The organism is Rhodococcus sp. LB1 (genome assembly GCF_001583455.1).
GTDB lineage: Bacteria > Actinomycetota > Actinomycetes > Mycobacteriales > Mycobacteriaceae > Rhodococcus_F > Rhodococcus_F opacus.
In genome coordinates, this window is the sequence record NZ_LTCZ01000080.1 from 1 (window position 1) to 50,807 (window position 50,807).

The following is a 50,807-nucleotide window of genomic DNA, read 5'->3' on the forward strand; positions in this document are numbered from 1 at the left end:
GCGGGTGGCAAGCCGATCCATGAATGGCTCGAGGTGCGCCCGTTCCTGGCCGCGCACCCGACCGTCACGGAGTGACGCACAGTGGACGACGACCTTCTGCGGACCCTCACCCCCACCGTGATCGGCGTCCTCGTCCGCCGCGGAGCCGACTTCGGAGCGGCCGAGGACGCCGTGCAGGACGCCCTGATCGAGGCCGTGCGCGCGTGGCCGGACAACCCCCCGCGGGACCCCAAGGGCTGGCTGGTCACCGTGGCCTGGCGCAAGTTCCTCGACGCGACCCGCGCCGATAGCTCCCGTCGACACCGTGAGGTGCTCGTCGACTCAGAGCCCGTACCCGGCCCGGGCGAGGCGGTGGACGACACACTCCAGCTGTATTTCCTGTGCGCGCACCCGTCCCTGACACCGGCCTCGGCCGTCGCGCTCACGCTGCGCGCCGTCGGCGGCCTGACCACGCGTCAGATCGCGCAGGCCTTCCTCGTGCCCGAGTCGACCATGGCACAGCGGATCAGCAGGGCCAAACGGACCGTCTCGAGCGTCCGGTTCGACCAGCACGGCGACGTCGCCACGGTGCTGCGCGTGCTCTACCTGGTCTTCAACGAGGGCTATTCCGGTGACGTCGATCTCGCCGCCGAGGCGATCCGGCTCACCCGCCAACTGGCGGCCAAAACCAACCATGAGGAGGTCGCGGGCCTGCTCGCGCTCATGCTGCTCCACCACGCCCGGCGCCCGGCACGGACCCGCACCGACGGCAGCCTCGTGCCACTTGCCGAGCAGGACCGCAGCCTGTGGAATACCCGCCTGATCGCCGAGGGCGTCGTCGTGCTCCAGGCAGCCCTCACCCGCGACCGACTGGGCGAGTTCCAAGCCCAAGCCGCCATCGCTGCGCTCCACGCCGACGCCCAGAAGGCCGAGGAGACCGACTGGGTGCAGATCGTCGAGTGGTACGACGAACTTGTCCGCCTCACCGACAGCCCGGTGGCCCGCCTCAACCGCGCCGTCGCGGTCGGCGAGGCAGACGGCCCGAGGGCAGGCCTGGCGGCCCTTGCTGGGCTCGACCCCACCCTGCCCAGGTACTCCGCGGCCGCGGCGTACCTACACGAGCGCGACGGTGACCCGGTGACCGCAGCGCGGCTCTACGGCGAAGCTGCCCGGTCGGCGCCCAACCTCCCCGAACGCGACCACCTCACCCGACAGGCCGCGCGGCTCAACACGCAGCTGCGCAGTTGAGCCGCGTTGTATGTGCCTGTTGCTGTGGTGATGGGTTGTGGAGAGGAACTTTGGTGGGCGTGGTGGGTACGGTTGGTTTCTGCTCACGTGACTACGGTGATATTCTGTAAATCAGGGTGTTCCGTCGCGGGCCGAGTCATATCCTCGTCAGGGATGAAGATTGAGCGGCAACGACCAGCGGTTGCGCGATTCGCGATCCAGTTGTCCCCTGAGTGCCTGAGTGTCGGCCGATGTGTTCCACTCCCCCGTGACCGCTCGGCCGGCCCGCCGGGCCCTCTCCCCCACCCTGGCATCGGGCTGATCCCCAGCGTCCGAGCAATGGGAACCGGTTGTGACTGAGGTCGGGAGTTGCCAGTGGTAGTGCCACTACCCCGGTTCCGTGAAATAGCTACGCCAGAATTCGGGTAATCAGTGCGTTCCGTCCGCGTCCGAGTCAGCTGCGTCTGGATCTGAGGGCCTGATGCGGCGTTGCCGACTCTCATGCAGAGAGGACACACACGGTGGGGATCCCACGTACTGCCCTGCCGCCGAGTCCCCCACTCCCCCGGTGAACGGACTTCAGAACCAGCCTTTGCGCTTCGCCCAGACGAGGAGTGCCCCGGACATGGCGAGCATCACGAGCACGATCGCGGCGACCGAGAGCCATTGCGTCCGTTCGTTCACGATCACATTCATGCCGAGGATCGAGGACAGGGCAGTGATCGGCAACGTGACGGCCGCGATGACGGCGAGTCGCTCGGCGGCGATGGTCATCTTGGTGTTCGTGCGTGCCTGGTAGAACTCGATCGTGCCCTGGAGGTAGTCCTTCTGGCCCTTGGCCATCACGGTCAGATGCTGGAACTGGTCGACCGCGTCGAGCAGGAGATCCTGCCCCTTGCCGGTGCCGAACGCCTCGATGGTGACCATTCGGCCGTAGACCTCTCGGCTCAACGCGGCCATGGTGCCGACCGTGAGCAGACCGTGTCGCACCCGGAACATCTCGTCGAGAAAAGTTTCCGGGTTGCCGAGGTGCCCGCCGGTCACCTGTTGCTCGAGCTTCCACACGTCCTTGGTCAACTCGGCGGTGTACGCCCGCATCCGAGCCGTCAACGCGGCGAGCAACGCGAACGACAATTCGAACCCGGTGACCGGCTGCAACTTCCCCGACTCCAGCCGGCCCAGTACCGCATTCACCTCGACCATTGCGGTCGAGGGATCGATAGCGGGATTTACCGGGCCGTGCACCGTCACCAGGTACCGGCTGCCGATGAACTGGTCCAGTTCGACGTAATGCACGTGTCCGTGCGCTCCCGACTGCGGCGCGTGCAGGACGACGAAGAAGTGGTCCACATATCTGTGCACCTTCGGCACCTGATTGCGGTTCATCGAATCCCGCACGGCGAGAGGGTGAAAGCCGAAAATCGTGGTCAATGCGTCGTCCGCCTGATCGTCCCAGGTCGGGACATCCACCCAGACCAACCCGTCGGGGCGGTCGAGCAACTCCCTCAGTTCGGTCACCGCACACGAACGCACACCGTCACGGGAGATGAAGCGGATATCCATATCGGCCTCCTCGCCACGACGGACCGTCACCTCTGTCATAGCACTGCGAGCAGAGACGAGAGAGGAGACTGAGCACGTGGCTGACGACAGGACTGTGCTGGTTGTGGTGGATGCTGCGAACGTCGTCGGCTCGCGACCCGACGGTTGGTGGCGTGATCGTGCCGGCGCGGCCCGACGATTGCTCGCCGAGCTCGCCACTTTCGAACAGCACCTGGATCGGCCCGCCGAGGTGGTGGTCGTCCTCGAGGGCGCGGCGAAGGCCGCCGTCACCGGTGCGACGGGCGCGGAATTCGAGGGCCTGCAGGTGGTATCGGCGGACGGTTCGGGCGACGACACGATCGTCGACGTGGTGGCCGCAGCCGCCGAGGCGGACGGCGACCGGCCGATCATCGTCGTCACCGCAGACCGGGGACTCCGCAACCGAGTCGAGGCGCTCGGGGCCCACACGTTCGGTCCGCGCTGGCTCCTGGACCGTATCGACTCCTAGCAGTCCCGCCGCTCACCGTCGGTGACCACGAGGTCGAGGATGCGGCCGCGGACCTTCCTCCGCACCAACCCCCACCGTCCGTGGTCGGCCAGCGCGGCACGGGCCGCGTTGTATCCACACATACCGTGGACACCGCCGCCCGGATGGGTGGCCGAGCTCGCCAGGTACAGCCGGTCGATCGACGTGTCGGGCCCGGACGAACCCGGGGTCGGGCGGAAGACGAGCTGCTGGTACAGCTGGGCGGTGCCGCCGTTGACGGCGCCGCCGTGCAGGTTCGCGTTGCTCGCCTCGAGGTCGCCCGGACGCTGCACGTTCCGCCCGACCACCCGCTCGGCGAATCCCGGCGCGTGCGATTCGAGCATCGCGTCCACCCGATGGGCCAGCAACTCGGCCGACTCGTCGTCCGTGATTCCCCGCGGCAGATGGGTGTAGGCCCAGGCGCTTTCGGTTCCTTCGGGCGAACGGCTGGGGTCGGACGTCGTCATCTGACCGAACAACAGGAAGGGGTGTGTCGGGATCACGCCTGTGGTCAGGTCGGCCATCCACCGAACCAGTCCGTTGTCGTCGGCGCCCAGATGCACGGTTCCGGCAGATTCGAGGCTCCGCGAGCGCCACGGAATCTTGCGGTCGAGTGCGTAGTTCACCTTGACGACGGGGGTATCCCATTCGAACTTCTCCAGGTCTGCTCGGACGCCCGCCGGGACCACGGAGGAATCCAGCAACCGTCCGTACAGTGCGGGCGCCGAGACATCCGCGAGCACCGCGCGTCTTGTCAGATAGCGGTCGCCGCCCGCAGTCCGAACCTCTGTCGCCACTCCCCCGGTGACCTCGATCGACGTCACCTCCTCGCCGCAACGAATTTCTGCGCCGTTCCGTCTCCCTCGTTCCGCCATCGCGGCGGAGAGGGCGCCGGCCCCGCCGACCGGGACGACGTACCCGTCGTCCTGCGCGAGCATGGTCAGGAGATATCCCATGACTCCGCTGCCCGGTGAATCGACCGGCGTGTCGGCGTGCATTGCGTTGCCCAGCAACAACACCCGGGCGGATTCCCCGTCGAACAGCTCGTGCGTCATCCGGCGTGCGGGCAGCATCAGGAAACGCACGAGCCGGAGGGCCTCCGCGGTGCCGAGCTGCGACAGCAGTCGTCGTGGTCCGCGGACGGGGGGAAACGGGCTGAACAGGGTGTCGAGGAAAGGTTCCTTGACGTCCTTCCACTGCTCGAAGAGCCGGAGCCACGCCTGCCCGTCCCCTGGTTGCCTGCGCTCGAGGTCGGCCGCTGTGTCAGTTGGGTCCCGGCGGATCAGCGGGGCATCGTCGTCGTCGGGGTGCCTGGGGTGCCCGACCGCGGCGGGTGCCTGACTCCATCGCAGACCCACACCCTCGAGGTCGAGGTGCCGGATCGCCGGCGACACCGCCGCCAGGGGATAGAACGCACTGAACAGGTCGGTACGGAAACCCGGGAAGAGTTCGGCCGACCTGACGGCGCCCCCCGGTTCCGGTTGCTGTTCGAGGAGGACGACATCCCAGCCGGCCTCCGCCAGGGTGGCCGTCGCGGCGAGACCGTTGGGCCCGGCTCCGATGACGACGGCGTCGACTGTCCGCACTGTCACGGCGTCAGGGTTTCGTTTTTCGCTCGGCGAGGAACGAGAGCCGGCGCAGGCACTCCAGATTTCGCGGGAGGACCGCGAGGTCCTGCGCCGTCCGCGGAACCCACTTCAGCGGTACGGAGGCGGCGGCCTCGGACATCTGGAGGTGGCAGCCGGATCCACGCGGCTCCAGTCGCAGTCGCACAACAGCCTTCGTGGGCGTCACCTGGGCCAGCAGCCGAAGTTCACGATTCTCTTCGGCGAAGAGGACCTCGGTGGAGTCGTCGATCAACGCGGGCCAAGCGCCGACGGAATGGTGCAAACGACTTCCTACGGCGGGCCAGTCGGCGGAGACGGCACGCATGCGTGACGCTCCGACCACCCAAGACGGGTACAGCCACCCGTTGGCGAGAACGGACCACACGTCCGAAGCCGAAGCCGACGTGTCGCAATGTGCCTCGATGACGACCACTCCCTCGAACGAGTACCTCACGGACTCCCTGCGCTTACCCACGTACCCCGGATCGAAAACGTGAGCTACGCAATGGTCGCCACGGACCGGGCACTGTGGTTTGCTCGAGCCTATGTCTTCGGAATCCTCCACCGCCGTCAGAGCAGCGCTGTTCGACGTCGACGGCACCCTGGTCGACTCCAACTATCTGCATGTCCGAGCATGGCAACGGGCGTTCCGGGAAGTCGGGCACGACGTGGACGCATGGCGGGTGCATCGCGCGATCGGACTCGATTCGTCACTTCTTCTGGAATCGCTACTCGGCGACCACGCGGACACGCTCGGGGACCGCGCGAAGGACCTCCACAAGACGTATTACCTCGGTGCGCGGGACAGCATGCGGCCGCTGCGCGGTGCCCGGGCACTGATCCGCGAACTGCACGGGCGCGGTGTGCAGGTCGTCCTCGCCACCTCCGCCCCCGAGGAGGAGCTGGACGTGTTGCGGGAGATCCTGTCGGTCGACTCGTACATTGCGCACACCACGTCGTCCGAGGACGTCGATCACGCCAAACCGGATCCCGGAGTGGTTCGCGCAGCGATGGACCGCTCGTCCACGTCCTCGGACACTGCGGTGATGGTGGGCGACGCTGTGTGGGACGGCAAGGCGGCGTCCCGGGCCGGTGTCACCTTCGTCGGTCTCCTCAGCGGGGGTATTTCCCGCGCCGACTTGACGGAGGCCGGCGCGGCGGCGGTGTTCGAGGACGCACAGGACCTACTGGACAACCTCGAGTCCAGTCCGCTGGCGAAACTGCTGGTGTCCTAGGCTCCGCGCGACGACCACGCCTGCGCGATCCCGGGATACGTCTGCGCGATCTCGTCGACACGCTCGTCGGTCGCGGAGTCTATCTCGGCCCGATGGCGCTGCGCTGTGACCAACGGCCCCGCGGATCCCGAACCTCCGGCAGGCGCGTCCGCCTCCCATTCGTGGATCACCTCGTCGAGGCGAAGTGCGACGAATTCCTTCTTACTCTCAGTCATCATCTTTCCTTTCGTTGCGTCGTGCCGAAAAACGCCGTGGTTTCACGACTGTGCTCCGACGCCCTCGCCGGCCGCGAACCGTGATTCCGAATCGGTGACCAGCCCGATCGACACGAGTGGGCGGGGGAAGAGCAGATCGGTGAGGTAGGCGAGAGCGACCGCCCAGCGATTGGCGGCGTTCGGCATCGCGTAGAGGTGGTAGGCGCGCGTGACCACCTTCGCGAGGAACCCCGACAGCTGGATGCCGAGGGGGTTCGCGACGGCGAACCCCGGGCCGAGATCGACGACCAGGCCCATGTCGCGATGGCTGTACGGTTTCGGGTCGCCGACGCCCAGGCTTGCCGCGACGTTGCGGGCCAGGGCCTGTCCTTGCCGGACGGCGTGCTGGGCGGTGGGAGGGGTGACCGATCCGCTGTTCTTCGGATCGGGAACAGCCGCGGCGTCGCCGCCCGCGAAGACGTCGGGATGCCCGTCCACCGAGAGGTCGGGGCGCACCGTCAACCTCCCCTTCTCGGTGGGTAATCCGAGCGTGTCGATGAGGGGGCCGGCGGTCACTCCCGTCACCCAGGCGACGGTGCGGGTCGGGATCACGGTGCCGTCGTCGAGCGTGACATGTTCGGGTCCGAGTTCTGCGAGGGTGGTTTCCAGGCGCACGTCGATGCCGCGGGAACGCAGCACGTCCAGCACCTTGCCGCCCAGCTTCTCCCCCACCTCCGGCATCACCGTGTCGGCGGCGTCGAGCAGCAGGAAACGGATCTTCGCGGGGTCGAGGTTTCGCCGCGCGGCCGCTTCGTCGGCGAGGGCGCGCAGCTGTGCGGTGAGTTCCGTGCCCGCGTAGGACGCACCCACCACGACGACCGTCCGGCGGGCGTCGGCGACCGAAGGGTCGGTGTCCCGCTCGGCGAGTTCGATCTGGGTGAGAAGCTGGTCGCGGAAGTACAGCGCCTCGGCCGGCGTCTTCAGCCCCCTCGCGTGCTCGGCGAGCCCGGGAATGTCGAACAGGCGGGTCACCGATCCGGGGGTGAGCACCAGCCGGTCCCAGGCCACGTCCTCGACGCCCTGCTCGCAGTCGGTCACGTGCACGGTGCGGGCTCCGAAGTCGACGGAATCGACGCTGCCCTTCACCAGTTCGACGTGCGGCAGCGCCTCGGACAGAGGAACGGTGACGAACCGAGCGTCCAGGATTCCGCCCGCCACCTCCGGCAGGAGCGGGGTGTACAGCATGTAGTCGTGTGGCGCGATCATGGTGATGCGGGCATCGGTCCCCCGGAGGCGCCGCGCGAGAGCGCGTGCGCATTCGAATCCGGCGAAGCCGCTTCCCACCAAGACGATGCGAGTTGGTTCTCCAGCTGATTCGTGGGTCATACAGAACACTGTCCCCACCCTGGCCTCGAACGAAACAATCACCGGCGTCGCGGCGTCGCGGTGTGAGGACGGCGAATACGGGTACTCGCCGTACCGAGAGCGATCGACGGGATCGAATGCGAAGGGCGGGAACATGAGTGCCGTATCGAAGGCAATGTACAAACCGTTGGCGCTGGCCGCGAGTGTCGCCGGCGGAATCGCGGCCAGTGCGGTTTTCGGTCAGGTGTGGAAGCGTGTCGCCGGCGAATCCGAGGCTCCCGACCCCAAGGATCTCTCACGCAGCACCCGCGAGGTGCTGATCGCGGCGGCCGTGCAGGGCACCGTATTCGGCCTGGTCAAGGCGGCGGTCGACCGCGCGGGCGCGCGGGGGTACCGGAAACTGGCCCACGCCGACCCCAGGTAGATCGAGGCAGTTGTCACAGAACACCCTTAGGCTGAGCCGATGCGTACACGTTTCGCGGAAAACCTCGACAGCCTGTCCGGCGATCTCGCCTCCATGTGCCGGCTGTCCGTTACCGCGATGTCGGAGGCGAGCGACGCACTGCTGCAGGCAGACCTCGAGCTCGCCGAGCACGTGATCGACGTGAGCGGCGAGCTCGACGATGCCGCGGCGCACTGGGAGAAGCGCGCCTTCGCCCTGCTGGCGCTGCAGGCACCGGTCGCGCACGACCTCCGATTCATGGTCGGAGGCCTCCACATTTCCGCGGATCTGCACCGCATGGGCGGTCTCGCGGTGCACATCGCGAAGATTGCCCGCCGACGGCATCCCGACCACGTCGTTCCCGACGAGGTCCTGGAGGTGTTCACCGAGATGGGCGCCGTCGCCGTCGCGCAGGCGAAGGAAACCGAGCAGGTGCTGCAATATCGGGATCCCGAGCGCGCCCGCGGATTGCTGACGGCGGACGAGGCGATGGACGATCTCCATCGGAGCCTGTTCACGATCACCCAGGCCGAGGACTGGCCGCACGGTGTCCAGTCGGCCGTCGACATCACCCTGCTCGGCCGCTTCTACGAGCGGTTCTGCGACCACACGGTCGAGATCGGCAGGCGCGTCATCTTCCTCGAGACCGGCAGCCTGCCCGAACAATGAGGGCGACGCCCGGTCAGCTCAACCCTTCCTCCGCGGCCACCGAGGGCACCGGACCCCGGGTGTAGACGTCGAGGCGGAAGTCCGCGTCCCGATACGCCCCGGCACGGTGGAGGCCGTCGGTCGCCGCGACCGTCTCGTGCACCGCCCGGCCGGTCTGCGGATACTCGGGTACCGGATGCTGCCAGTGGACCGCCACGAGGGTGCCGCCCTGTTCCAGGGCATCGACGGCACGTCCCAGCGTGGTCGCGAGGTCGGCGGGGGTGAGGTAGTACAGCACCTCACTGAGCATCACGAGGTCGAAAGCGCCGGGTGGCCACGGGTCGAGCAGCGATGCCCGGCCGAGTTCCACCCGGTCGGCCACTCCTTCGCGCCGCAGACGGTCCCGTGCGCTCTCCAGCGCACGGGGAACCACGTCCGTTGCGACGACCCGGTCGCAGCGTCGTGCCAAGTGCGCCGTGAGCACGCCGATCGAGCACCCTGGTTCGAACGCCCGCCGATAGTGCGGGCGGGGCAGGACCGCGAGAGTGAGCGCGTACTTGCGGCGCTCGTACCATCGTTCGTCGAAGCCCCACGGGTCCGCCGATTCGGCATACATCGTTTCGAAGTAGCCGGGATCCATCGCGCTCACCACAGCACCCATTCCGTTGTCCGCATCAGTCTCGCGAGCACCCACGGCGGGAGGATCGCGGCGTCCCGCGGATCCTCGGACAACGGGAGGATCTGGGTGCGGAATTCGTCGACGGCACGGCGTTTGCGTGCCAGGATCTCCGCGGCCGGGGTCAGGACGCGTATCCGGTTCCAGGGCACCGCCGGATCGGCCGGCCGTGCCCAGTGCCACATCCAGACCGGATACTCCACCAGGCGGTGACCGGTCATCGAACATGCTTCTGCCGCAGCTCTTCCGGTGGCTTCGTGATCGGGATGGCCGTCGCCTCGCCAGGTGGCGAGCACCCACACCCTCTCCCCTTCTCCGGAGGTCGCGGTGAGCACGTCGACGAGGCGGGTGATGAGTTCGTGCTCGTGCGCGCTCACCGCGCCGTCCGGTATTCCGAGTCGCAGTGGTTCGCCGATACCCAGCAGTGCTGTCGCCTGGTTCGATTCCGCGATCCGTGCGGCGGCCAACGCGTCGGGCGTCAGCGTCGGCGAGTCGGGGTGGGACGCCGCACCGTCCGTCACCGCCACCACCATGACGGGAATACCGGCGGCCGCGGCGGTGGCCATCAGCGCGCCCACACCGAGTACCTCGTCGTCGGGATGTGGTGCGACGACGACCAACCGGTCGCACTCCGCGAGTGGAGCCGGCAGGAAGGGGGTGGACGCCAGCCACGGCTGCCATTCGTCCTCCGGTGTGCCGCGCGCGGCCACCGGGATCTCCCGGAATCTGGTGGCGTTGTCCACTGTCAGTCCTCCCCCGCGACAAGTGCGCCGAGTGCCGCGAGATCGCGCTCGGCGTGGGATTGCCGGATGTACACGAGTAGGTCCGCGACATTGCGGGCATGGCCGGCGTCCGTCGCGAGGGGCGCGGCGCCGAGCGCGCGGCCGACGCGGTCGATCACGTCGCTCGCGGTCCGCTCGATCAGCGCCCGCACCCGGAACGCGCGCGTCTGGGCGGACCTCCGATCGAGGGGACTCGCATCCACCTCCCCGGCCGCGGCCTCGAACGCCCATCGGGCCGCGCTGACGGCGACGTCGATCGCGCCGAGGTGCGCGAGCTGGTGACTGTCCGCGCGGCCACTCCGGGCTCGCACCCGCAGCGGTTCGGCGACGGCGAGCGCGCCCCCGAACCAGCACGCCGCGACCCCGATGCCGCCGTGCCAGAACCCGGGACGGTCGAGGTACTCGTCGGGCGCGCCGATCGGTCGCGCGGGAACGCCGTCGAACGTCACCGATTCGGTGTCGGTCGCCGCCATCCCCGGATTCCGCCAGCCTCCGTGGCCCGCCGCGACCCTCGGTTCCCGCAGGTCGACGGCGAACAGCCGGGGTTGCTCCCCGACTCGCGCCGTGACCAGGGCATGCGTGCACATCGACGCCCCGGAGCACCATGCCTTCGTCCCCCGCAGGCGCCACCCGGCCGCGTCGTGGGACGCGTCCAGCACGGGGTGCGGTGGCTCGCTGGCCCACACACCCCAGAACTCGTTCCGGCCGGCGCGGGTCCCGTCGACTTCGGCGAGGATCGCGTCCGCGTCTGCGTGTGCCTCGAGGAGCCGTCCGACCGAGAGGTCGTGGCGGCACCACTGCGTCAGCCGCGCCCATCGGGCTGCGGTCGACCCGCCGCCGGGCAGCGGCAGTTCCGCGTCCCCCGAACGGATGATCGCCCGCACTGCGGCGGCGGTGGGGCTGCTGTTCTGGGTCACGTCGGCGCTCATCGGTCCCGCAATCCCTCGAGGTACGTGGCGAACCCCTGCGGGGCTCGGGCCCCGACGCGCGCCGACGTCTCCACCGGGGCGTCGATACTCCACACCACGTTCGCTCCCCGCCCGACCATCCGCTGCACCAGATCCACGTCCTCGTGCGCGGGCAGTGCGGCAAAACCTCCCACCGCCCGATACAGATCCGCGGAGAATCCCAGCGACGCGCCGTGCACGTGCCCATGGGCGGCGCCGGACCGGTAGGCGCTGCCGTACCGCGACCGGACATGGTCGGGCCACCCCGACCAGTCGGTGACCGCCACCGTGCCCGCCACCAACTGCGCCCCACGACTCGCGTGCTGCAGGTGGGACGACAACCAGTGCGCGGGGACGCGCGAGTCCGCGTCCGTCGTGGCGAACCACTCGTGTGGGCGCGGGGCGACCGAGTCGAAACCCGCACGCCGGGCCGCGCCGACGTTCCGCGCACCCAGGACCACGACGTCGACGTCCGCCCTGCGGACGACGGCTTCGCTGCCATCGGTGCACCCGTCGAGCACCACCACCGTCGTGACCGGCACGGACACCGCCCCGGCAGCGGCCCGCACCCCCTCCAGACAACGCGGCAACAGCGCTTCCTCGTCGTGGGCGGGCACGACCACCGTGATGTGCTCGACGCGCATGACGTCCCTTCCTGATCACTCACTGTTTCCGGGTTCAGCAAGTACCCAGTCCGTCGTCAGGGGAACCACAGCCGTGGCACCGCCGAGACTGATTCGGGATCCGTCACCGCGGGTAACCTCCCGCCATGAAGGTCGCGGACAGCCCCCGCTATCGGAAGGTCACCCTCACCGTGGACGGTGAGGAACGGACCCTCGAAGTCGACACCCGCACGACGCTGCTCGACGCGCTCCGCGAGCATCTCGGGGTGACCGCACCGAAGAAGGGTTGCGATCACGGGCAGTGCGGCTCGTGCACCGTCCTCCTCGACGGCAGACGGGCCACGTCCTGCCTCACGTTCGCTGTCGCCCATGACGGTGACCGCGTCGTCACCGCACACGGACTGGCCGACGGCGACGTGCTGCATTCCGTTCAGCAAGCGTTCGTCGAGCAGGACGGACTGCAATGCGGGTACTGCACGCCCGGTCAGATCTGTTCGGCGATCGGGATGTTCGACGAGTTCCTTGCCCTGCACCCGAGCGCCGTCACCGAGAACCTGACCGCTCCGCCCGAACTCACCGACGACGAGATACGGGAGCGGATGAGCGGAAACCTCTGCCGGTGCGGCGCGTACCCGAACATCCTTGCGGCGATCCGGCAGGCGGCGGAGGCGTGATTCCCTTCGATTACGAGCGGGCCACCGACGTCGACAGTGCCGTCGCCACGGTCACGGGTGACCCGCGGGCGTCGTTCCTCGCCGGCGGGACCAACCTCGTCGACCACATGAAGCTGGGGGTCGCGCACCCGCATCTCCTCGTCGATGTGAGCCGTCTCCCCCTCGACGACGTCGTCGAACTTCCGGACGGCGGGCTCCGGATCGGGGCGGCCGTCCGCAACAGCGATCTCGCCGCGCACGACGTCGTCCGCGCCCGGTACCCGATGCTGTCGCGCGCGCTCCTCTCCGGTGCGTCGGGACAACTGCGCAACGTCGCGACCACGGCGGGAAATCTGCTTCAGCGGACTCGCTGCGCGTACTTCCAGGACGTCACGACGCCGTGCAACAAACGGGAGCCCGGCACCGGGTGTTCCGCGATCGGCGGTTACGTGCGCTACCACGCCATTCTCGGTGCGTCGGAGCACTGCGTCGCCGTGCACCCGTCCGACATGGCGGTCGCGATGACGGCGCTCGACGGTGTCGTGGTGGTGCGCAGTGCCGACGGTGAGCGGCGAATCCCGCTGAGCGAGTTCTACCGGCTTCCCGGAGACCGGCCCGACCACGACACCGTCCTCGCGCACGGCGACCTCGTGACCGCCGTGGAGCTGCCCCCGCCGCCTGACGGGAACCGGTCCGCGTACCGGAAGGTGCGCGACCGTGCCTCCTTCGCGTTCGCGCTGGTGTCGGTGGCCGCCGAGCTGACGATCGGGGATGCGTCGATCACGTCGGCCCGGGTCGCTCTCGGCGGGGTCGCGCACCGGCCCTGGCGCGCCACGCTCGCCGAGGAGGTCCTCGTCGGGTCGCCGGCCACGGAGGACACGTTCGCCGAGGCTGCTGCAGCGGAACTCGCGCCGGCACAACCGCTTCCGGGGAACGAATTCAAGGTCGCACTGACCCGGCGGATACTCGCGTCGGTACTTCGTTCACTCGCCGAGGAGGCGCGCCGATGACGCTCGTCGATCCGAAGGTGATCGGAACCTCCGCCGAACGGCTGGACGCCCACGACAAGGTGACCGGTACGGCGTTGTACGCGTTCGAGCACCCCGTGGAGGAGCCGACGTATCTGCATCCGATCCTGTCGACGATCGGACGCGGCCGGGTCACGGCGATGCACGCGGCCGACGCAGAAGCCCTGGACGGGGTGCTCGCGGTCCTGACGGTCTTCGATGCGCCCCGCCTCGCGGACACCTCGGACGGGGAACTCGCGATCCTGCAGGACCCCCAGGTCCACTTCCGCGGCCAATTCGTGGGTGCGGTGGTCGCGGAGACACCGGAAGTCGCCCGGCACGGCGCGAGCCTCGTGCGCGTCGACTACGACGTGGAATCCCACGACACCGACTTCCATTCCGGCCGAGACGATCTCTACGCCCCCGAGGACGTGAATGCGGGGTTCCCGACCGACACCGAGGACGGCGACGTCGACGCGGCACTGGCCGCCGCCGCTGTCACGGTCGATCAGGTGTACTCCACCGCGATGGAACACAACAATCCGATGGAACCGCACGCCGCCATCGCCCGGTGGACCCCGGGCGGCAGCGGACCGGTTCTGACGCTGCACGATTCGACGCAGGGTGTCCACTCCGTGCGGCAGACGCTGGCACCGCTGTTCGGACTCGAAGTCGAGCAGATGCGGGTGATCGCCCCGTACGTCGGCGGCGGCTTCGGCTCCAAGGGTCTGCCGCACGCGCACGACGTGCTCGTGGTGATGGCGGCGCAGCGGGTGGAAGGCCGGCCGGTGAAGTTCGCGCTCACCCGGCAGCAGATGTTCGCCCTCTCCGCGTATCGCACGCCGACGGTGCAGCACATCCGGCTCGGGGCGGATGAGGACGGCCGGCTGACCGCGCTCGCCCACGAGGCGATCGTGCAGTCCGCGAAGATCAAGGAATTCGCCGAACAGGCGGCGGTCCCGTCGCGGCTGATGTACTCCGCGGGCACCCGGTACACCACCCATCGTCTCGCGTCCCTCGACGTGCCCGCCCCCTCCTGGATGCGTGCCCCCGGCGAGACCCCGGGCATGTTCGCGGCCGAAGTGGCGATGGACGAACTGGCCGAGGCCTGCGGACTCGACCCGATCGAACTGCGGATCCGCAACGAACCCGGGGTCGACCCGAGTACGGGCCGCCCCTGGTCGGGGCGGCGCCTCACCGACTGCCTGAGGGAGGGCGCCCGGCGTTTCGGGTGGGCGGACCGCAACGCGACGGCGTCGGCCCGGTCGGATTCCGAGTGGCAGGTGGGGATGGGCGTCGCGTCCGCAACGTATCCCGCGAACACGTCACCGGGGTCGGTTGCCCGGATCGTGTACGAATCCGACGGCACGTACACCGTACAGATCGGGTCGGTCGACATCGGTACCGGCGCATGGACCGCGCTCACGCAGATCGCGGCCGACGCGCTGGGCTGTCCCCTCGACGCGATCGTCCTGCAGATCGGCGACACGAATTTTCCGTCGGCGACCGTCGCAGGCGGCTCCACGGGTACCAGTTCCTGGGGCAGTGCGATCGTCGCGGCGGCCCGGTCGTTCCGGGACGAGCACGGCACGTCCCCCGCCCCGGGCGCGGAGACGAGTGCGGGGACGCCCGACAACCCCGACGCCGAGAAGTTCGCGCTCCACTCGTTCGGTGCCCACTTCGTGGAGGCGCACGTCCACCGGGACTCCTGCGAGATCCGCGTCGAACGCATGCTCGGGGTGTTCGCGATCGGCCGGGTGATCAACGCCCGCACGGTTCGGTCGCAACTCCTCGGCGGTATGGCGATGGGGATCTCGATGGCGTTGCACGAGAGCAGTGTGAACGACCCCCGGTTCGGTCACGTCGTCACCCAGGACCTTGCCTCCTATCACGTCAGCACGCACGCCGACATCAGGTACCTCGACGCGGTGTGCCTCGACGACGTCGACGAGCACGCCAACCCGATGGGATCGAAGGGCGTCGGTGAGATCGGCATCGTCGGGGCCGCGGCCGCGGTGGCGAACGCTGTTCGTCACGCCACCGGGGTCCGGGTCCGGAAGGTGCCGATCCACCTGGACGATCTGCTGCCCGGGTGATCGACCGGGACTACCGCACGTCCCACGCCTGCGCGAGGGACGTGCGCAGGTGACTTTTCATCGCACGGATCTTCTGGACATCGGTGGATTTCGGTGCGAGTCCCTCGAGTACGAGTTCCATGAAGCGTCGGCGGCTGACACCGAATCGCTCCAGCAGTTCCGCCGCGCTGGCACCACCGAACGGTGCCCACTGGATCGCGAAGCTGATCATCCACCGGGCATCCGAGCTCACCGAGTGCATCTGCGCGAGCAGATCGCACCGGCGAAGCGCCAGGCGCAGCCACTCGGTGCCGAACGCTTCCTCCGGTTCGTCCGCGGTCTGTGTCGTCACGCCGATCACCGCTGACCGGCGGAGCGGACCGCGAACACCGGCAACTGTTCCGCCCTCGACGCGGGGCGGAACTCGACGCGAACCGGACAGTCGGACGGTGCCGGGACGTCGCCGTCGATCCAGGTGTAGACCCACGGCCCCTCGTCGAGTTCGACGATCGCGATCGTGCACGGGACGAGACCACGGTCCACCTCGTTCACCTCACGGTGGACCACCTTCGAGGACACGATCGATCCGATGCCGCACGACGGGACCCGCTCGAGGTTCGAACCCTGACAAGCGGAGCAGGTGGCCATCAACGGCGCGAGCAGGGTCGTGCAGTTGAGGCAGCGTTGGATCATCAGTTCGCATTTCTGGGCGAGTCCCTGCCAGCGGGTCATGCCGTCCGTGGTCACGCCGTCACCCCCGTGAGTTCCTGCCCCACCACATCGTCTGCCATTCGGTTTCCCCCGATCCACACAAGACACCGGTCGGTGTGCGCCCGACAGAGAATCGGGGGCCGTGGAAGTTGGGGGTCGGGCTTTCGGTGTGTTCGGGGTTCAGTGGACATCGGGGGCCTCGGTCTGGAGCCGGATTGGGGGGACGCGTACGAGCATCCCGTCCGCGGCGGCGAAGTACAGCGGCTGAACGACCCGGGGACATACCTATTTCGTCCCGTGCAGGTGCCCGGTCAGGGGTGCGGGTCCTGTGCGTGTTCGACGATCCACGCCGCGATCTGGGTTCGCGAGTTGAAACCCAGTTTCGCGAGAATGTGCTCGACATGCCCCTGCGCCGTGCGCTGCGAGATCACCAGCCGGGCCGCGATCGCCTTGTTGGTGAGCCCGTCGGCGACCAGTTCGGCGACCTGCCATTCGCGTCGGGTCAGGTGCGTCGCCCCGTTCGACGCCGACACCGCCTCCGGCCGCTGCTCGTCGAGCGCGTAGGCGACCGCATCGTCGAACGACGTGTGCATACCGTGGTCGAAGGCGGCGTCGAACGCGCGGTCCCCGATCACGGCGCGTGCCTGCTGCTCGCATTCCGCGTGGTGGACGAGCAGGTTGGGGTAGACGGTGCTGGGGTTGCCGACGGTCTGCGCGACGGCCTCCGCGGCGCCCATCAGTTCGGCGGCCTGCTGGGCCCGGCCGGAGCCGACGGCGACCCAGGCGAGCACCTCGAGTGCCCCGCAGGCGCTGATCCGGTCGTCGACCAGATGCGAGAGCCGCAGCCCCTGCTTCACGTAGTCGTCGGCGAGGGCGAGGTGCCCGCGTTGCCACGCCGCCATTCCCGCCGCCCACAGCGACCAGCCCCGGTACACGGACTCGCCGTGGGCCTCGGTCAGGGCGAAGATCTCGGACCCGCACATCTTCGCCACTGCCCCGTCGCCCTGCATGCCGCTCACCAGCGCCAACCCGAGCAGTCCCCACGTCAATTGGAGCCGATTGCCCTTGTCACGAAATTCGGCGAGCGCATCTTCGAAGCATGCCCGTGCGCGCGGGAGGTCCCCGGCGAACATGGCGCAGCAGCCGGCGGCATGGACCACCAGGGCACGCATCAGCGTGTCACCGTTCCTCTCGGCGAGGACGGCGCCCTCGTCGACCAGTGCTTTCGCGGCCTCACGGTCGCCGTGCATGCCCGCGAGCACACTGTCGACGTACAGCGCCTCGATCCGTTCGCGGCTCGCGCCGCCCGGGTGCCGTCCCAGCAGCTGTCCGAGCCACCGGCGACCCTCGCGGAGCAGTCCGCGGGCGCGCCAGTACGGGTACAGGGCGGCGGCGATCCGCAGCCCCGTCTGGGCCTCCCCCGGCTCGGTCAGGCAGAAATGGAGGGCCGCCCGCACGTTCAGCGTCTCCGCGTCGAGCCGGCTGATCCACATCACCTGCCGGGGTCCGATCCACTCGGCCTCGCACCGCACCACCAGCTGCTCGTACCAGTCGCGGTGCCGCCGGCGCAGCGACACGTATTCCCCGGTCTCCTGCAGTTTCTCGCGACCGTAGTCGCGCACCGTCTCGAGCAGGTGGTACCGCACCGCCGGCCCCGACTCCTCACGGATCAGGATCGATTTGTCGAGCAACGACGCCACCACGTCGAGGACGTTCTCCACCGGCAGGTCGCCGGCGCAGATTCCCTCCACCGCGTCCAGTTCGAAGCCGCCGGCGAACACCGACAGCCTCGCCCACAGCTCGCGTTCCTCCTCGGTACACAGCTCGTGACTCCAGTCGACGCACAGCCGCAGGGTCTGCTGCCGGCTCGGCGCGCCCCGCGATCCGACCGTCAGCAACCGGTAGCGGTCGGTCAGCCGCTGCAGGATTTGTTCCGCCGACATCACCCGCAGCCGCACCGCCGCCAGCTCGATCGCCAACGGCAACCCGTCCAGCCGGCGGCAGATCCGGGCGACCGCCACATGGTTGTCCTCGGTGAGTTCGAACTCCGGCACCGCTGTGGCCGCCCGCTCGACGAACAACGTCACCGCCTCGTACTGCGGCAGGCCCTGCAGGGACGAGCGTTCGGGTTCGGGCACCGTCAGCGGCGGCACCCGCAGTACCGCCTCGCCGCCGATGGCCAGCGGTTCGCGGCTCGTCGCGAGGATCCGTAACTCCGGGCAGCTCCGCAACAACGTCTCCGACAACGCGGCGGCCGCGGCGACCACGTGCTCGCAGTTGTCGAGCACCAGCAGCAGTTGCCGGGTGGCGAGGTACTCGGTCAGCAGCACCTCCGGGTTCCCGGAGCGCTGCTCGCGCAGTCGCAGTGCCGCCGACACGGCGTCGACGAGTGTCGTGTCGTCGTCGAGCTCCCCCAGCTCGACCAGCCACACGCCGTCCTCGAATGCGCGGCTCGCATCGGCGGCCACCCGCAACGCCAGCCGGGTCTTCCCGACACCGCCGATCCCGGCGAGTGTCACCAGACGTGACACGGACAGCAGACGTCGCGCCTCGGTCACCTCACGGCGACGGCCGACGAAACTCGTCAGTTCGTGGGGCAGGTTTCCCACTGTGCCCTTCACTGCCGCCGGCATCACACCGTCACTCTCGACTCGCAGCCCCCTGCGCACACGGTACTCCCGGTGCGCGGCGGCAACGACGCTTTCGGCTGCGGGTCCGCGAGTCTCGGGGCCCCGCGAACCGGATCACCGCGTCCAGCGGGTGGGCGCCCAGCGACCGGTGTAGGACCGGATGCGGTTGGCGCGGCGGGCCGGCCGCCGAGTGGCGGCCTCGGTCAGGCTGTGCGGGATCATGGCGATCCGGGCGCCGTCGACCACGTAGGCGGCCCCGGTGACGAACATTGCGGCCGGCGCGGTCAGATACGACGCGACGGCGGCGACTTCCCGGTCGTCGGGGCCGAGCGATGCGAAGTCCGGTTCGACTGCGGGCACCACGACCGAGTTGACGGTGATCGAGTATCGCGCCAGTTCGGCGGCGAGGAGGCCGGTGACTCCGCCGAGCCCCGACGACGAGGGGGTGATGTTGACGATCCGGCCGCCCTCCCCGCCCGCGATCATGTAACGCACGGCGCGCTGGATGCACTCGACGGCGGTACTGCCGGGGCAGCTGACGAGAACGCCGATTCCGCCCAATTCCCGGGCGAACTCGTCGACGGCGGCCGCGGAGTCGGGCAGGTCGGCCAGATCCATGCGCTGCACGGCTGCGTTCACCGATCTGGACCGGACGTCGGCGGCGGTGGATTCGGCGCTGTCCCGGTCCGCGGCGTAGGCGAGGCCGATATGGAAGCCGTCGTCCGCGAGCGCCAGTGCGACCGCTCGGCCCATCGGCGAGTCCGATCCCGTCACGACTGCGGTGCGTGTGCTGGGGTGCATGACTTCGGAATACCCCCTGGTAGATCTGCTCAAACGCTCAACTATCGGACTGTGTACGGGCAGAACACAATCCGGCGACGAGCCGCACACGCAACCCGTCGCTGATCGCCGCCGCACCAATCAGCAGTTGGACGGCGCCGGGTCGCCCCGGAACCGGGCGTCGAGGTAGTCCAGGGCGGTCGGCAGGCCCAGCACGGCGGTGGTCAGGTGGTCGGGACTCGGGAACAGATCGGATTGCACCTTGGCGCCGGCGGCGCAGTATCGCGCGACGGTCGCCTCGATCGAGTCGACCGGGATGAGTACGTCTGTCGGGCTGTGCCATTCGAAGATCGGTGCGGTCGGAATACCTGGGTACAGCTCGACGCTGTTCTCGTTCAGCACCTCCCAGGCCTGCGGGCTGCTCATGAGGTCGGTAGTCTTGGCGACCTCCGTCGCGCTGCGACCGGCGCCGGCCGCCAGAATGCCGTTGGTGCACGCGTTGACCATCTCGTCGCGCATCGCCAGGCCGCGATCGTTGAGTTGCTCGCTGATCGGCAGGCGGTCCGGGTACTCACGCTCAAGTCCGAGTGCCGCCGCCATCGCGAGACCGAATGCCGGATGCGGTTGCATGCCGAGTCCGTTGGCCATCTTGCCGATGTTCATGGGCACACCGCCCTCGGCGACACCGACGATGTTCAGTTCCGGCGCGTACGTGGGTGCGAGCGCCGCGGCCCACGCCGACGCCATGCCGCCGCCGGAGTATCCGGCGAGCGCGACCGGGCTCTCCGCCACACCGAGTTCGGGCACCCGCTGAACCGCGCGGATGCCGTCCAGGGTGATGGTTCCGCCGAGTCTCGCGGCACCGTAGGCACTGTTCGGGCCGAGGTGGTCGGGAAGCGCGACCGTCCAGCCGCGCTGCAGTGCGAGGTTCAGTGCCGGCGCCTCCTTGATCTGGAGGTCGGGGTCGTTCGAGTACAGGGTCCGCGACGGCGCGCACCGCGGTCCGAGCGCGTTGATGATGTGCTGATACGACAGCAGCGGCCCGTTCACCGGCCGGGTGCGGGGTACCAGGACGGTGGTGACCGACGAGATCGGGTGGTCCTCCGAGTTGGTGGTGCGGTACTTCACCTGCCAGACGTCGGTGTCGGGGAAGGCGAGCAGCGGCGGCATCGGACGGACCGCGAGGGGCTCCCCGACCGCTGCAGCGGCCAGCCCCTGCGACTGCAGGTAGAAGGGGTCGGGGTCCGAGGCGGGATAGATCGGCACGGCGGCCGCGACTCCGACATTCGCGACGGTGATACAGGCGACGAATGCGGCGCACAATGCACCCGCGGTGAGGCTCGTGATACGTGCACGCTTCATGCCGCCTCCTAGTTTGCCTAGAGATCGATTGTTACCGAGTTCGCAGGAGATATCGGTATTCGGGCCCGCCCGTTACGGCAATGCAATGGACGGCGGGCCCGCCGCAACGAAAACGGGTCAATGCGTGCTCAGATAATCCTCGAGGACCGGCCCCACCACGGCCAGAACCTCGGGTTCGATCATCTGGTTGTGCTCGCACTCGATCTTCACTTCCCGGATGCCTCCGGTGACGGAACTCCGCCACTCCTCGGGTGAATGCTGGTCCGTCGACCCTGATCCGGCGGCGGTGAAGAACAGCAGATCCCCGTCGAACACCTGCGGGCGGAAGTTGTTCATGATCCGCGAGGAGTTCGTGAATCCGGCGCTGATCCGCTCGAGGTGCTGCGGCGTCAGTCCCGTCTTCTGCCCGAATGCGTCGTCCAGCAACTCGACAGCGCGCTCGTAGGTGATTTCCTCCCCGGAGACGGACTCGAGGTCCAGTCCGAGCCCGTGGAGCAACTCGGACACGGTGAGACTCTCCGGGCCCTGGTCGGTCCCGTTCGTCACGTAGCTGTCCATGACGGCCAGCGTGTCGACCGCCTCGCCTTCCCGCCGCAGTTCGACGGCCATCGCGTGGGCGATGACGCCGCCGAGCGACCAGCCCAGCAGGTGGTAGGGCCCGTACGCCTGGACCTTGCGCATCTCCAGCACGTACTGATGCGCCAGCTGCTCGATCGACTCGAAGCTCGGGCCGCCGCTGATGATCGGCAACTGCAGGCCGAACGCCGGCCGGTCCTGCGAGAGGTGCTGCAGGAGTCCCGCATAACCCCACGACAGGCCGATGCCGGGATGGATGCAGAACAGGGGCGGCTTCTCCCCTGTCGGCCGCAGCGGGATGACCACACCGAGCGCCTCGTCCACCGGCGACCCGGCCGCGTTCTCGGTGTCGACCCGCAGTGCCAGGCCCGCGGGTGTCGGGTCGAGGAACATGGACTGCAACGGGATCTGCCGTCCGAGGCGTTCCTGCAGCACCGTGATCACCCGGGTGGCGACGATCGAGTTGCCGCCGAGGTCGAAGAAACTGTCGGCGGTGCCGACCCGGTCGACGCCCAGCACCTCGGCGAAGGCCTCGACGATGATCCTCTCGGTCGCCGTCGTCGGGGCCCGGAAGGCCGCGCCGGTGGTGCCGAACTCGGGCGCGGGCAGCGCCTTGCGGTCGAGTTTGCCGACCGGGGTCATCGGGATCTGATCGAGGACGACCACGGCCGACGGGACCATGTGCGCGGGCAGGCGGTCGGCCGCGTGGGTACGCACCTCCGCCGGCTCGAGATCGTGTCCCTCGGCCGCCCGCACGTATGACGCGAGGAGCGTGTCGCCGGACGGTCCGGTGTGACCGATGGTGGCTGCGAACGCGACCGCGGGGTGGCGGGCGAGGACGGCGTCGATCTCACCGAGTTCGATGCGGAATCCGCGGACCTTCACCTGGAAGTCGGTGCGGCCGATGTACTCGATGGTGTGGTCGCCGCGCCAGCGCACCACGTCGCCGGTGCGGTACATCCGGCGACCGGGCTCCCCGAAGGGGCAGGCGACGAACCGTTCCGACGTCAGCGCCGACCGGTTGTGGTACCCGCGTGCCAGTCCGGGTCCGGTGATGTACAGCTCGCCGGGCACACCCGCCGGGACGGGCTGCAGGCGTTCGTCGAGGACCAGCGAACCGAATCCCAGTGCGGGTGCGCCGATGTTCACGACCCCACCCGGACGCATCGGGGCGCTGACGCTCGCCTGGATGGTGGTCTCCGTGGGCCCGTACCCGTTGTGCATGTTGCGGTGCCTGCCCCAGATCTCCACCAGTTCCGGCGGGCAGGCCTCACCGGCCACCGCGAGGACGCGGAGCGATTCGAGTCCCACGTCCTCGATGGACGACAGCGCGGTGGGTGTGATGAACGCGTGCGTCACCGCGTTGCGCCGGAACAGGTCCGCCAGCTCCGTGCCACCGAAGACGGTGGGCGGCACGATCACGACCCGGGCCGACGCCCCGAACGCCATCATCAGCTCGAAGATCGACGCGTCGAAGCTCGGGGACGCCAGATGCGAGACCCTGGAGTCGTGTGTGACCTGGAACCGTTCGTGTTCCTCCGCGGTGAGGTTGGCCATGCCGCGGTGAGTGACGATGACGCCCTTCGGTTTACCGGTCGATCCCGACGTGTAGATCAGGTACGCCGGGTTGGCCAGATGGAGCGGGCGCGTGCGGTCGGCGTCGGTGACCGGCGCCGAGGAGACGGCCGCGACCTGCTCGGCGAACGACTCGTCGTCGAGCACCAGCCACTGCACGGTGTCCGGCAGATTGTCGCGACGATCGGCGACGGTCAGGCCGACGGAGGCCCGGCAGTCGGTCAGCATGTAGTCGATGCGGTCCCGTGGGTAGGTCGGGTCGACGGGCACGAACGCCGCACCCGACTTCGCGACCGACCAGATCGACACCACTTCCTCGATCGATCGCGGCATACCGATGGCCACGAACGTCTCCGGCCCGACGCCTTGGGCGCACAGCACCCGCGCCAGCCGGTTGGACCATTCGTCGAGTTCGCGGTAGGTGACCTGCCGGTCCTCGAAGGACAACGCGATCGAATCGGGGTCGAGTGCCGCGGCGGCCGTCAGCAGGTCGGGCCACACCTCGGGGCGCACGTCGGGCTTGCCGCGCGCCGGGACCATCTCCTCGATCTCCGCGTCGTCGAGCAGCGGGAGGGTGCCGATCGGCCGGTCCGGGTCGGCGGTGACGGCCGCGAGGATCCGGACGAAGCGGTCCGCGATCGAGCGTGCCGTGGCGGGGTCGAAGAGGGAGACCGCGAAGTCGAGTCCGCCGGCGACACCCGCGGGCGCGCCGTCCTGATCGAACCGCTCGGCCAGGATCACCTCGAGATCCTCTTTCACCACCTTGGTTTCGAGGTCCACGTTCTCGACCCGCAGGTCCGGCAGTTCCAGTGTCGGGTTCTCGTTGTTCTGGAATTCGAGGGCCACCTGGAACAGGGGCGAGTACGACGTGGACCGGGTCGGGTTGAGTTCCTCGACGAGGCGCTCGAACGGCAGATCCGAGTGCTGGAACGCGGCCAGGTCGGTTTCCCGGATCTGCTGCACCAGTTCGGTGAACGTCGACGCCGGGTCGATCCGGTTCCGCAGGACCATGGTGTTGACGAACATGCCGACCATGTCGTCGAGGGCGGCTTCACCGCGCCCGGCGACGGGGGTGCCGATGACGACGTCGTCGGTGCTGCCGAGCCTCGACAGCAGAACGGCCAGCGCGGCGTGGACGGCCATGAACATGGTGGCGTTGTTGGCCCGGGCCAGTGCCGTCAGCCGCTGATGGAGGTCGGCGTCGATCGCGAACTCGACCCGATCACCCTCGAACGTCTGCTGGATCGGGCGCGGCCGGTCGGTCGGCAACTGGATGACGTCCGGCAACCCGGCCAGCGTCTCCGACCAGAACCGCAACTGCCGGTTGATCATCGATTCGGGGTCGTTCTCCGAGCCGAGTCCGGCGTGCTGCCACAGCGTGTAGTCGGCGTACTGGACGTGCAGCGGATCCCACTGCGGGCCGTCGCCGCCGAGCCGTGACGTGTACGCCACCATGACGTCGCGGGCGAGCGGCGCCAGGGAGAATCCGTCCGCGCTGATGTGGTGCACCACGATCGTCAGCACGTGAAGGTCGGGCGCAATCCGGAACAGGGCCGCCCGGACCGGCACGTCGGTGCTGACGTCGAACCCACGGGACACCAGATCCATGATGTGCCGCGGCAGGTCCTCCGCCGCCACCGCGACGGTGTCGACGTTCGGTTGCGCCTCGGCGGCGGGCAGGATCCGCTGGGTCGGTTCGTTGTCGACCGTCGGGAAGACGGTGCGCAGCGTCTCGTGGCGTTCGAGGACGTCGGCCATCGCCAGCCGCAGGGCGTCCTCGTCCAGGGTTCCGGTCAGTTGGACGGCCAACGGAATGTTGTAGGCGGGTGAGGACGTGTCGAACTGGTTGAGGAACCACATCCGCTTCTGCGCCAGCGACAGCGGAATCCGGTCGGGCCGTTCTACCGGTGCGAGTGCGGGGCGGGCGCCGCCGCTCACGCTGTCGGCGACTCGTGCGGCCAGTGACCGAACGTCGGGCGCCTCGAACAGGGCGCGCACACCGATGTCGGTGTCGAGGGCGTCCCGCAACCGTGCCGTGACACGGGTGGCGACCAGCGAGTTTCCGCCGAGATCGAAGAAGTTGTCGTCGATGCCGATCCGTTCGATACCGAGGACGTCGGCGAAGATGTCCACGATCTTGCGTTCGAGATCGTTGGTCGGCGGCTGGAACTCGGTGGTGGTGACGTGGAACTCGGGTGCGGGCAGCGCCGACCGGTCCAGTTTGCCCACCGGGGTCAACGGGATCTCGTCCAGGAACATGACGCTCGTCGGCACCATGTGCGCGGGGAGCCGGGTCGACAGGTGCGCGGTCAGCTCGGCCGGGTCGATGCCGCCGGCCGTGTTGGGCAGCAGGTAGGTCACCAGCACCGTGTCACCGGACGGGCCGGGAACACCGAGGGTCGCGGCGAAGCTGACCCCGGGGAACGTGGCGATCTCGTTGTCGATCTCGCCGAGTTCGATGCGGAATCCGCGGATCTTCACCTGGAAGTCGCTGCGGCCCACGTACTCGACGGTGTGGTCGGCCCGCCACCGGACGATGTCGCCGGTGCGGTACATCCGCTCCCCTGCCTCACCGAACGGGTTGGCGACGAACCGCTGGCTGCTCAGTTCCGGGCGCCGGTGGTAGCCGCGGGCGAGACCCGCACCGGTGATGTACAGCTCGCCGGGCACTCCGACGGGCACCGGCTGGAGACGTGAATCCAGCACGAGCTCACCGACTCCGCGGATCGGGCCGCCGAGGGTGATGGGGTCGCCCACCGTCATCGGGTCGCTGATGTTGGCCATCACAGTGGTCTCGGTGGGGCCGTACGCGTTGGACAGCTGCCGGCCGGGCGCCCAGCGGGTCACCAGTTCCGGCGGGCACGCCTCGCCGCCGAACACGACGTGCTGGAACTCGTCGAGCCCCTCCGGGTCGACCGTGGACAGCGCCGCGGTGGTGACGAAGGCGTGGGTGACGTGTTCGGACCTGATCAGTTCGGCCAGTTCCGCTCCGCCGTACACCGTCGGCGGTGCGATCACCATCGTGGCGCCGACCCCGAACGCCTGCAGGTACTCGAACACCGACCCGTCGAAGCTGGGCGTCGAGAAGTGCAGTGTGCGGGACGTCTGCGCGGCGGCGAAACGCTGACGCTGGTCCTCGGCGAAGTTGTCGAGGCCCTCGTGGGTGACCACGACGCCCTTCGGCTTGCCCGTCGAACCGGAGGTGTAGACGATATAGGCGGCGTTGTCGAGGCTTATCGGCGACCGTCGATCCGAATCTGCCACCGGCAGAGCTGGTTTCGACTGGCAGGCCTTCTCGAACTTGGGCGAGTCGAGCTGCAGCCACGGCACCGAGTCGGGTAGCGCCTTCTCGTACGCGGCCATGGTCAGTCCGATGGTGGCGCCCGAATCGGTGAGCATGTGCTCGATTCGGTCCATCGGGTAGTTCGGGTCGACGGGGACGAATGCGGCGCCCGTCTTGGCCACCGCCCACACGGCGAGTACCGACTCGATCGATCGGGGAATGCCGAGCGCCACGAACGTCTCCGGGCCCGCGCCGCGGGAGATGAGAACTCGGGCGAGCTGGTTGGAGCGTTCGTTGAGTTCCCGGTAGGAGACGTTGCGGCCCTCGAACGTCAGTGCCGTGCGGTTCGGATCCAGGGCGGCGGCGTCCTCGAAGATCTGCGGCAGCGTCCGGACGGAGAACCCGGGGCGGCCGCGTACCGGCGCGAACTCGGCGAGTTCGGCCTCGGTGAGCAGTTGCATGTGAGCGAGCGGAATCTCGGGCCGGTCGGAGAGGGCGTCGAGCACCCGCTGCAGCCGGTCCGCGATCTCGTCGACCGTGCTCTCGTCGAAGACCTCGGGGAGGTACTCGAACTTGAAGTTCAGCCGCGCGTCCCCGGAGGCGACGACGGCGAGCGGGTAGTGCGCGGAGTCCTTGCCGTCGATGCCGGTGACGAACATCCCGGCGATGTCGGTCTGTTCCGTCAGCCCCGCCTCGTCCACCGGGTACGACTCGAACACGGTCAGCGTGTCGAAGGCACCGCCGCCGCCGACCGCCGACTGGATGTCCGTCAGGCCCAGGTAGTGGTGATCGAGCAGCGCGGCCTGTTCGCTCTGCACACGTTCGAGCAGCTCGCCCAGTGATTCCCACGGGTCGAGGGTCACCCGCACCGGCAAGGTGTTGATGAACAGACCCACCATCGATTCGATGCCCGCGATCTGCGGCGGCCGGCCCGAGACCGTCCCGCCGAACACCACGTCGGAGCGGCCGATCAAGCCGCCCAGCACGATTCCCCACGCCGTCTGGACGACGGTGTTGAGGGTGAGCCCGCGTTCGCGGCTCAGGTCCCGCAACCGGGTGGTCTGCTCCTCCGACAGTGTGAAGGCGGTCTCCTCCGCGACAACGGAGTGCGCCTCACCCCGCTCCAACGGGGCCAGGAGGGTCGGCTCCTCGACCCCGTCGAGCGCGGTGCGCCAGGCGTCGAGGGAGTCCGTGGTGTCGTGGCGCTTCATCCACGACAGGTAGTCGCGGTAGGAGTGGACCCGCGGCAGCAGGCTGCCGTCGGCGTCCAACGCGTACAGGGTCAGCAGGTCGCGGATGACCAGCGGAGTCGACCAGCCGTCGAGCAGGATGTGGTGGTTGGTCAGGATCAGCCGGTAGTCGTCCTCGGTCAGCCGGACGAGGGCGAGACGCAGCAACGGCGCGTTCGCCATGTCGAACTTCACCGACCGGTCCTGTGCCACGATCCGGTCGTATTCGCGGGTGGTCTCGTCGGGGTCGAGTGCCGAGAGGTCGAATTCCGACCACGGCAGTACCACGTGCTGCTGGATGATCTGTGCGGAGGCGCCCGCACTGTCGTGGACGAACGCGGCCCGCAGGTTGGGGTGCCGGTCCAGCAGGGCCTGCCCGGCCCGGCGGATCCGGTCCGGGTCGATGTCGCCGCGCAGTTTCAGCGCCAGCTGCACCAGGTACGGGTCGACCGTGGCGTCCGAGAACTGGGCGTGGAACAGCAGCCCGGACTGCAGCGGTGACAGCGACCAGATGTCCGACAGCGCCGGGAACCTGGCCTCGAGCCGGTCGATCGCGTCCTGGTCGAGGGTGACCAGGTCGAGGTCGGACGGGGTCACTCCGCCGGCGTCGGGCCGCGCGACGTGGGTGGTCAGCGCGGTCAGCGCCTGAACCCACAGATCGGCGAGCGCGCGGACCTCGGACGGGGTGAGGACCCCGGTCGGGAACGCCCACGTGGCCCGCAGCCGGTTGCCGTCGGCCCCGGTGCCGGTGACGGCGTTGATGTCGAGCGCCGACGCCACCGGGATGTCGGAGGCGGGAATGTCGTCGAGCTTCGTGTCCGTCACCGGAACCCAGGCGTGACCGTGGATGTCGGTGGACGTCGCGCCGCCCAGCCGGCCCAGGTAGTTGAACGTGACCTGCGGCTTCGCCAGCGCCCGCAGCTGATCGGCGCTCTCCGGGTCCAGGTAGCGGAGCATGCCGTAGCCGATGCCGTGGTCCGGGATCGCGAGCAGCTGCTCCTTGATCGCCTTGACCGCGGACCCGGCGGCCTTGCCACCGGCGAACGCGTCGTCGAGGTCGATGCCCGACAGGTCCAGGCGCACCGGGAACATTGCCGTGAACCAGCCGACGGTGCGGCCCAGATCGGCGCCCGGCAGCACCTGGTCCTCGCGGCCGTGGCCCTCGAGGCTGACCAGCGACTCCCGGGTGAAGTCGCCGTGGGTGCGCCGCCACTGGGCCAGCGCCAGCGCCAGCGCGGTGAGCAGTCCGTCGTTGACGCCGCCGTGGAACGCCTCGGGCACACGGGTCAGCAGTGCGTCCGTGACGTCGGCGGGCACCTCCACGGTGACCTTCTCGACCGTCCCCGCCACGTCGATCGCGGCGTCGAGCGGACGCGATCCGATCAGCGGGTCGTCGGCTTCGAGCACCCGGCGCCACAGTTCGATCTCGTCGGCGCGGTCGCGTGTCGCCTCGACGAGTCCGTGCGACCAGCGCCGCATCGACGTGCCGACCGGTTCGAGGGCCGGTTCCTGACCCGCGGAGATCTGCGCCCACGCGGTCGCGAGGTCGGGGACGAGGATCCGCCACGACACACCGTCGACCACGAGGTGGTGCGCGACGACCAGCAGCCGCCCGCCCTCGTCGCCGGCGTCGAACCACACCATCTGCAGCATCACCCCGGCCTCGGGGTCCAGTCGTCCTGCCGCGGCATCGAGTTCCCGGGTGGCGGTCTCGGCGAATCCAGAACCGACCACCGACGCGACCTCGACCCGGTGCAGCACGTCGTCCACGTCGACCGCGCCCACGGCCTGTACCTCGATCCGCCACTGCGGCTCGGCACCGAGGAGACGCGCCCGCAACATGTCGTGGTGATCCACGACGGCCGCGATCGTGCGCTTCAGCAGCGTCTCGTCGGCCGCGGCGGGCAGGGAGAGCAGCGCGGTCTGGGTGTAGCGGCGGAAGTCGCCGCCCCGTTCGAGCAGCCACGCGGTGATCGGGGTGACCGGCATCTCGCCGATCCCGCCGCCGGGCAGTTCGTCGAGCACGACGATGTCGGCGGCGCCCGCCCAGGAGGCGGCCTCGGCGAGCGCGGCAACGGTCTTGGCCTCGAACACGTTCCGCGGGGTGAGCACCACACCCGCCGCCTTCGCGCGGGCCACCAACTGGATCGACATGATGCTGTCGCCGCCGAGTGCGAAGAACGAATCGTCCACACCCACCGATTCCAGACCGAGCACCTCGGCGAACAGACCGGCGAGGACTGTTTCCATCTCCGTGGCCGGGGCGCGGCCCGCCGACACCCGGGCCCCGAAGTCGGGTTCCGGCAGCGCGCGGCGGTCGAGTTTGCCGTTGCTCGTCAACGGCAGCGCGTCCAGCACCACGAGGGTGGCGGGCACCATGTACGAGGTGAGCTGGGTGCCGACGAATTCGAGCGCCGAGGACACCTCGACGGTGGCGCCGGATTCCGGAACCACGTAGCCGATCAGCCGGTGACCGCCGTGCCCGTCGCCGCGGGTGAGGACGACGGCCTGGGCGATGCCGCGGTATCGGAGCAGCGCGGATTCGATCTCGCCGAGTTCGATGCGGAACCCGCGGATCTTCACCTGGAAGTCGCTGCGGCCCAGGTACTCGAGCTGGCCGTCGGTGTTCCAGCGCGCCAGGTCACCCGTGCGGTACATCCGCGCCCCGGGACGGAGCGGGTCGGCCACGAACCGGGTCGAACTGAGCCCGGCCCGGCCGAGGTAGCCGCGGGTCACCTGGTCACCCGAGACGTACATCTCCCCGATGGTGCCCGGGGGAACCGGGTGCAGGCGCCGGTCGAGGACGTGCACGTGCAGCCCGGCGATTCCGCGGCCGATCACGCTGGCCGACGCGGACTCGGCGAACTCGCGGTCGAGCGCCAGGTAGCTGACGTGGACCGTCGTCTCGGTGATGCCGTACATGTTCACCAGGGTCGGGGCGGAGTCGTCGTGCCGCGAGTACCAGCGGCCGAGCTGACCGAGGTCGAGAGCCTCACCACCGAAGATCACGTACCGCAGCGCGAGTGCCGCCGCGTTCACGTCGATCTCCGAGACGATGCGGTCGGTCTCGGCGAGCTGATAGAACGCGGTCGGGGTCTGGTTGAGGACGGTGACCTGCTCGTTCCGCAGGAGTTCGTGGAACATTTCCGGCGACCGCGCCGTGTAGTAGTCGACGACGACGAGTCGGCCGCCGTAGAGCAGCGGACCCCACAGCTCCCACACGGAGAAGTCGAATGCGTACGAGTGGAACATCGTCCACACGTCGTTCTCGTCGAACCCGTAGAGCGGCTGCGTGTTCGCGAACAACGTCAGCACGTTGCGGTGCGAGACGACCACGCCCTTGGGGCGGCCCGTCGACCCGGAGGTGTAGATGACGTACGCCACCGACGAGGAGTCGAGAGGTGTCACCCGGTCGGCGTCGGTGATCGTCGCCGGCGTCTGCTGCGCGAGGTCCGCGGTGGTCTCGGGGTCGTCGAGCAGGATCGCCGGGGTCTCCGAGTCGGGCAGAGCGGAGACGTCTCCCGTGGTGGTGATGACACAGTTCGGTGCGGCGTCCTCGAACACGAACGCCAGCCGGTCCGCCGGGTAGGTGATGTCGACGGGCAGGTAGCCGCCGCCGGTCTTGATCACCGCCAGCAGGGCGATGATCAGGTCGCAGGTGCGTGGGAGTGCCACGGCCACCAGCGTTTCCGGCCCCACTCCCTGGGAGATGAGCAGGCGGGCCAGTCGGTTCGACCGGGCGTCGAGCTCGGCGTAGGTCAGTGCCACATCCTCCGACGTCACCGCCGTGGCATCGGGGAACCGGGCCACGCTCTGCGCGAAGCGGTCCGCGAGGGTGTCGGTGCCCGCGTCGAGTCCGGCGGTGTTCCATTCGGTCGCCATCGCCGACCGCTCGGCGGCGTCGGTGATCACGATGTCACCGACCGGGGCGTGCGGGTCGGAGGTGACGGCGCCGAGGATGCGCAGGAACCGGTCGGCGAACGTACGGACGGTGCCGGCGTCGAACAGATCGGTGGCGAAGATGAACGACGCGGCGATACCCGACGCCACACCGTCCGCGTCGAATCCTTCCTCGACGCTGAGCTGCAGGTCGAACTTGGCGACCTCCAGATCGAAATCGACGGCGGCCGCGGTCAGTTCCGGGAGCTCGAGCCGCGGTGTCTCGTTGTTCCGGAACTCGAGCAGTGCCTGGAACAGCGGCGAGTGCGCGGTGGAGCGCTCCGGCGCGAGGACGTCGACGAGCCGCTCGAACGGCAGGTCCGAATGGTGGAACGCGGCCAGGTCGGTGGCCCGCACCTGATCCATCAGGGCACCGAAACCCTCTGCCGGGTCGACGGCGCTCCGCAGCACCAGGGTGTTGACGAACATGCCGACCATGTCGTCGAGTGCCGCGTCACCACGGCCCGCGATGGGTGTGCCGACCGCGATGTCCTCGGTGGACGACAGCGCGGACAGCAGCACCGACAGGGCCGCGTGGACGGCCATGAACATGGTGGAGTTGTGCTTGCGCGCCAACGCCGCCAGCGCCCGGTGCACGTCCGCCGGAATGGTGAAGTCGACCTGCGCACCGCGGAACGACTGCTGGACCGGTCGCGCCCGGTCGGTGGGCAGCTGCAGGAGTTCGGGCAGGTCGGCCAGCTGATCCGTCCAGTACCGGAGTTGCTGGGAGATCAGCGATTCGGCGTCGCTCTCGTCGCCCAGCAGTTGGAGCTGCCACAGCGTGTAGTCGGCGTATTGCACCGACAGCGGGTTCCACTGCGGTGCGCTCCCCGCGATGCGGGCCGCGTACGCGGTCATGACGTCCCGGGCGAGCGGGGTGAGCGAGAACCCGTCGGCGCAGATGTGGTGCACCACGATGACGAGCACGTGATCGTCGGGGGCGAGTGCGAACAGCGCCGACCGCATCGGCACGTCGGCCGTCACGTCGAAGCCGGCGGTCGCGAGACCGGCGATGTGCTCGCGGAGTTCGTCCTCGGACACCTCGACGATCTCGAGGTTCGGGGTCCACTGACCGGGTGAGAGCACCACCTGGGTCGGTTCGCCGTCGTGGGACGGGAACACGGTCCGCAACGATTCGTGGCGGACGAAGACGTCCGTCACCGCTGCACGCAGCGACTCCACGTCCAGGTGACCGGTCAGCCGCACGGCCAGGGGGATGTTGTAGGCCGCCGACGACGTGTCGAACTGGTTGAGGAACCACATCCTCTTCTGCGCCAGCGACACCGGCACGTGCGCGGGCCGCGGCATCGGGCCGAGCGGGATCCGGACGTGGGCGCCGTCCTGCGCGGGTGCGAATGCCGTCGACTCGATGAGGCGGGCCAGCTGATGGATCGTCGGTGCCTCGAACAGGGTGCGAACGCCGATGTCGGTGTCCAGTTCCGCGGTCAGGCGTGCGGCGACACGGGTTGCGATCAGCGAGTTTCCGCCGATGTCGAAGAAGTTGTCGTCGATGCCGACTCGTTCGATTCCCAGGACCGTGGTGATGACGTCGGCGATCGTGTGTTCGAGGACCGTCGACGGCGGCCGGAAGTCGTCCGACGTGGGCAGGAACTGCGGTTCGGGCAGCCCAGCCCGATCGAGCTTGCCGACCGGGGTCAGCGGGATCTCGTCGAGGATCATGATGCTGGACGGCACCATGTGCGCGGGCAGCAGGTTCGCCGTCCACTCCTTCAGCTCCGGCGGTTCGAGCACCGATCCGGCCTCCGGCAGCACGTAGGACACGAGCACGGTGTCGCCGGCGGGCCCGGGGCGCCCGAGGGTGACGGCGAACGACACGGTCGGGTGCGCAGCGAGCGCGCTGTCGATGTCGCCGAGCTCGATGCGGAAGCCGCGGATCTTCACCTGGAAGTCGGTGCGGCCCAGGTACTCGACCGTGTGATCGGACCGCCACCGCGCGAGGTCGCCGGTGCGGTACATGCGTTCGCCGGGTGGGCCGTAGGGGTTGGCGACGAACCGTTCGGCGGTCAGTGCGGCGCGTGCATGGTAGCCGCGGGCCAGGCCCTCACCGGAGATGTAGAGCTCGCCGGCGACGCCGACGGAGACCGGTTGCAGCCGCGAGTCGAGAATCACCTCGGAGACGCCGCGGACGGGGCCACCGATCGTGACCGTCTCCCCCACCTGCAGGTGGTCGCTGAGGTTGCTCATGATGGTGGTCTCGGTGGGACCGTAGCCGTTGTACATGGTGCGGCCCGGGGCCCAGCGGGTCACCAGTTCCGGAGGGACCGCCTCGCCGCCGGCGACCACGTTCTGGAACACCTCGAGACCGTCGGGGTCCACGGAGGCCAGCGCCGCGGGGGTGACGAACCCGTGGGTGACGCCCTCGGTGCGGATCAGCTCCGCGAGCTCCTCGCCGCCGTACACGGACGGCGGCACGATCACCATGGTCGCGCCGACGGCGAACGACAGGAGGTATTCGAGGACGGAAGCGTCGAAGCTCGGTGAGGAGAAGTGCAACGCCCGCGACGTCGAATCCGTCGCGTAGCGGGTCCGCTGTTCCTCGGCGAAATTGTCGAGGCCGCGGTGGCTGACCACCACGCCCTTCGGCTTGCCGGTGGAACCGGACGTGTAGATGACGTACGCCGGGTGCGCGAAGCGCAGGGGCACGACGCGGTCGTCGTCGGTCACGGGGTCGGTGGACATCGCCCGAATGGCGGCGTCGGTGTCGGGGTCGTCGAGGGTCAGCCAGCTGACCGTGTCCGGGAGCCGGCCGTGGTCGGCGTCCAGGCGGAGACCGAACGTGCACCCGGAATCCGTGACCATGTGCTCGACCCGCTCACGCGGGTAGGTCGGATCGACCGGAACGAACGCTGCGCCGGTCTTGGTGATCGACCAGACCGCGAGGACCGATTCGATGGACCGTGAGATACCCAGGGCCACGATGTCTTCCGGGCCGACGCCGCGGTCGATGAGCAGGCGCGCGAGCTGGTTGGACCGTTCGTCGAGTTCCCGGTAGGACATCCGGCGGTCCCCGAACACCAGCGCGGTCGCGTCGCCCGACGTCGCGGCCGTGTCGGTGAACATCTGCGGCAGTGTGCGCACGGAGCGGCCGGGCACGCCGCGGGCGGGAACCAGTTCGGCCTCCTCGGCCTCGGTGAGCAGGCGCAGCTGCGCGAGCTTCATCCCGGGGTGCTCGGCGAGCGCGATCAGCGCCCGGATGATCCGGTCGCCGATCCGCTCGACGTCGGCCCGGTCGAACAGTTCCTCGACGAACTCCAGCTTCAGCTGCAGATTCTCGTGCGCCGAGGCGATCAGCGCGAGCGGGTAGTGGGCGGCGTTCGCGCTGTCGTGCACGTCGAGGACGTGCATGCCGGCGATGTCGGTCTGATCGGTCAGCCCCTCCCGGTCGACGGGATACGACTCGAACACGGTCAGCGTGTCGAAACCGGCACCGGGACCGGCCACCGACTGGATGTCCGTCAATCCGACGTAGTGGTGGTCCAGCAGCGCGGCTTGCTCGCCCTGAATGCGTTCGAGCAACTCCCCCAGCGTTTCCCGCGGATCGAGAACCACCCGCACCGGCAGGGTGTTGATGAACAGACCCACCATCGACTCGATCCCGGCGATCTGCGGAGGCCGACCCGACACCGTCCCACCGAAGACCACGTCGGAGCGGCCGACCAAGCCGCCCAGCACGATTCCCCACGCGGTGCGGATCAGGGTGCTCAAGGTCAGACCGTGCTCGCGTGCGAGCACACTCAGCTGATCGGTGCGGTCGACGTCGAGTTCGACGAGCAGTTCACTGGACTGCGTGTCGCTCTGGACCGACGCGTCGGCAGGGGCGAGCAGCGTCGGCTCCTCCACCCCGGCGAGGGCACGCTGCCACACACCGAGAGAGTCCTCGGTGCTGCGGTGCGACATCCAGGCGAGGTAGTCGCGGTACGGGTGCACCCGCGGCAGCGCCGTGGCGTCACCCTCCGTGGCGTACAGGGTCAGGAGGTCGCGGATCAGCAGCGGCATCGACCAGCCGTCGAGCAGGATGTGGTGATTGGTGACGATCAGGCGCTGCTCGTCCCCACCGATCTGGATCAGCATGAACCGCAACAGCGGCGGGGTGGCCATGTCGAACCCGCGGCGCCGATCGGCGTCGAGGAGTCGCGCGATCTCGGCTTCGCGGCTCTCCGCGTCGAGACCGGACAGGTCGATCTCCGTCCAGGGCAGTTCGGCGTACCCGTGGATCGCCTGGACGGGGGTGCCGCCCTCGTCGTACACGAACGACGCCCGCAGGTTCGCGTGCCGGTCGAGCAGGGCCTGCCCGGCCACCCGCATGCGGGACGGCACGGCACCGCGCAGTTCGAGTGTCACCTGCACGGTGTACGAGTCGATCGTCTGATCGGCGAGCAGTGCGTGGAAGAGCAGTCCGGACTGCAGCGGCGACAGTGACCAGATGTCGGACAGTGCCGGGAAGCGCAATTCGATGCGGTCGATGGCGTCCTGGTCGAGGCTGACCAGTTCGAGGTCGGACGGGGTCACGCCGCCGGCGTCGGGGCGGGCCGCGTACGTCGTGAGCGCGGTGAGCGCCCGGACCCACAGTCCGGCGAGTTCGCGGACATCGGCGACGGTCAGGACACCGGCCGCGTACGCCCAGGTGGCGCGCAGCTGAGGCCGGTCCTCCACCTCGGTGGTGACCGCGTTGACGTCGATGGCCGAGGTGACCGGGGTGTCGAGGTCCTGCGCACGATCCATGTCGACTTCACCGGTCGGCGTCCAGCCGGCGCGGGTGGCCGCCTCGGACAGGTCGGCGGCGAAGCGTCCCAGGTAGTTGAAGCTGATCTGCGGCAGCGAGCGCGCCGCGAGCAGCGGTGCGGTGTCGGCGTTGAGGTACCGCAGCATGCCGTAACCCATGCCGTGGTCCGGGATCGCGAGCAACTGTTCCTTGATCGCCTTGATCGCGGATCCGGCGGCCTTCCCGCCGTCGAACGCGTCGTCGAGGTCGATGCCCGACAGGTCGAGACGCACCGGGAACATCGCTGTGAACCAGCCGACGGTGCGGCCCAGATCGGCGCCCGGCACGACCTGATCTTCACGGCCGTGTCCCTCGAGGCTCACCAGTGTCCCGTCGACGGACCTGCCGTGCAGGGTGTGGCCGCGGGTGCGCCGCCACTGGGTGACCGCCATCGCCAGCGCAGTGAGCAGTCCGTCGTTCACGCTGCCGTGGATCGCCTCCGGCAGAGCCGTGAGGACGGCCTCGCTGACCTCGGCGGGCAGCTGCACCGTGACGCGGCCGACGGTCGCGTTGACGTCGATGTCGGGGTCGAGCGGACGGCTGCCGACGAGCGGGTCCTCGCAGTCGAGGATGCGTTGCCACAGGTCGAGTTCGCCTGCCCGGTTCGTCGCCTCGTCGACCAGTCCGTGCGCCCACCGGCGCATGGACGTGCCGACCTGTTCGAGGATCGGTTCCTGGCCTGCAGAGATCTGCGCCCACGCGGTCGCGAGGTCGGGGACGAGGATGCGCCACGACACACCGTCGACGACGAGGTGATGCGCGACGACGAGCAGGCGGCCACCGGATTCCCCGGCGTCGAACCACACCACCTGCACCATGACGCCGGCCGCGGGGTCGAGCCGGTCCAGCGCGGCGTCGAGTTCCGCGATCACCGTCGCCGCGAACACCGGGGTTCCCGGGGCCGTGGACACGGCGACCCGGCGGATCAGGTCCTGCGCGTCGACCGCACCGACCGGGCGGACGGCGAGATGCGAGTCCTCGGCGGAGACGATCAGCTGCGCGCGGAGCATGTCGTGCCGGTCGAGGACGGCTTGGAACGTGGCGATCAGGGGTTCGAGTTCGCGGAGGTTCGGCGGTGCGGTCAGCAGCGCGGACTGCGACATCCGGTTGAACTCGCCGCCCCGTTCGAGCAGCCACTTCGTGATCGGGGTGGTCGGCATGTCGCCGACTCCGCCACCGGGCAGTTCGTCGAGCACGACGATGTCGGCGGCGCCCACCCACGACGCCACCGCGGCGAGACCGGCAACGGTCTTGGCCTCGAACACGTCCCGCGGGGTCAGGATGCTGTCGCCGCCGAGGGCGAAGAACGAGTCCTCGACACCGGCGGATTCCAGACCGAGGACCTCGGCGAACAGTCCGGCGAGCACCTCTTCCATCTCCGACACCGGCGCGCGGCCGGCCGACACCCGGGCCCCGAAGTCCGGCTCGGGCAGCGCGCGGCGATCCAGCTTGCCTGCGGGAGTGAGCGGCAACTCGTCGAGGACGATCAGTGCGGACGGCACCATGTACGGGGCCAGGAATCCGCCGACGAAATCGAGGACCGCCTCCGCGTCGAGTTCGGCACCCGCCGTGGGGACGAGGTATCCGACGAGCCGGTTGGCGCCGGTGCTGCCCTTGTGCGCGGACACCACCGAACGGGCGACCCCCGGGTAGCGCGTGAGGGCGGTCTCGATCTCGCCGAGTTCGATGCGGAAACCGCGAATCTTCACCTGGAAGTCGCTGCGGCCCAGGTACTCGAGCTGGCCGTCACCGTTCCAGCGCGCCAGGTCACCGGTCCGGTACATGCGGGCCCCGAGGCCCCCGTACGGGTTGGCGACGAAACGCTCCGCCGTCGTGCCCGCCCGGTCCTTGTAGCCGCGGGCCAGACCGGAACCGGTGACGTACAGTTCGCCGGTCACCCCGTTGGGCACCGGGTGCAGGCGTGAATCGAGCACCATCTCCCCGGTTCCCATCGGCGGACGGCCGATGGTGACGCCCTCACCCGGAAGCATCGGTCCCGTCACGCTCGACACGACCGTCGCCTCGGTGGGGCCGTAGGCGTTGAACATCCGCCTGTCCCCGGTCACCCACTGCGCCACCAGCTCCGGCGGGCACACGTCGCCGCCGGTGGCGACGCACTCGAGCTGGTCGAGGCCCGCGGGGTCCACCGACGCCATGGCGGCGGGGGTGATGAACGCGTGCGTGACCCGGCCCTCCCGGAGCACGTCGGCGAGTTCGGTGCCGCCGATGACGGACGCCGGAGCGATCACCATGGTTGCGCCGGAGCCGACCGCGAGCAGCAGTTCCAGGATCGACGCGTCGAAGCTCGGCGACGAGAAGTGCAGCGTGCGCGACCGCGGGGTGACCCCGAAGCGGACGCGTTCGTCGGTGGCGAAGTTCGCCAGGCCGCGGTGGGTGACGACGACGCCCTTCGGGGTGCCGGTGGATCCGGACGTGTAGATCAGGTAGGCCGGGTTCTCCAGCGCGAGGGGGTGTGTCCGATCGGCGTCCGTGACGACCGCGGCGGAGTGCGCACTCACCTCGTCGTCGAATCCGGGTGCGTCGACCACGACGTAGGACGTGCAGTCCGGCAGTGTGGGACGGAACTCGGCGACGGTGAGGGCGAGCGCCGCACCGGAGTCGCTGAGCATGTGGACGATCCGGTCGGTCGGGTAGTTCGGGTCGACCGGGACGAACGCGGCACCGGTCTTGGCGACCGCCCACAGTGACAGCACCGACTCCGGCGACCGCGCCAGCGCCAGCGCCACCACCGATTCGGGGCCGATGCCGCGCCCGATCAGCAAGCGGGCGAGACGGTTCGACCGCTCGTCGAGTTCGCGGTACGTCACTTCACTGCCCTCGTAGGACAGCGCGGCCGACTTGGGGTTCACTGCGGCCGCGGCCGCGAGCAGTTCGGGCAGGGTCCGCGGTTCGGCGTCGGGCCCGTCCATCACCGGGGTGAGCGCCGCACGTTCGGATGCCACCATCAGGTCGATGTCACCGACGGCCATGCCCGGCTCGGACGTCACCGCGTCGAAGATCCGCTGCAGGTAATCGGCGAAACCGGCGATCGTGGACGCGTCGAACAGGCTCGACGCGTACGTGAAGGCCGCGGAGATCCCGGCGGGCTCGCCCGACACCCCGAACTCCTCGGTGAGCGTCAGTTGCAGGTCGAAGTTGGAGATGTCGGTGGCCAGGTCGAGGCCGGTGACGGTCAACCCGGGCAGCTCCAGCCGCGGCCGCTCGTTGTTGCGGAACTCGAGCACCACCTGGAACAGCGGCGAATGCGACGTCGCGCGTTCGGGCGAGATCGCGTCGACCAGTCGCTCGAACGGCAGATCCGCGTGGTGGAAGGCGTTGAGGTCGGTGTCGCGGACCGTGGACAGCAGGTCGGTGAAGGTGCCTGCCGGTTCGACCGGGGTGCGCAGCACCAGGGTGTTGACGAACATGCCGACCATGTCGTCCAGGGCGGCGTCGCCACGACCGGCGATGGGGGTGCCCACCGCCACGTCGTCCGTGTCGCCCAGCCGGGCCAGCAGCACGGCCAGCGCGGCGTGCACGGCCATGAACACACTCGAATTGTGTTCGCGGGCAGTCGTGATCAACCGGCTGTGCACCTGCGGATCGATGGTGAACGAGTGGATGCCGCCGCGCATCGACTGCTGCGTCGGCCGGGGGTGGTCCGTCGGCAGCGCGAGCAGTTCCGGAAGCCCGGCGAGCGTGTGCGTCCAGTAGTCGAGTTGGGCGGCCAGCAGGCTGTCGGGGTCCTCTGCGTTGCCGAGCACCCGGTGCTGCCAGAGCGCGAAGTCGGCGTACTGCACCGGCAGCGGCGTCCAGTCCGGCGCCTGTCCCCCGGTCCGGGCCGCGTAGGCGGTCATCACGTCCCGGGCAAGCGGGGCCATGGAGAAGCCGTCGGCGCTGATGTGGTGGACGACGATGACGAGAACGTGCTCGCCGGGATCGGTGCGGAACAGTGCGGCGCGCACCGGCACCGACACCGTGACGTCGAAGCCGGCGCCCGCCAGTCGCGAAATGTGCTCGGGCAGTTCCGCTTCCGTCGTCGCTACCGGCGACAGATCCGGCACCACGTCCTCGGTCGGCAAGATCACCTGGACGGGTTCGCCCTCCACCATCGGGAACCGGGTGCGCAGCGACTCGTGCCGGTCCATCACGTCGGCGACGGCGTCCTGCATCGCATCCTCGTCGAGATCGCCCGTCAACCGCACCGCGAGCGCGATGTTGTAGGCCGGGGAGTCGAGGTCGAACTGGTTGATGAACCACATGCGCTTCTGCGCCAGCGAGACCGGCAGTCGGTCGGGGCGCACCCCGGCCACCAGCGGCGGGCGTTCGGCGCCCTGCACGGCCTCGGATTCGATCCGGGTGGCCAGGGTCGCGACGGTCGGGGCGTCGAAGATCTCCCGGACCCCGATCCGGCTGCCCAGCGCGGCATTGACCCGCGCCACCAGCCGGGTGGCCACCAGTGAGTTGCCGCCGAGGTCGAAGAAGCTGTCGTACACACCGATACGGGGAGCGTCGAGCAGATCCGCGAAGATCGACGCGAGGATCTCCTCGATCGGGTTGCGCGGGGTGACGAATTCGGCAGACGGGCTGAGGAATTCCGGCTCGGGCAGGGCGCCCCGGTCCAACTTGCCGGTGGCCCCGAGTGGGAACCGGTCGAGGACGATGATCCGGGTCGGCACCATGTAGGCGGGCAGCGTCTCCGCCGCCGCGTCGCGCACGACGGCGGTGTCGATGTCGGCGCCTGCCACGGGGATCACGTAGCCGACGAGGCTTTCGCCGGTGGCCTCGCTGCGGTGCACGGTCACGACGGCCTGCGCCACCGACGGGTGCGCCAGCACCGCCGCCTCGACCTCGCCGAGTTCGATGCGCTGACCGCGGAGCTTGACCTGGAAGTCGCGGCGGCCGATGTATTCGATGTTGCCGTCGGCACGCCAGCGGACGACGTCGCCGGTGCGGTACATCCGCTGTCCCGGCGCGCCGAACGGGTTCGCCACGAACCGGTCCGACGTCAGATCGCTGCGCCCGACGTAGCCGCGGGCCAGTTGGATGCCGGCCAGGTACAGCTCGCCGTGCACCCCGACCGGCACCGGGTGCAGCCGGGAGTCGAGGACGTACAGCTGCGTGTTCCACACGGGCGCGCCGATCGGGACCGAGGCCCGATCGCCTTCCGTGCACTCCCAGTAGGTGACGTCGACGGCGGCCTCCGTCGGGCCGTACAGGTTGTGCAGCGCCGCGGATCCGAATTCCCGGAATGCGTCGGCGGTGGCGGGCGGGAGCGCCTCACCGCTGCAGAACACCTGACGCAGCGAACCGCAGAGTTCCGGTTCGGCGCCCGCCGTGAACACCGCCAGCATCGACGGCACGAAGTGCATGGTGGTGACCTGGTGGTCGGCGATGATGTGGGACAGATACGTCGGGTCGCGGTGTCCGTCCGGCGCGGCGAGGACGAGTCGCGCACCCACCTCGAGGGGCCAGAACAGTTCCCACACGGACACGTCGAACGTGACGGGAGTCTTCTGCAGCACCACGTCCGTGTGATCCATCCGGTACGTGTCCTGCATCCACAGCAACCGGTTGACGATCGCGCGGTGGCTGACGGCCACACCCTTGGGGCGGCCCGTCGATCCGGACGTGTAGATCACGTAGGCGGTCGAATCGGGGTGGATCGGACCGCCCCGCTCGGCGTCGGTGATCGGGGTGCTCGGCCGCCGGGACAGGTTCAGGGTGTCGATCTCGATCACGGAGGCACCGGCCGCGCCGTCGACGCCCTCGCACCGGTCGCGGGAGGCGGTGAGAACACATGCGGGTTCGGCACTCTCGATCACGTAGGCGATTCGCGACGCCGGGTGGTCGGGGTCGAGCGGAACGTACGCTGCCCCGGTCTTCTCCACCGCGTAGATCGCGATCATCAGCTCGAGCGACCGGCGCAGGGCGACGGCGACCCGGGATTCGGGTCCGACGCCGCGGGCGAGGAGTTCGCGTGCCAGCCGGTTGGCGCGGGCATCGAACTCCGCGTACAGCAGTTCCTCTTCGGCGAACACGACGGCGACGGCGTCCGGGGTCCGTGCCACCTGTGCCTCGAACAGGCTGACCAGGGTCGCCGAGTCCGGCACGGCGACGTCGGTGTGGATCCACTGCTCGAGCATCCGGTGGGTCTCGTCCGCGCCGATCAGGTCGATGTCGCCGACCTTCGCGTCCGAACCCGCGGTGATGGTCTCGAGGAGGGTGACGAAGCGTTCGGCCAGCGCCGTCATCGTCGGCGGGTCGAACAGTTCCGACGCGTACGAGAACTGGACGTCGATCGCCCCCGGGGCGCCGGATCCCTCGGTGTGCTCGGTGAGGATGACCTGCAGGTCGAACTTGGCGGCGCCGGTCTCGAGGGCCTCGACCTCCACATCGAGTCCGGGCAGCTCGAGCCGCGTGTTCGCGAATCCCTGCAGCACCAGCATCACCTGGAACAGCGGTGAATGTGCCTCGGAGCGGGTCGGCTTCAGTTCGTCGACGAGCCGCTCGTAGGGCAGATCGGTGTTGCTGAACGCCTCCAGATCCACGGATCGGGTGTGCGAGAGGATCTCGGGGAAGCTGCGATCGGGGTCGACGGTGGTGCGCAGGACGACGGTGTTGACGAACATGCCGACGACGTCGTCGAGTTGCCGTTCGCCACGACCGGAGACCGGGGATCCGATCGACACGTCGGACGATCCGCTCGACCGGGACAGCAGGACCGCGAGGGCGGCGTGCACCACCATGAACAGGCTGGCGTCGTTGGCGACTGCGATCTCGAGCAGCGCGGCGTGGATGCGCGCCGGGATGGAGAAGTCGGCGGTGGCGCCGATCATCGACTGCCGGGCGGGGCGCGGCCGATCGGTCGGCAGATCCATGACCTCGGGGGCGCCGTCGAGGGTGCGGGCCCAGAACGCCAGCTGCCGGGCGAGGAGGCTCGTCGGATCGTCGGGGGAACCGAGCAGCTCGCGCTGCCACACCGCGAAATCGGCGTACTGCACCTCGAGCGGCGACCACTGCGGCGTGTCGCCGGCGGCGCGGGCGTGGTAGGCCACCATCACGTCTCGGGTCAGCGGCGTCATCGACAGGCCGTCGGCGGCGATGTGGTGCACCACGAACACCAGCACGTGATCGTCGGTCGCGGTGCGGTAGAGCTGCGCCCGGATCGGCGGTTCGACGGTGACGTCGAACCCGGCTGCGGCGTCGGCGATCAGGCGGGATTCGAGCTCGTTCTCGGCCACCTCGACCGTGTCGAGGGGCGGGCTCACTTCCGCGACCGGCAGAACCACCTGGATGGGACCGTTGGGGGTGTTCGGGAACACCGTCCGCAGCGACTCGTGCCGGGTGAGGACGTCACTCACCGCGGTCCGCAGCGCCTCCACGTCGAGTGTGCCGCGCAGCCGGATACCGACGGGAATGTTGTATGCGGGCGAGGCGGTGTCGAGCTGGTTGATGAACCACATCCGCTGCTGCGCCAGCGACACCTGCACCGGGCCGGACCCGGCCCGCGGAGCGAGCACGGGGCGGGCGGAGGTGCGGGGCCCGAGCGCGTCCACGCGGGCACTGAGCAATGCGACGCTGGGCGCCTCGAACAGATCGAGCACCCCGATCTCCGTGCTCAGGGCCGCGTTGACCCGGGACACCACGCGGGTCGCGACGAGGGAGTCGCCGCCCAGGTCGAAGAAGCTGTCGTCGACGCCGATGCGCTCGACCCCCAGAAGCGCCGCGAACACCTCCGCGATCTGCATCTCGGTGGGTGTCACCGGCGCCCGGTAGACGGTGGAGGTGGCCTCGAACTGCGGTTCCGGCAACGCCTTCCGGTCGAGTTTGCCCGCCGGGGTCAGCGGGACCTCGCGGAGCACCATCACCCGGGCGGGCACCATGTGCGCGGGCAGCGCGGCGGCGGCGTGTTCGAGGATGTCGCCGACGACGATGTCCGTCCCGTCCTCGGGGAGCACGTACGTCACCAGCACCGTGTCGCCGGACGGCGCGGTCCGTCCGACTGTGGTCGCGAACGCCACACTCGGGTGCGAGCGGACGACGGCGTCGATCTCGCCGAGTTCGATGCGGAAGCCGCGGATCTTCACCTGGAAGTCGGTGCGGCCCAGGTATTCCAGCTGACCGGCAGCGTTCCACCGCGCCAGGTCTCCGGTGCGGTACATTCGCTCGCCCGGCGCGCCATGGGGGTCGGCGACGAACCGTTCGGCCGTCGGGATCGACCGATTGTGGTACCCACGTGCCACACCGTCGCCGGTGATGTACAGCTCGCCGGGGACCCCTCTCGGGACGGGGTGCAACCGCGAATCGAGCACCAGCAGACCGCAACCGCGGGACGGGCGGCCGATCGTCACCGGTTCGCCGACCGTCAACGGTCCTGCCACGCTCGCGACCACGGTGGCCTCGGTCGGTCCGTATGCGTTGAACATGACCCGCCCCGGCGCCCACTGTGCCACCAGCGCAGGCGGACAACTCTCGCCACCGGTGACGACGCACCGGATGTGGTCGAGCCCGGTGGGATCGACGGATGCCAGCGCGGCCGGGGTCACGAACGCGTGCGTCACCCGTTCGCGGCGCAACAGGTCCGCGAGTTCGGTGCCGCCGTACACCGTCGACGGTGCCACCACCATCGTGGCGCCGGCACCCACTGCGAGAAGCAGTTCCAGGATGGACGCGTCGAAACTCGGCGAGGAGAAGTGCAGGGTGCGGGCCCCCACGGTCACGTCGAACCGCTGCCGCTCGTCCTCGGCGAAATTCGCCAGGCCGACGTGGGTCACGACGACACCCTTGGGTGTGCCGGTGGAGCCGGACGTGTAGATCAGGTAGGCCGGATCCGCGGTCCGCAACGGGCGGAGACGGTCGGCGTCGGTGACCGCGCCGGCCGCGTGCTTCGCCAGGTCCCGGCCGAACGACGCGTCGTCCATCACGAGCCACGGCGTGGTCTCGGGCAGCGACGACCGGTGCGCCGCCACGGTGAGACCGACAACCGCACCGGAATCGGTGAGCATGTGCTCGATGCGGTCGGCCGGATAGTTCGGGTCGACCGGGACGAACGCGGCCCCGGACTTCGCGACCGCCCAGGTGGCCAGCACCGACTCGATCGACCGCGCGATCGCCAGCGCCACAACCGAACCCGGCCCCACTCCGTGGTCGATCAGCATGCGGGCGAGGCGATCCGACTGATCGTCGAGTTCGGGGTAGGTCAGCGTGCGTCCCTGGTAGACGAGGGCGTCCCCGGCGCCGCCCGCCTCCACGGCGCGCGCGAGCAGCGCGGGAAGCGTGCGGGGCTCCACCGAGGGCTCGTCGCGGACCGGCGCGAGTTCCGCGTACTCGACCTGCTCGAGGAGGTCGACGTCCCCGACCGGTGCGGCGGGGTCCGACGTCACCGCCTGCAGGATGCGGACGAAGCGCGCGGCGAGCGCCTCCGCGCTGTCGCGGTCCCACACGTCCGTGGCGAACCGCAGCCGGCCGTTGATGCCGCCCGTCTCCGATTCGGTGAGGGAGAACACGAGATCCAGTCCCAGCGCCCGATGTTCGCGCTGGATCGGGCTGACCGTCACGTTCCCGGACGTGTCGTGCGGGTGCCCGCCGTCGGTGAATTCGAGCATCACCTGGAACAGCGGCGAGTGCGACGGATCGGATTCGGCCACGAGGGCGGCAACGAGATCGTCGAAGGGCAGCGCCGCATGCGCGAACGCGGCCCGGTCGGCGTCCCGGACCCGGCTCAGGTGGTCGACGAACGACGATGCAACATCCACCTGCGACCGTAAGACGGTCTTGTTGAAGAATGCTCCGGCTTCCGGGTCGTCGGAGTCGGACGCCTCGCGCCCGACGATCGGCGTTCCGATCACCACGTCGTCGGTGTCGCCCAGCCGGCCCAGCAGGACCGCGAGCACGGCGTGCAGCGTGGTGAAGATCCCGGTGCCCGCCTCCTCGGCCAGTTGTGCCGCGCGGCGCTGCACGTCCGCGTCGACGGCGAACCCGACGACCTCGCCCGCCCCGAACCGCTCGGCTGGGCGGGGCCGGTCCAGCGGCAGTGCCGTCACGTCCGGCAGGCCCACCAACTCCCGCTTCCAGAACGCGAGCTGGGCCTCCCGCTCGAGGAACCGCGCGCCGAGGCGTGCGCTCTCGGCGTGAATGTCGGCGGTCCGCGTCTGCGGCTCGGCCGTGACGAACTCCTCGACCAGCTCCACGAACCTGCGGTGGTGGGCGCGCAACTCCTCCGAGCCGTACCGGTTGGGGTTGCCGCGGAAATCGAGGAGCGTCTGGCCGTCACCGCTCTGATAGATGTTGACCAGGAGGTCGTCCACCGGTCCCGACGTCACGATGTGGTACTCGCCCGTGACCGTGCCCAGCGTGAACGCCTGGTGGAACAGCATGACGTTCACCATCGGGCCGGCGAGGCCCTCCGCGGTCCCGGCGAGTCCGGCATCGCGGCGGATGTCCTCGAGGCTGCACCGCTGATGGCGCAGCGCACCCATCAGTTCGAGCTGGGTCCGCTGCACGAGCTCGGCCACCGTGTCGTCCGGGCGGACGGTGATCCGCAGCGGGGCGACGTTGACGAGCATCCCACCGGACCGCTGCAACGGCGCCGTGGTGCGCGCCGACACCGGCAGGTTGATGAGCACGTCCCGCTTGCCCGTCATACGGGACAGATAGCAGGCGAACCCGGCGAGCAGCACGGCCGCCGACGTGGCGCCGACCCGCTGATCCGACTCTCCGAGGAAACCCAGTGCGGTTTCGGAGATCTTCGCGCTCTCGAGCCGGCTCTTCGCCGCCGCGGGGGCGTCGTGGGTGGCGAGCGTCGAACCGTGTTCGATGCCGACAATGCGTTCGGCCCAGTACAACCGGTCGTTCTCGAAGCGGCTCGACGCCCGGTACTTCTGGTCCAGCTCGTAGAGGTCGCGCAGATCCAGCGCACGGTTCGGTTCCGGTTCGGCGCCCTCGACCGCTGCGGTGTACAGCGCAGCGATCCGGTTCACCATGGTCATTCCGCTGTACCCGTCGAGCGCGACATGGTGAATCCTGGTGTACCACAAGTAGTGCTGCTCACCGACCTGCAGGACGGTCATCTCGACGAGCCGGTCCCGGGTGAGCCGCAGCGGCGTCGCGTAATCCTCGTCGATCCACACCTGCGCGGCGGCCATCGGGTCCGACTCGCCCCGGAAGTCGAGGAAGCCGATCGACGGGTCGATGCTGAAATCGACCGCCTGGTAGGGCTCCCCGTCGACGTCCAGCAGTCGCAGGAACGGCGACTGGAACTCCTGACCGGCCCGCACCGCCGCGTCGCTCAACAGGTCCAGGTCGATCTCGCCCCGCAACTCGATGTACTGGGCGATGAACTTGGGAACCGTGGGGCTCAGCTGTTGGGCAAACCACATGCTCCGTTGCACCGAGGAGAGCGGGAATGCCCCTTCGGGAACGTTCACATCTTCGGCGCCGTTATTCGGCTGCGGCGAATTCACACTCGTCATCTCGTTCCCCCAGCGGGTAGAAGACCTTGGATGCGCAAGTCCTGCGCGTGAGACGGACCAACCGACGCCGGTCTCCCACGCTGTACTGATCGTGCTGTACGCGTGGGCCCGGTGTGCGTCGATTCGTGATGTTCGTTTCGGAATCGCCATCGTCAGGCGAAGGTCGGACCGGTCGAGCAGAGTGCGTCCTACGCTCCCCCGCCTCTGTCCGAGGCTCAGCGGAAGCGTTCGGCCTCACGTGCGAGTTGCACGAGGTCGGCGCACAGCGACTCCACCTCATGGGCCGCCGCACCTTCGGCAACGGCTGTCGCCACGTCCTCGGCGGCACATCGAACCTGGAAAACCCGGTCGACCATGGCGGAAGCTTCCTCCGAGGTAAGCACCACCGCATCGGCGGGGATACTCGTGCCCTTGACCTGGTTGCGCTGCTCGTACGCGCGCTGCCGGCAGGATTGGCGGCAGTACCGGCGACGCCGCCCCATCCCCGTCTCGGCCACTTCCCTCCCGCACCACACACAGGAATCGGGTCTGCGGGAGGCGCCGGTCATGGTCAACCACCTTACTGCGCGGCGCCTCGAGGCCCGCCCGGTAAGATGTCGAGGTTGCATCTGCGCGGCGTGCGGGAACCAATCGGGAGGCCGTGGCGTTGTAGATGAGTGTGAACGCTTGGTTCTGGTCCAGGCGTACTCGCGCGGAGACGATCGAGGAGAGGACACAACCATGGCAGATCGCGTACTTCGAGGAAGTCGACTCGGAGCGGTGAGCTACGAGACCGACCGTGACCACGACCTCGCGCCCCGTCGGATGGCCAAGTACCGGTGCGACAACGGTGAGGTCTTCGACATTCCCTTCGCCGACGATGCCGAGATTCCCGGCACGTGGCTGTGCCGTAACGGCCTCGAGGGAACCCTGGTCGAGGGCACCGCGCCCGAGGCCAAGAAGGTCAAGCCGCCGCGTACCCACTGGGACATGCTGCTCGAACGCCGTTCCAAGGAGGAACTGGAGGAGCTGCTGAAGGAGCGCCTCGACCTGCTGAAGGCGAAGCGCCGCGGAGCCTGACACAGGCAACCGAACCGTACGAACGCCGTCTCGGCTCTGCCGGGGCGGCGTTCGGCGCGTCCGGGGAGACTGCGACCCCGGCTTCGGCGCGGACGGGGTGTTCGACACGGACAAGCTTCTGTTGGTCACTGGGCTGGTCACCGTCTCGACAGGACTCATCCAAGTACTCCGATCTGCTGAACGCGGGCGCGTTACATTCCGAGCACACAAAGCACCGAGCGTCACGCCCCGAACACGCAGTCGAAGAAACCACGTATGACCGACCTCTCGGGCTTCCATACCATTTGAGAGGTAGGTCACATGACCGCTCTCAATCTACTATTCGGTACCGCGGAGTCAAGGGTTTGGTCTTCTCTTCGGCTAGATCTCACACCTGGGGTATGAAATCGGCACCCCGAAACCACGGCCGGTCGGGCATCCCCGACATTCCGTGTGGTCAACCGCTCGTTTCCTGTACAACCGCTCACATTTCGTGGTATACCCCCATCACCGCCCAAACCAAACCTTCCGGTCTGTCGGGCGGTGCTGCGGTCAGCGCACCGAGTGCGGCCGGTTCGCGCTGTCATCGGGATCGCTGTCCCTGCCGGTGTCGGGCGCGGCGTGCCGCGGCCGACGATGCGAACGCTCGAGGTGCGGTGCGATCGCGGCGAGAGCAGCCGGCGTCGTCATCGTCCAGTGCGTCGCGTCCACCGGATGCTCGTCGATGCTCCCGCGCACGAACTGGCCCCAGCAGGTCACCGGGTCCACGTGGAAACCATCGTCCAGGGCGGCGGTGAAGAACACCAGTTCGCCGTCGAACACCTTCGGCCGGTGTGCGTCGATCAGTTCGGGCGCTCGCTGCGCATTGCGGTAGATACGCTCGAGTTCGGGAGCGGTCAGTGCCGCCAGCGGTCCTCCGACGACCCGCAGCAGTGCCGCCGCCCGCTCGGCGTCGAACTGCCCGTCCGGCGCGAGTTCGTCGAGCACGCTGTCGTCCGGGAGGTCCAGGCCGACACCGCCGAGAAGATCCGCGGTGGTTGCGGAGTTCTCCACGCTGCGGTCGATCCCGACATAGCTGTCGAGGAGCCCCAGCAGACGCACCTCTTCACCGGCGTCCTGCAACTGCACTGCCATCTCGTGAGCGATGACCCCGCCCAGCGACCACCCCACCAGGTGGTACGGGGCGTGCGGCTGGATCGAACGGATCTCCCGGACGTAGCGGCCGGCGAAGTCGGTGATCGTCTCCGGATGCGGCTCGTCCTCGGTCAGCGCCGGCGACTGCAGCCCGTAGATCGGCCGGTCCTGGGTCAGCTCGCGGCCGAGCCCGGCGTAGCTCCAGGCGAGCCCGATGAACGGATGCACGCAGAACAGCGGCTCCGCCGTCCCTCTCGTGCGGATCGGCAGAAGCACGTCGAGCGACGCACCGGCACCGTCCACCCCGTCGTTCGTCCACTTCTGGATGCGCTGTCCCAGCGACTGCGGCGTGGGGTCGCTGAACATCCATTGCAGCGGGAAGTCGATTCCCAGCTCGGATCCGAGCGCGGACGCGACCCGGGTGGCGACCAGCGAGTTGCCCCCGAGGTCGAAGAAGCTGTCCGTGACTCCGACGCGGTCGATGCCGAGCACGTCGGCGAACACCGTGGCGACGGCGCGCTCGGCCGCCGTCCGCGGTGCCTGGTACTCGTCGGCCGCCGACCGGACGGCCGGTGCGGGCAGTGCCTTGCGGTCGAGTTTGCCGTTCACCGACAGCGGCAGGGTGTCCAGGTGCACGACGCGTGCCGGGATCATGTACGACGGGACGCGGGCCGACAGGTGTGCACGCACGTCGGACCAATCGGCCGCGGGCCGTCCCACCAGGTACGCCACCAGCGCTTCCTCGCCGCGGTCGTCGCGGTGCAC

26 protein-coding genes and 1 pseudogene are annotated in these 50,807 nt (G+C 69.1%); 10 read left to right on the forward strand and 17 right to left on the reverse strand.

Annotated features, from left to right (window positions below; genetic code table 11):
- Both AZG88_RS55545 and AZG88_RS14410 read left to right on the forward strand, forming a co-directional pair.
- A pseudogene (locus AZG88_RS55545) lies at nucleotides 1–75 on the forward strand (YciI family protein); the annotation flags it as partial.
- A gap of 6 nt (nucleotides 76–81) precedes the next feature.
- Entirely contained in the window at nucleotides 82–1,227 is a 1,146-nt protein-coding gene (locus AZG88_RS14410) for an RNA polymerase sigma factor (protein ID WP_025432590.1), read from the forward strand.
- Between the two features lie 558 nt (nucleotides 1,228–1,785).
- Here AZG88_RS14410 and AZG88_RS14415 read toward each other — a convergent pair.
- The gene (locus AZG88_RS14415) at nucleotides 1,786–2,769 is read right to left on the reverse strand and encodes a magnesium transporter CorA family protein (protein WP_005246268.1); all 984 of its coding nucleotides are present in this window, start codon (nucleotides 2,767–2,769) and stop codon (nucleotides 1,786–1,788) included.
- A 76-nt stretch (nucleotides 2,770–2,845) separates the two neighbouring features.
- Here AZG88_RS14415 and AZG88_RS14420 point away from each other — a divergent pair, with 76 nt between their 5' ends.
- Nucleotides 2,846–3,256: an NYN domain-containing protein gene (locus tag AZG88_RS14420; RefSeq protein ID WP_005246270.1), complete on the forward strand. Its 411-nt coding sequence runs from the start codon at nucleotides 2,846–2,848 to the stop codon at nucleotides 3,254–3,256.
- On the opposite strand, the gene AZG88_RS14425 is transcribed toward AZG88_RS14420, so the two are convergent.
- Both AZG88_RS14425 and AZG88_RS14430 read right to left on the reverse strand, forming a co-directional pair.
- Nucleotides 3,253–4,866: a phytoene desaturase family protein gene (locus tag AZG88_RS14425; RefSeq protein WP_061045185.1), complete on the reverse strand. Its 1,614-nt coding sequence runs from the start codon at nucleotides 4,864–4,866 to the stop codon at nucleotides 3,253–3,255. The two genes, AZG88_RS14420 and AZG88_RS14425, sit on opposite strands and share 4 nt — an antisense overlap.
- Before the next feature lie 4 nt (nucleotides 4,867–4,870).
- The gene (locus AZG88_RS14430) at nucleotides 4,871–5,314 is read right to left on the reverse strand and encodes an SRPBCC family protein (protein ID WP_025432592.1); all 444 of its coding nucleotides are present in this window, start codon (nucleotides 5,312–5,314) and stop codon (nucleotides 4,871–4,873) included.
- 112 nt (nucleotides 5,315–5,426) lie between these two features.
- Here AZG88_RS14430 and AZG88_RS14435 point away from each other — a divergent pair, with 112 nt between their 5' ends.
- A complete protein-coding gene (locus AZG88_RS14435) occupies nucleotides 5,427–6,116 on the forward strand; it encodes an HAD family hydrolase (protein WP_061698079.1) in 690 nt (229 codons plus the stop codon).
- Here AZG88_RS14435 and AZG88_RS14440 read toward each other — a convergent pair.
- The gene (locus AZG88_RS14440; protein ID WP_061698087.1) at nucleotides 6,113–6,331 is read right to left on the reverse strand and encodes a hypothetical protein; all 219 of its coding nucleotides are present in this window, start codon (nucleotides 6,329–6,331) and stop codon (nucleotides 6,113–6,115) included. The genes AZG88_RS14435 and AZG88_RS14440 overlap by 4 nt on opposite strands.
- 42 nt (nucleotides 6,332–6,373) lie before the next feature.
- Nucleotides 6,374–7,696 (reverse strand): NAD(P)/FAD-dependent oxidoreductase, encoded by a 1,323-nt coding sequence (locus tag AZG88_RS14445; protein WP_061698088.1) that lies wholly within the window; start codon nucleotides 7,694–7,696, stop codon nucleotides 6,374–6,376.
- Nucleotides 7,697–7,829: 133 nt separating this feature from the next.
- On the opposite strand from AZG88_RS14445, the gene AZG88_RS14450 reads away from it, so the two are divergent.
- Both AZG88_RS14450 and phoU read left to right on the forward strand, forming a co-directional pair.
- Nucleotides 7,830–8,099 (forward strand): DUF4235 domain-containing protein, encoded by a 270-nt coding sequence (locus tag AZG88_RS14450; RefSeq protein ID WP_005246295.1) that lies wholly within the window; start codon nucleotides 7,830–7,832, stop codon nucleotides 8,097–8,099.
- 39 nt (nucleotides 8,100–8,138) lie between these two features.
- Nucleotides 8,139–8,786 (forward strand): phosphate signaling complex protein PhoU, encoded by a 648-nt coding sequence (phoU, locus tag AZG88_RS14455; RefSeq protein ID WP_005246296.1) that lies wholly within the window; start codon nucleotides 8,139–8,141, stop codon nucleotides 8,784–8,786.
- A gap of 13 nt (nucleotides 8,787–8,799) precedes the next feature.
- Here phoU and AZG88_RS14460 read toward each other — a convergent pair whose 3' ends face one another.
- From AZG88_RS14460 to AZG88_RS14475, 4 genes are read right to left on the reverse strand one after another with little or no spacing between them, the layout of a single operon-like run.
- Entirely contained in the window at nucleotides 8,800–9,417 is a 618-nt protein-coding gene (locus tag AZG88_RS14460; RefSeq protein ID WP_061698080.1) for a class I SAM-dependent DNA methyltransferase, read from the reverse strand.
- Nucleotides 9,411–10,184, reverse strand: a complete 774-nt coding sequence (locus tag AZG88_RS14465; RefSeq protein ID WP_061698081.1) for a PIG-L deacetylase family protein — start codon at nucleotides 10,182–10,184, stop codon at nucleotides 9,411–9,413. Before AZG88_RS14465 ends, AZG88_RS14460 begins: the two co-directional genes overlap by 7 nt.
- A gap of 2 nt (nucleotides 10,185–10,186) precedes the next feature.
- Nucleotides 10,187–11,152: an acyl-CoA dehydrogenase family protein gene (locus AZG88_RS14470; RefSeq protein WP_061698082.1), complete on the reverse strand. Its 966-nt coding sequence runs from the start codon at nucleotides 11,150–11,152 to the stop codon at nucleotides 10,187–10,189.
- Nucleotides 11,149–11,814, reverse strand: a complete 666-nt coding sequence (locus tag AZG88_RS14475; protein WP_061045190.1) for a glycosyltransferase — start codon at nucleotides 11,812–11,814, stop codon at nucleotides 11,149–11,151. The genes AZG88_RS14470 and AZG88_RS14475 overlap by 4 nt, the downstream gene beginning before the upstream one ends.
- A gap of 125 nt (nucleotides 11,815–11,939) precedes the next feature.
- On the opposite strand from AZG88_RS14475, the gene AZG88_RS14480 reads away from it, so the two are divergent.
- From AZG88_RS14480 to AZG88_RS14490, 3 genes are read left to right on the forward strand one after another with little or no spacing between them, the layout of a single operon-like run.
- On the forward strand, nucleotides 11,940–12,467 hold the full coding sequence (locus AZG88_RS14480; RefSeq protein WP_061698083.1) for a 2Fe-2S iron-sulfur cluster-binding protein: 528 nt from the start codon (nucleotides 11,940–11,942) through the stop codon (nucleotides 12,465–12,467).
- On the forward strand, nucleotides 12,464–13,456 hold the full coding sequence (locus AZG88_RS14485; protein WP_061698084.1) for an FAD binding domain-containing protein: 993 nt from the start codon (nucleotides 12,464–12,466) through the stop codon (nucleotides 13,454–13,456). The genes AZG88_RS14480 and AZG88_RS14485 overlap by 4 nt, the downstream gene beginning before the upstream one ends.
- A complete protein-coding gene (locus AZG88_RS14490) occupies nucleotides 13,453–15,549 on the forward strand; it encodes a xanthine dehydrogenase family protein molybdopterin-binding subunit (protein WP_005246311.1) in 2,097 nt (698 codons plus the stop codon). Before AZG88_RS14485 ends, AZG88_RS14490 begins: the two co-directional genes overlap by 4 nt.
- A 10-nt stretch (nucleotides 15,550–15,559) precedes the next feature.
- On the opposite strand, the gene AZG88_RS14495 is transcribed toward AZG88_RS14490, so the two are convergent.
- The 7 genes from AZG88_RS14495 to AZG88_RS14525 all read right to left on the reverse strand — a co-directional run bounded on the left by AZG88_RS14495 (nucleotide 15,560) and on the right by AZG88_RS14525 (nucleotide 48,418).
- On the reverse strand, nucleotides 15,560–15,880 hold the full coding sequence (locus AZG88_RS14495; protein ID WP_005246323.1) for a hypothetical protein: 321 nt from the start codon (nucleotides 15,878–15,880) through the stop codon (nucleotides 15,560–15,562).
- Nucleotides 15,881–15,885: 5 nt separating this feature from the next.
- A complete protein-coding gene (locus tag AZG88_RS14500) occupies nucleotides 15,886–16,275 on the reverse strand; it encodes a Zn-ribbon domain-containing OB-fold protein (RefSeq protein WP_025432597.1) in 390 nt (129 codons plus the stop codon).
- A gap of 275 nt (nucleotides 16,276–16,550) precedes the next feature.
- Nucleotides 16,551–18,908: an ATP-binding protein gene (locus AZG88_RS14505; RefSeq protein WP_061045194.1), complete on the reverse strand. Its 2,358-nt coding sequence runs from the start codon at nucleotides 18,906–18,908 to the stop codon at nucleotides 16,551–16,553.
- Nucleotides 18,909–18,983: 75 nt separating this feature from the next.
- Nucleotides 18,984–19,670 (reverse strand): SDR family NAD(P)-dependent oxidoreductase, encoded by a 687-nt coding sequence (locus tag AZG88_RS14510; protein WP_005246329.1) that lies wholly within the window; start codon nucleotides 19,668–19,670, stop codon nucleotides 18,984–18,986.
- A gap of 120 nt (nucleotides 19,671–19,790) precedes the next feature.
- Nucleotides 19,791–21,011, reverse strand: coding sequence for a lipase family protein (locus AZG88_RS14515; RefSeq protein WP_061045196.1), 1,221 nt, complete (start codon nucleotides 21,009–21,011; stop codon nucleotides 19,791–19,793).
- Nucleotides 21,012–21,128: 117 nt separating this feature from the next.
- Nucleotides 21,129–47,870: a non-ribosomal peptide synthase/polyketide synthase gene (locus AZG88_RS14520; RefSeq protein ID WP_061698085.1), complete on the reverse strand. Its 26,742-nt coding sequence runs from the start codon at nucleotides 47,868–47,870 to the stop codon at nucleotides 21,129–21,131.
- A 215-nt stretch (nucleotides 47,871–48,085) separates the two neighbouring features.
- Entirely contained in the window at nucleotides 48,086–48,418 is a 333-nt protein-coding gene (locus AZG88_RS14525) for a hypothetical protein (RefSeq protein ID WP_005246337.1), read from the reverse strand.
- Between the two features lie 172 nt (nucleotides 48,419–48,590).
- Between AZG88_RS14525 and AZG88_RS14530 the strand changes: the two genes are divergently transcribed.
- The gene (locus AZG88_RS14530) at nucleotides 48,591–48,929 is read left to right on the forward strand and encodes an RNA polymerase-binding protein RbpA (protein ID WP_005255751.1); all 339 of its coding nucleotides are present in this window, start codon (nucleotides 48,591–48,593) and stop codon (nucleotides 48,927–48,929) included.
- A 531-nt stretch (nucleotides 48,930–49,460) separates the two neighbouring features.
- Here the strand turns inward: AZG88_RS14530 and AZG88_RS14535 are convergent.
- Nucleotides 49,461–50,807 (reverse strand): thioesterase domain-containing protein (locus tag AZG88_RS14535; RefSeq protein ID WP_231913999.1); only part of this gene is annotated, 1,347 nt, incomplete at its 5' end.

What these genes read in the sequence shown, in the direction of transcription:
- AZG88_RS14415 (WP_005246268.1), bottom strand. Translation starts at nt 2,769, where the DNA reads ATGGATATCCGCTTCATCTCCCGTGACGGTGTGCGTTCGTGTGCGGTG.
- AZG88_RS14435 (WP_061698079.1), top strand. Translation starts at nt 5,427, where the DNA reads ATGTCTTCGGAATCCTCCACCGCCGTCAGAGCAGCGCTGTTCGACGTC.
- AZG88_RS14440 (WP_061698087.1), bottom strand. Translation starts at nt 6,331, where the DNA reads ATGACTGAGAGTAAGAAGGAATTCGTCGCACTTCGCCTCGACGAGGTG.
- AZG88_RS14445 (WP_061698088.1), bottom strand. Translation starts at nt 7,696, where the DNA reads ATGACCCACGAATCAGCTGGAGAACCAACTCGCATCGTCTTGGTGGGA.
- AZG88_RS14450 (WP_005246295.1), top strand. Translation starts at nt 7,830, where the DNA reads ATGAGTGCCGTATCGAAGGCAATGTACAAACCGTTGGCGCTGGCCGCG.
- phoU (WP_005246296.1), top strand. Translation starts at nt 8,139, where the DNA reads ATGCGTACACGTTTCGCGGAAAACCTCGACAGCCTGTCCGGCGATCTC.
- AZG88_RS14470 (WP_061698082.1), bottom strand. Translation starts at nt 11,152, where the DNA reads ATGAGCGCCGACGTGACCCAGAACAGCAGCCCCACCGCCGCCGCAGTG.
- AZG88_RS14475 (WP_061045190.1), bottom strand. Translation starts at nt 11,814, where the DNA reads ATGCGCGTCGAGCACATCACGGTGGTCGTGCCCGCCCACGACGAGGAA.
- AZG88_RS14480 (WP_061698083.1), top strand. Translation starts at nt 11,940, where the DNA reads ATGAAGGTCGCGGACAGCCCCCGCTATCGGAAGGTCACCCTCACCGTG.
- AZG88_RS14490 (WP_005246311.1), top strand. Translation starts at nt 13,453, where the DNA reads ATGACGCTCGTCGATCCGAAGGTGATCGGAACCTCCGCCGAACGGCTG.
- AZG88_RS14510 (WP_005246329.1), bottom strand. Translation starts at nt 19,670, where the DNA reads ATGCACCCCAGCACACGCACCGCAGTCGTGACGGGATCGGACTCGCCG.
- AZG88_RS14515 (WP_061045196.1), bottom strand. Translation starts at nt 21,011, where the DNA reads ATGAAGCGTGCACGTATCACGAGCCTCACCGCGGGTGCATTGTGCGCC.
- AZG88_RS14520 (WP_061698085.1), bottom strand. Translation starts at nt 47,870, where the DNA reads ATGACGAGTGTGAATTCGCCGCAGCCGAATAACGGCGCCGAAGATGTG.
- AZG88_RS14525 (WP_005246337.1), bottom strand. Translation starts at nt 48,418, where the DNA reads ATGACCGGCGCCTCCCGCAGACCCGATTCCTGTGTGTGGTGCGGGAGG.
- AZG88_RS14530 (WP_005255751.1), top strand. Translation starts at nt 48,591, where the DNA reads ATGGCAGATCGCGTACTTCGAGGAAGTCGACTCGGAGCGGTGAGCTAC.